This window comes from Aquincola agrisoli, from assembly GCF_036621135.1.
Lineage (GTDB): Bacteria > Pseudomonadota > Gammaproteobacteria > Burkholderiales > Burkholderiaceae_C > Aquincola > Aquincola agrisoli.
Genome location: NZ_JAZIBG010000052.1, coordinates 1 through 51,137, shown reverse-complemented (window position 1 = coordinate 51,137; position 51,137 = coordinate 1). Strand labels below are relative to the sequence as shown.

Here is a 51,137-nt window from a genome sequence, read left to right as displayed (position 1 = left end):
CCGCCTTGGCGCCCACTTCCCCGCCCGACACCGGCGCGTCCAGGTAGTCGCAGCCCAGCTCGTTGATCTGCCTGGCAAACGCCTTCGTCTCCATCGGTGAGATGCTGCTCATGTCGACGACGATCTGGCCCTGGCTCAGGCCGGACGCGACCCCGTTCTCCCCGAACAGCACCTTCTGCACGTCCGGCGTGTCCGGCACCATCACGAACACGATCTCCGCCTTCTGTGCCACCTCCTTCGCGTTGGCGCAGGCGACAGCCGCGCTCAACGAAGCGGGCACCTCGCCGCGCGTGTGGACGAACAGGTCGTGGCCGGCCGCCAGCAGGTGGCCCGCCATCGGCGCGCCCATGATGCCGAGGCCGATGAATCCGAGTTTCATGTGCTTGCCCTCAATGTGTCAGTTGCTGCCGCCACCCGAGGCCCGCCTCGGTGTTCGTGGCCGGCTTGTATTCGCAGCCGATGTGGCCGGTGTAGCCGATGCGGTCGATGTGCCGGAACAGGAAGGCCCAGTTCAGCTCGCCCGTGCCCGGCTCGTTGCGGCCGGGGTTGTCGGCCAGCTGGATGTGGTCGATGCGGGCCAGGTGCTTCTGCAGCGTCGCCGCGATCTCGCCCTCCACACGCTGCGCGTGGTAGATGTCGTACTGCAGGTAGGCGTTGGGCGCGCCCACGTCGTCGAGGATCGCCAGCGCCTGGTCGGTGCGGTTCAGGAAGAAGCCGGGGATGTCGAACGGGTTGATCGGCTCGATCAGCAGCTTCAGGCCAGCCTTCTGCAGCTCGCCGGCCGCATAACGCAGGTTGTCGACCAGCGTGCTGCGCAGCACGGCCGGGTCCACGCCGTCGATCGCCTTGCCGGCCAGGCAGTTGAGCCGTGGCGTGCCCAGCGTCGTGGCGTAGTCGATCGCGCGGCCCACGCCGTCGCGGAACTCGGCCACACGCTCGGGATGGCAGGCGATGCCGCGCTCGCCGGCGTCCCAGTCGCCGCCGGGCAGGTTGTGCAGCACCAGCTTCAGGCCGTTGGCGTCGAGGCGCTGCTTGATCTCAGCGGCCGGGAAGGCATACGGAAAGAGAAACTCCACGGCGTCGAAACCCGCCCTCGCGGCGCGCTCGAAACGGTCGAGGAACGGCACCTCGTTGAACAGCATGGTGAGGTTGGCTGCGAACTTCGGCATGTCTGGCTCCTGGAAAAAACGGGAGGATGGGGAGCTTAGTCCAGCAGGCCCACGGCCGTCGGCGCATCGCTGGGATCGAGCGCCAGTTCCTCGAACTCGTTGACCGCATCGATCTCGGTGCCCATCGAGATGTTGGTCACCCGCTCCAGCATCACCTCGATCACCACCGGCACCTGGAACTCGGCCATCCACCGCTCGGCCTGCTCGATCGCCGGCTTGATCTCTTCCTGCTTGTGCACGCGGATCGCCTTGCAGCCCAGCCCTTCCACCACCGCCATGTGGTCGACGCCGTAGCCCTCCAGCTCGGGCCGGTTGATGTTCTCGAAGCCGAGCTGCACGCAGTAGTCCATGCTGAAGCCGCGCTGCGCCTGGCGGATCAGGCCGAGGTAGCTGTTGTTCACCACCATGTGGATGTACGGCAGCTTGAACTGCGCCCCGACGGCCAGCTCCTCGATCATGAACTGGAAGTCGTAGTCGCCCGAGAGGGCGACGATCTTGCGCGTGGGGTCGGCCGCGCGCACGCCCAGCGCGGCAGGGATCGTCCAGCCCAGCGGGCCGGCCTGGCCGCAGTTGATCCAGTGCCGCGGGTGGTACACGTGCAGGAACTGCGCCCCGGCGATCTGCGAGAGGCCGATCGTCGACACGTAGGTCGTGTCGCGGTCGAAGTTGTTGTTCATGCACTGGTAGACACGCTGCGGCTTCATCGGCACCGCATCGAAATTCGTCTTGCGCAGCATCGTGCGCTTGCGCTCGCGGCAATCGGCCACCCACTGCGTGCGGTCCTTCAGCGTGCCGGCGGCCCGCATCTCGCGCGCCACCTCCACGAAGAGCTCGAGCGCCGCCTTGGCGTCGGAGACGATGCCCAGGTCGGGCATGAACACCCGGCCGATCTGCGTCGGCTCGATGTCGACGTGCACGAACGTGCGGCCCTTGGTGTAGACCTCGGTCGAGCCGGTGTGGCGGTTCGCCCAGCGGTTGCCGATGCCCAGCACGAAGTCGCTCGCCAGCATCGTCGCGTTGCCGTAGCGGTGGCTGGTCTGCAGGCCGCACATGCCGGCCATCAGCGGGTGGTCGTCGGGGATGGTGCCCCAGCCCATCAGCGTCGGGATCACCGGCACGTGGGTCAGCTCGGCGAACTCCACCAGCAGGTCGGACGCATCGGCGTTGATGATGCCGCCGCCGGCGACGATCAGCGGCCGTTCGGCGGCCTGCATCATCGCGATGGCCTTCTCGACCTGCTTGCGCGTGGCTGCGGGCTTGTAGACCGGCAGCGGCTCGTAGGTGTCGATGTCGAACTCGATCTCGGCCATCTGCACGTCGAACGGCAGGTCGATCAGCACCGGGCCCGGGCGGCCCGAGCGCATCAGGTGGAAGGCCTGCTGGAACGCGCGCGGCACCTGGGCCGGCTCGCGCACGGTGACGCTCCACTTCGTCACCGGCTTGCTGATCGACTCGATGTCGACCGCCTGGAAATCCTCCTTGTACAGGCGCGCGCGCGGCGCCTGGCCGGTGATGCAGAGGATGGGGATCGAGTCGGCGATGGCCGAATAAAGGCCGGTGATCATGTCGGTGCCCGCCGGCCCCGAGGTGCCGATGCACACGCCGATGTTGCCGGCCTTGGCCCGGGTGTAGCCCTCGGCCATGTGCGAGGCGCCTTCCACGTGGCGCGCCAGCACGTGGGCGATGGACGCCCGCTCGCGCAGGCAGGAATACAGCGGGTTGATCGCCGCGCCGGGCACCCCGAACGCCTGCGTGATGCCCTCCTTCTCCATCACCAGCACCGCCGCCATCGCAGCTTTCATCTTGGCCATGATCGTCTCCTTGTGAATGGGGACGATGATCCGCAGCCCGGGGCGCGGGGGGAAGCGCAGGCCGGCGATAAGAGCTATTCCGCCGCAGAATGAAGCGGCGTCCCGCGTGTCAGGCCGCCGCCGGCACGCTGGCCTCCATCAGCCAGTCGACCACCGCGTGCAGCGCCTTCGCGCGGGTCTCGCCGCGCTGCCGCGCCTCCTCGTACAACGCCATTTGGCGGTGCGCGCTGGTGCCTTCGTCGAGCAGCCGGCGCACGTGGCCGAGCCCGGCTTCGCAGCCCAGCTGCCGCGCATCCTCGGCGACGTCGTCGAGCAGCGTGCGCACCACGTCGCGGCACGGGCGGTGCTCGCCGCCGTCCAGCGCGATGAACTCGGCGTCCAGGCCGAAGCGCTTGGCGCGCCAGCGGTTCTCGTCGATCAGCCGCCGCGTGAACGGCGACCACGGCGCCGCCAGCTCGGGCCGCCGGGCCATCCACCGCACGAGGCAGCGGTACAGCGCGGCGATGGCGAGCGTGTCTTCGAGCCGCGTGCAGGCGTCGCAGATGCGCAGCTCCAGCGTCGGATAGCGCAGCGCGGGGCGGATCGCCCACCACAGGTAGCCGGCATCCTTCACCGCGCCGGCGCTCACCAGGCGCTGCACCAGCTCGCCATATTCCGCCTCGTCGCGGAAATGGTCGGGGATGCCGGTGCGCGGCCACTCGTCATAGGCCGACTGGCGGTAGCTCAGCAGCCCGGTGGCGGCGCGGTGCCAGAACGGCGACGAGGTGCTCAGCGCCAGCAGGGCGGGCAGCCAGGGCATCACCCGGTTCATGATCACCACGCGGTCCACGCCCGGCGGGATCGCGACGTGCACGTGCAGCCCGCACAGCACGTTGCGGCGGCCGATGATCTGGAAGTCGTCCATCAGCTGGCGGTAGCGGTCCTTCGGCGTCTCGACCTGCTCGCCCCACGCGGCCAGCGGATGGGTGCCGCAGGCGGTCAGGCGCAGCTCCTTCTCCGCGGCGATCTCGGCCACGCCGCGGCGCAGGCGGGTCATTTCCTCGTGGGCCTGCCCGCAGCGCTCGAACACGGGCGACACCAGCTCGATCTGCGAGCGCAGCAGCTCGGGCGCCACGGCCTCGCCGAAGCGCCGCTGGCAGGCGCGCAGCAGCGAGCGCGGCGCCACGGTCGCGAGCATCCGCGAGCGCGGGTGCGTGAGGAAGAACTCCTCCTCGATGCCGAACGTGAACGGGAAGCGGTCCAGGTCGTCCATGCGGGCCCCATCTTTTGGTTGTCGGTATGCCGCGCATCATCCGGACGGGCGGCGGAAAGTCTGCCCGCCAACGGCGGGCCGGTGTGCAGGCGCCGTCCGACAGGCAGTGTCGCCAAGGGCACAGGGTTACCGCGCCGGCCGGCCCCGCGCTGGCTTACGATCGACCGTTGAACCCGGGTTCTCGACGTCCTCGCCGACAGGGCCGGGCGGTGGCTCGACACCGCAGGCTCTCCACCTCCCTACAGGAGCCTCCCATGTCCCTCCGCATCAACGACACCGCGCCGAACTTCACCGCGCAGACCACCCAAGGCGTCATCGATTTCCACGACTGGATCGGCGACAGCTGGGCGATCCTCTTCTCGCACCCGAAGGACTTCACCCCCGTGTGCACCACCGAGCTCGGCTACATGGCCCGCATCGAGCCGGAGTTCACCAAGCGCAACACCAAGCTGATCGGCCTGTCGGTCGACCCGGTGGACAGCCACGGCAAGTGGGTGGCCGACATCGAGGAAACCCAGGGCGCGGCCGTCAAGTACCCGATGATCGGCGACGTCGACCTCCACGTGGCCAAGCTCTACAACATGCTGCCGGCCGAAGAGCCGGGCAGCGCCGACGGCCGCACCGCCGCCACCAACGCCACCGTGCGCTCGGTCTTCGTCATCGGCCCCGACAAGAAAATCAAGCTGATGCTGACCTACCCGATGACCACGGGCCGCAACTTCGACGAGATCCTGCGCGTGCTCGATTCGATGCAGCTCACCGCCAAGCACAAGGTGGCGACGCCGGTGAACTGGCAGCAGGGGCAGGACGTGATCATCGCCGGCTCGGTCTCCGACGACGACGCGAAGAAGCTGTTCCCCGAAGGCTGGAAGGCACCCAAGCCCTACCTGCGCATCGTCAAGCAGCCGGGCTGATCGCGGGCGGGCCACGGCCCGCGCCGCGCCCGCCTTCAGCAGCAGCCGGACCAGGCGCTGCGCCGGTAGAACGGCCCCAGGTCTTCCGCCAGCGCACGCACCGTGCCCTGCCAGGCCGCCACCTCGGGCTGGGCCGCGATGCGTGCCCGCATCTGCGCGACCAGCTCCTGCCGCACCGCCGCCTCGTCGAGGCCCACCACGCGGCCGTGCGCCACCACCTGGCGCCCGCCGACGTACACGTCGTCGATGTGCAGGCCGCTGCCGCGCGCCAGCAGCAGGTCGAGCGGATCGGTCGGCAGCAGGTGGTCGTCGTCGAGGCGGTCCCAGTCGAGCACCACCACGTCGGCCGGCGCACCCACGGCGAGCGTGCCGGCCTGCGCCGGATGCGCCGCGCCGTTGACGGCGCGTGGCCCGTGGCACGCGGCGTAGCGCCAGAGCTGCGGGCGGTCCATCGTCACGTCGTAGCCCCAGCCGCGGTGCAGCTGGTAGGCCAGGCGCATCTCGCGCAGCGGGTCGTCGTCCTCGTTGACGCCGGTGGCGTCGAGCCCCAGCGCGATGCGGCAGCCCTGGCGCAGCATCTCGGGCACCGGCGCGATGCCCGACTTGAGGTACAGGTTGGAGCTGGTGTTGACCGCGATGGTGACGCCGCGCTCGGCCAGCAGCGCCAGATCGTCGGGCCGCGCCCACACGCAGTGCGCCAGCGTGAGCCGCGGGCTCAGCAGGCCGATGCCGTCGAGGAAGCGGACGATGCCCTCGGGGTGCGCCCTGTCGGCCCATTCGCGCTGGTAGCGCGTTTCCAGCAGGTGCATGTGCACCGGCCGGCCGGTGTCGGCCGAGGCCCGCGCGATCGCCTCGAGCATTGGCGTGCTGCACCACTGCACGCCGTTGGGGCCGTACTGCACGGTCACGTGGCCGGCGAAGCCGCCCTCCTCCACCATGCGGGCCACGTCGTCCACCAGCGCCACCTGCTGCACGATGTCGACCGGCCTGGCCGCGAGCCGCGCGCCCACCGCGTCGCGGATCCCGGGCCGCAGCGCCGCGAGCATCGTCGCGTCGTCGCAGTAGCCGATGCCGTGACGGTCGCGCATCGCCACCGCGAACCCGATGCGGTTGCCCACGTCCTTCGCGGCACGCGCAATGGCGCGGGCCTCGTCCACGTAGGGCAGGCCGCCCTGCACGCGGGTGTAGTGGCACATCAGGTTGGCCGTGCCGTGGCGCACCGAGCGCGCGAAGGCCGCGGCCGCGTTCAGGTACGGATCGGCGCCCGGGAGGATGCCGATGAACGGCAGCCAGCTCTCCAGCGGCTGCTCGAAGGCCCCGACCGTGGCGCTGCGGAAGAAGCGGCCGTGGTCATGGGCGTTGCTCAGCGCCGGCAGCGCGAGCCGGCGCGGCCCGGCGACAGGCGCCGGCGCGGGCGCCACGGCGGCGATGCGGCCGTCGGCCATCGTCAATCGCACGTCGGCCTGGGCGGCCAGCGTGCCCGGCTCGGCGAGGAGCCATGCGCAGTCGAGTGTCGTCATGCCCGCATGCTGCACCATCACTTGAGCGCCAGCTTGCGCTCGGCCGCCGGCGGCAGGAAGCGGCGGTCGAACACCTCGGCCGGCGCCGGCTTGCGCGGCAGGCCGAAGGCCGCGTCGAGCTGGTCGATCGCACGCTGCAGCCGCTCGTCCTTCACGTCGCCGACGCCGGCCTCGGCCGCCTCGGGCGTCAGCACCACCGTGCGCAGCGCGTAGAGGAGCCGGCGCTTCTCCATCTCCTTGTTGACCAGCGGCTCGCGCTTGGCCAGCGCCTCGATGGCGGCATCCGGATCGGCCACCGCATCGCGCAGGCCCTTGTTCACCGCGCGCACGAGGCCGGCCACGGCCTGCGGCCTGTCCTTCAGCAGCTGCGGCGACACCATCACGCCGTTGCCGTAGAGGTCGATGCCGAGGTCGGCGTAGTGGAACCAGCGGATGTCCTTGTCGGGGTCGAGCCGCTGCGCGGCGAGGTTCATGTAGCTGGTGACCGAGAACACCGCCGAGGCGTCCACCTGCCCCTGCAGCAGCATCTGCTCCTGCAGGTTGGGCGCCATGTTGGTCCACTTCACCTTGGCGGCGTCGACGCCGTTCTTCTCCGCCAGCAGCGGGAACATCTTCATCGCCGCGCCGCCGGCGGGCGAGCCCAGCGTCTTGCCTTCCAGGTCCTTCAGCGTCTTGATGCCGCTGCCCGCCTTGGTCATCAAGGCGAAGGGCGCGCGGTTGTAGACCATGTAGACCATCACCGGCGCCTGCCCCGGCCGCGCCGCGGCGTTCTGCACGATGGCGTTGATGTCGCCGAACGCGGCCTGGTAGGTGCCGGCCATCACCTTGGTGACGGCGGTGGCCGAGCCGTCGCCCTGGTCGATCGTCAGGTCGATCTTCTCCTGCGCGAAGTAGCCGCGGTCCTGCGCGAGGAAGTACCACGCATGCACGCCCTGCAGCTTCCAGTCGAGCACGAACTTGATGGCGGTCGTCTCTTGCGCCGCCGAAGCCAGCGGAGCCATCGCGAGGGGCAGTGCAGCGGCCGCGGCCAGCACGGCGCGGCGGAGGAACAGGGGTGTCATCGGCGTCCTTGGATCGAATTGGTGCATGGCGGGTGCGGATCACCCGCCGCGCCCTCCCGCACGCAGCCGGCGTGCCAGCGATCGTCGCCGCTTCGTGCTTTTTCGCGACCCCTGCGTTGCCATCACGGCATCGCTTCACCCCGGGTCGCGCAGTGCCTCAGGCCGCGAACGGCCGCAGTTCCTCGGGATGCTGGCGCAGGTAGCTCACGAGCAGCCGCCGCTTCTCCGGGCCGCGCCCGCCCTCCTCGCCCAGCGCACCGTCGCCGAAGAAGGCGGGCATGCGCGCCGACACGCGGGCATAGACCGAGCGCCACTGCTTCTTCAGCGTGTGGACGGTCGTGTCGAGGTGGCGGGCGATCTCCTCGTCGGTCTCGTCGTACACCGCGCGGCGCAGCAGCCGGCGCTCCGCCGGGCTGAACCCGAAGACCGGCCGGTGGTGCTCGAACACGTCGCGCAGGTGCGCGCCCGGCAGCATGCGCAGGGCCTCGGCCCGGCGCATCCCGAACAGCTCGGGCAGCGGCGCGTTGCCGGGCGTGCCGGTGCGGCGCGTGCGCTGGAACATCCCCATGCTGCGCATCACCTCGCACTCATCGCCCCAGGCCTCCTGGTGGATGCCCTGCACGCGGTGGCCGGCATGGGCCAGCCGGAACGCCGTCATCGCGACGGACCACAGCGCGTGCGCGAGGGGATCGTCGAGGCCGGCGTGCCGCTGCCAGTAGTGCAGCACCAGGAACTCGACCCCCTCGCCGGCGTTGGCGCGGGCGAGCGCCGCATCGGACGGCGGGCGGAAGCGGCCCGCCAGCATCTCGCCGTAGAGGTGGCGCGCCGCATAGGCCGGCGGCGCCTCGGCCAGCCGGCGGCACCACGGGTCGTCGAGCACCACGGCCACCCCCAGCGCCTGCAGGCGCCGGCCGGGCGGCTGCAGCACATCCTCGATCACGTCGGCGTTGAAGCCGGGCTGGTGCAGCAGTTCGGCCCACAGCGCCGGTAGCGCCGCGCGGGTGGCATCGGGCAGCCCCAGCCACGGGGGCAGCAGGCCGAGGGCCTCTTCGAAGTCGGACGGCTGCAGCAGCCGGTGGCGCAGGCGCGGCGTGGGGGCGGACATCGGGCGCGATGATAGGGTCGCGCCGCCCAGTCAGCCGCACCGGGCCGCGGCACGGCTCAGCGGCTGCGGCGGCGGCGCACGGCGCCCAGCAGCAGGCCGCCCGCGGCCATCAGCGCCACCGACGCCGGCTCGGGCACCGGCGCCAGCGCGACCGTGTAGTTCACGCCGCCGAGGTTGTCGGCGTAGTAGCCGGGGTTGCCCTGGAACGACCAGCTGTCGGCGAAGCCGAGGTACAGGCGCGTGGCGCCCTCCGGCGCGGTGTAGCTGAGCAGTGCGCCGGCCGCGTTGTTGACGCCGGCACGGCCGTCGCCGATGACGAACACCTGGTGCAGCGCCGGCGCGACCGAGGCTGCGCCCGCGGCGGTCCACGCCGGCAGGTTGGCGGGCGCCGCGCCGCCGAACGGGTCGGCATCGGTGGTGAACACCGCGACCAGCGGCAGCGCCGTGTTGGCCTGCACGCCCGACAGGCCGTTGATCCCGTTGACCCGCGTCGTCCCGCCGCCGCCGTCGAGCCCATACCACGTCGCGGGGCCGCAGCACGTGACGCCGCCGCTCATCGCGGTGAAGGTGAAGACGCGGTCCGCGCCGGGCGCGAAGGCCAGGTACGGCGCATCCGCCGCGGCGCTGGGCTGGCTGCCCGAATGGCCGAAGATCTGGTAGATCGACGTGTTGGCGGTGACGGCGCCGCTGACGGTGCCGCCGGCCGCGATGGTGGTCTGCGCCTGTGCCGCAGCGGTGGCCGCGGCCATCAGCGCGAGCGTGGCGATGGATCGGTTCATGGGTCTGTCCCTCGTACTGCCTTTGGAAGAGGCGCGATTCTGGCGAGGGGAACAGGCCGGCGCCAGCGTCGCGCGGCGCCTTTCCCGCGCGTGCGGGCCGCGTTCACCCATTTAGGACCATGCAGCAGCCGCGAGGGGCCGCCGGCCTCAGGCGACCTTGTCGATGGCCTGCGCCAGCAGGTCCAGGCCCAGGTCGATCTCCGCGTCGCTCACCGTCAGCGGCGGCGCGATGCGGAACACGCCGCCCATGCCGGGCAGCTGCACGATGTTCATGCTCAGGCCGAGCTTCATGCACTCGCGGGTGATGGCAGTGCCCAGGTCGGGCGCGGCCTGCCTGCCGGCCCGGCTCTTCACGATCTCGATGCCCAGCAGCAGCCCGCGGCCGCGCACGTCGCCGATGCAGTCGACGCGTTCCTGCAGCGCGCGCAGGCCGCGCTCCAGCCGCTGGCCGGCGACACGCGCGCGTTCCACCAGCCCGTCGCGCTGCACCACCTCCAGCACCTTCAGCCCCACCGCCGCGGGCAGCGGGTCGGAGACGTGGGTCGTGTAGAAAAGGAAGCCGCGGGCGTGGCATTCGTCCTCGATCGCCTCGGAGGTCAGCACCGCCGCCAGCGGCAGGCCGGCGCCCAGCGTCTTCGACAGCGTGAGGATGTCCGGCACCACGCCGTCGCGCTCGCAGGCCAGCATCAGGCCCGTGCGGCCCACGCCGGTCTGCGCCTCGTCCAGGATCAGCAGCATGCCGCGCTCGGCGCACTTGGCCTTCAGCGCGGCCAGGTAGCCCGGCGGCAGGTCGATCAGGCCGCCAGAGCTCAGGATGGGCTCGGCGATGAAGGCCGCGAGGTTGCCGCTCGATTGGCGGTCGATCAGGTCGAAGGCGTAGTCGAGCTCGGCCTGCCAGTCGAAGCGGCCGTCGCGCTCGAAGCGCGGCCGGTAGGGGTACGGCGCGGGGATCGCGAACGAGCCCACCGCCGCCGGCCCGTAGCCCTTGCGGCCGGCGCTGTAGGTGGCCGAGGCGGCGCCGCCCGTCATGCCGTGCCACGACTGCGCGAAGCTCACCACCTCGTACTTGCCGGTGTAGAGCTTGGCCATCTTGAGGGCGGCCTCGTTGGCCTCGGCGCCGGTGCTCAGCAGCAGCGCGCGGTCGAGCCCCGGCGGGGTGACCTCGGCGAGCCGGGTGGCGAGCTCGACCACCGGGCGGCTCAGCATGCCGCTGAACAGGTGGTCGAGCGAACGCGCGTGCTCGGCGACCACCGCGGCGACCTCCAGGTGCCCATGGCCCAGCAGTGCGCTCATCTGGCCCGAGGTGAAGTCGAGGATCGCGCGGCCGTCGGCGTCATAGACGAAGCTGCCCTGCGCCCGCTCGATGATCATCGGCTCGAAGGTGCCGCCGTAGCGGATCAGGTGGCGGCGGGCGTGGTGCCAGAAGGCGGGGTCGGCGTTGCGGGACATCGGGGTTCCTTGCTTCGGTCGCGGATCGACCGGGCGAGCGTACGGACTGCCGCACCGCGAGCCAAGCCAATAATCCTGAACCCAGCTATCAGACAGGCTGATCCCTTGAGCCCTGCCCTCGACATCGACCTGCTGCGCACCTTCGTCGCGATCGCCGACACGCGCACCCTGGGCCGCGCCGCCGGCCGGATCGGCCGCACGCAGGCCGCGGTGAGCATGCAGGTCAAGAAGCTCGAGGCGATGTTGGACCAGCCGCTGCTGAACCGCACCGGCCGCGGCGTCGCGCTCACGCTGCACGGCGAACGCCTGCTCGACCATGCGCGCGCGATCCTGCGGCAGCACGACGCGGCGGTGGCCGACCTCTCGGGCGCGGGCCTCGTGGGCACGCTGCGCTTCGGCTGCCCGGACGACTACGCGGCGGCCTTCCTGCCGCACATCCTGCGCAGCTTCGCGGGCCGGCATCCGCAGGTCTTCGTCGAGGTGGTGTGCGCGCCCACGCCGCGGCTGCAGGCGCAGCTCGCGAAGCACGCGCTCGACCTGGCGCTGGTCTCGACCCCCGAGGCCGGCGACACGGCCGCCGTCCTGCGCCGCGAGCCGCTGGTGTGGGTCGGCAACCGGCATGACGACGCGGCAGCGCGCGAGCCGCTGCAGCTCGCGCTCTCCGACCCCGACACGCTGGACCACCGGGCGGCCTGCGAGCGGCTCGACGCGGCCGGCCGGCCCTACCGCGTGGCCTACGCCAGCGGCAGCATCTCGGGCCTGCTCGCGGTGGTGCGCTCCGGCCAGGCCATCGCAGTGCTGACGCAGGCCGCCGTGCCGGACGACCTGCAGGTGCTCGCCCCCGGCGGACGCCTGCCGGGCCTGCCCGCGGTGGGGCTGGTGCTGAGGTTCGGCCTGGCACGCCCGCCGGCGCTGGCCGTCGCGTTCGCCGAGCACCTGCAGCGCATCGTGCCCACGCTGTAGGCCCGGCCCGGGCGGCGTCAGGCCGCGGCCTGCGCAGGCGCCACCGAGGCGCCCTGGATGCGGTGCCGGGCCAGCGCCTCGGCCACGAAGCCGGCGGCCTTCATGTCTTCCACGAAGCGGGCGAGGAAGGCGGCCGCTTCGCCGCCCCGGCCCTTGGGCAGGCCCATCGCCTGCTGGATCACCATGAAGCGCCCGGGCAGCAGGCGCAGGCCGCCGATGCGCGCGGCGTCGGCCTCGAGCTGCTGCTTCACGCCGGCGGCCACCTCGGCGCCCTGGGCCACGAAGGTGTCGACGACGGCCGGCGAACTGGGCGCACGCAGCACCGTGGCGTGCTTCAGCTCGCGGCTGAGGAACAGGTCGTAGGCGCTGCCCTGGCCCACCATCACGGTGCGGCCGTCCCGGTCCACCTCGTCGTTGGCCTGGATCGGCGAGCCCTCGCGCACGAGGTAGCAGCCCTCGATCAGCACGTAGGGCGCCGTGAAGGCGATGCCCGCGCCGCGCAGCGGATCGACGGCGAAAAAGCCGACGTCGGCGCGTTCGTCCGTCACCGCCTGCACCGACTTGCCCGCGGTGTCGAACACCACCAGGGCGATGCCGACGCCCAGGCGCTGCGCCAGCGCGTTCGCCAGGTCGACCGACACGCCGCCGGGCTGGCCGGTGGCGGGGTCGGCGTGGGCGAGGATCGGGTTGCCCAGGTTGATCGATGCGCGCAGCACGCCCGTGGGCGCGAACGCGGCTACAAGTTCTGGCGTGACGGTCATGCGGCTTCCTCGGCGAGGGTCTTCTTCAGGATGGATGGAATGACGCCGCCCGCGCGCAGCAGCGTCACTTCGAGCTGCGTTTCGACGGCGGCGACGGCCTCGTGGCACTCTACCGTGCCGTCGGCCCGCAGCACACGCACGGGCACCGCGCAGCGCGGCGACAGGGCGGCGTCGGGCGCGTCGATCTCGATGCGGTCGCCGGCCTGCAGCCGCAGCGCATCGGGGTGCACGCCGGCCGGCCAGCGCAGCGGCAGGATGCCCATGCCCACCAGGTTCGAGCGGTGGATGCGCTCGAAACTCGCGGCCAGCACCGCGCGGATGCCCAGCAGCCGCTGGCCCTTGGCGGCCCAGTCGCGCGACGAGCCGGTGCCGTAGCGGTCACCCGCGACCAGCACCACCGCGTCGCCGTCGCGGCGGTAGCGGTCGGCCACCTCCCAGATCGGCGCGACCTCGCCGCTGGGCACGTGCAGCGTGTGCGCCACCGGCATGCCGGGCCGCAGCCGGTTCACCAGCGTCTTGCTGTGGAAGGCGGCGCGCATCATCACCTCCCAGTTGCCGCGGCGGGACGCGAAGACGTTCAGGTCGTGCCGGTCGTCGCCGCGCGCCACCAGGAAGTCGGCCACCAGGCTGTCGGGCGGGATCGCGCTGGCCGGCGAGATGTGGTCGGTGGTGACGTCGTCGCCCACCACCAGCAACGGGTAGGCGGTGTAGCGGCCGAGCTGCGAGCCGGGGTCGACCGCCGCGAAGGGCGGCCGGCGCAGCGCGGTCGATGCGGGGTTCCATGGGAAGCGTGCGCTGTCAGGCACCTGCAGCGCATGCCAGGCGGGGTTGCGGCTGGCGATGGCGAAGGCGCGCTTGAAGTCCGCGGCATCGGTGCCCTGCGCCGTGGCGGCGGCGATCTCCTCGTGCGTCGGCCACAGCTCGTGCAGGTGCACCGCGCGGCCCGCCGCGTCCAACTGCACCGGCTCGGCGCCGAGGTCGACCTCCGCGTTGCCGGCCAGCGCGAACGCGATCACCAGCGGCGGCGACATCAGGAAGCCCAGGTCCAGGTCCGGGTGGATGCGGCCGGGGAAGTTGCGGTTGCCGGACAGCACCGCCACCGGGTGGATGGCGCCGGCGTCCCGTGCCACGCGGATGGCCTCGGGCAAGGGCCCGGGGTTGCCTATGCAAGTGGTGCAGCCGTAGCCGACGATGTCGAAGCCCATGGCCGACAGGTCGTCGACGAGCCCGGCACGCGCCAGGTAGTCCGCGGCCGCGGGCGATCCCGGGGCCAGCGAGGTCTTCACCCACGGCGGCACCTTCAGCCCCCGCTGGCGGGCCTTGCGCGCCAGCAGCCCGGCGGCGATCAGCAGGGCGGGGTCGGAGGTGTTGGTGCAGCTGGTGATGGCCGCAACCGCGATGGGGTGGCGCGGCCAGGGGTACTTCGGCGTCAAGGCATCGGCCTGCTGCCGCTCGAACCGCAGCGCCGCCAGCGTCGCGCCGGCATGCCGATAGTCCAGCAGGTCCTGCGGGCGGCGGGGGCCGGCGATGTGCATGCCGACGGCCGAGAGGTCGATCTCGATCGTGCGGCTGTAACGGGGCGTGGCGTCGGGGTCGAACCACAGGCCGGTGCGCTGCGCGTAGGCCGCCACCCGCCGCACGTGCGCGTCGCTGCGCCCCGTGGCGCGCAGGTAGGCCAGCGTGCGGTCGTCGATCGCGAAGTAGCCGGTGGTGGCGCCGTACTCGGGCGCCATGTTGGCCACCACGCTGCGTTCGCCGGCGGCGAGCGCGGCCACGCCGGGGCCGAAGAACTCGACGAACTCGCCGGCCACGCCGATGGCGCGCAGCCGTTGCGTCACGGTCAGGGCCAGGTCGGTGGCGAGCGTGCCGGGCCGCAGCGCGCCGGTGAGCCGCACGCCGATCACCTCGGGGATGCGCAGCATCGTCGGCATGCCGAACATCACCGTCTGCGCCTCCAGCCCGCCGACGCCCCAGCCCAGCACGCCGATGCCGTTGACCATGGGCGTGTGGCTGTCGGTGCCGATCATCATGTCGGGCACCAGCCAGTCGTGGCCGTCGCGCGTCTCGGTGGTCACCACCGTGGCCAGCTGCTCCAGGTTGATGGTGTGCATGATGCCGGTGCCCGGCGGGTTGACGTGCACGCCCTTCAGGGCCTGCGAGGCCCATCGCAGGAAGGTGTAGCGCTCGCGGTTGCGACGCATCTCGTGGCCGAGGTTGACGGCCGGCGCATCGGGCTGCGCGAAGGCCTCGACCGCCAGCGAATGGTCGACCGACACGTCCACCGGCAGCACCGGGTGGAGCCGCGACGGGTCGACGCCGTGTTCGGCCAGCGCGTCGCGCATCGCGGCGATGTCGACCAGCGCCGGCGTGCTGGTGGTGTCGTGCATCAGCACCCGGCCGGGCTGGAACTCGATCTCCGCCTCGCTCGTGCCGCTGTCGAGCCAGCCGAACAGCGCCGCCACCGCGGCGTCGCGCTCGTCGCCGCGCATGCAGCGCACCACGTTCTCCAGCAGCAGCCGCAGCACCACGGGCAGGCGCGCCAGCCGTTCGCCGAACAGCGCCGGCAGGTCGACGATGCGGGCGGCTTGGCCATCGAACACCAGTTCGCCGGGCGCGTCGTAAAGCGCATTCATGGTGCGGCCTCGTCGATGAACACCATGCACACCGGGCTGCCGCAGGCGGCCACCTGGCGGGCATCGGAGAGCCGGCCGCTCGCCGCGTCGACGTCGAACGCGACGATGCTGTCGCTGTCTTCGTTGAGCACGTACAGGAGCCGGCCGTCGGGCGACAGCGTGAAGAAGCGCGGCGTGCGGCCGCCGGAAGGCACCGCGTCCACGAAGGCCGGCAGGCCGGTCTCGGCATCGAGCCGGAACACCGCGACGCTGTCGTGCCCGCGGTTCGATGTGTAGAGCGTGCGGCCTGTGCCGTCGATCGCGATGCCCGCCGCGCGGCTGTTGCCGGTGAAGCGGGCGGGCAGCGTGGCCAGCAGGTGCAGCGGCACCAGTGCGCCACGGTCGGCATCGAACCGGTAGGTGGTGACGGTGGAGTCCAGCTCGTTCACCACGTAGGCCAGCGGCAGCCGCGGGTGGAACACCGCGCTGCGCGGGCCGGCGCCTTCGCGGGTGGCCACGAACGCGGGTTCCGCCGGCTGCAGGCGGCCGTGCTCGAAGCGGAAGCTGAACACGCGGTCGAGCCCCTTGTCGGGCACCACGAGCCAGCGCCCGCTCGGGTCGAAGGGGTTGAAGTGCGGCTTGGCCTGTTGCTGCTCGATGCGGTGCGGCCCCACGGGCCCTTCGAACGGCACGTGCTGGGCCAGCGGCCCCAGCGCGCCGTCGTCGCCGACGGGCAGCACCACCAGGCTCGCGCCGATGTGGTTGGTGACGACGAGGAAGCGGCCGCTGGCGTCCAGCGCCAGATGCACCGGGTTGCGCCCTTCCGTGCTCTGCTGGTTCAGCAGGCGCAGGCGGCCGGTGCGCGGCTCGACCGTGAAGGCGCTGGCCTCGCTGCGGTCGCCGTGCACGGCATACAGGTGGCGGCCGTCGCGCGACGCCGCCAGGTACGACGGATTCACGAGGCCGCCGACGAGCTGGGTGCGCTGCAGCGCGCCCGTGTCCTCGGCCACCTCGAACACGCTGATGCCTTCCCCCCGCGCATTGCGCTCGCGCGTCGTGCGGCTGCCGACATAGGCCCACATGGTTCAGTTCTCGGGGGTGATCTTGGCGTCGTCGACGATCTTCGCGAAGCGCACGGACTCGGCCTGGACGAAGGCCTTGAACTGCGCGGGTGCCATCGGCGCTGGCTCGCCGCCCAGCTCGTTCAGGCGCCGCGCCAGCTCGGGGTCCTTCAGCGCCTGCACCACCGCCGCGTTGAGCTTCTGCACGATGGCAGGCGGCGTGGCGGCGGGCGCGAAGAGGCCGAACCAGTTCTCCAGCGTGTACTTCTCCAGGCCGGGGGTCTCGGCGACCGCCGGCAGCTCGGGCGCCAGGGCCGAGCGGGCCGGCGAGGTCATCGCGATCGCGCGCACCCGCTGGTCCTTCATGAAGGGCCGCGCACCCGTCAGGCTGACGAAGGTCATGTCGATGCTGCCGCCGGCCGTGTCGGTGAGCTGGTTCGAGGCGCCGCGGTACGGGATGTGGGTGAGCGTGGTGCCCGACAGCTGGGCGAGCAGCTCGCCGGCCAGGTGCTGCGGGTTGCCGATGCCGCTGGTGCCGTAGCTGACCTTGCCCGGGTTGGCCTTGGCGTAGGCCAGCAGCTCGGCCATCGTCTTCACCGGCAGCTTGGGGTTCACGACGACGACGTTGGGGACCTTCACCACCAGCGAGATGGGCGCCAGATCCTTCTCCGGTGCGTACTGCATCTTGGCCTTGTAGACGTGCGGGTTGATCGCCGTCTCGCCGGCCGTGGCCATCAGCAGCGTGTAGCCGTCGGCGGGCGCGCGCACCGCGGCCACGGTGCCGATCATGCCGCTGCCGCCGGCCTTGTTCTCGACGTTGACCGTCTGGCCCATCGCCGCGCGCAGCTCCTCGGCCAGCAGGCGGGCCATCACGTCGACGCCGCCACCGGCCGAAAAGGGCACGATGATCGTCAGGGGCTTGGCGGGGTAGGCCGCTTCCTGCGCGTGGCTCGCGACAGGCAGCAGGGCGGCGAGCGTGGCCATGCAGAGGGCACGCCGGATTCCGACGGGATGGGGCACGAGGTGTCTCCTGGTCAGCCGATGGGTTCGGCTCTGCAGGGCATCGTAGGAGCGCCCTGCCGACTTGGAAATTGATCTCTTGCCATGGCTGCGTTTCCCGAAGGAGAACGCAAAGCCGGTACACGTCAGGCCGGTGCGGCCGAGCGCTGCAGGTGCTCGATCAGTGTGCGGGCGATGTGGCTGAGCTGCCGCGGATCACGCACCACCAGGTGCATCTGCCGCTGCGCCCACGGCTCCTTCAGGCCGACGATGCGGATGCGGCCCTGCGCCGCGTACGGCGCCAGCACGCCTTCGGGCAGCATCGTGATGCCCAGGCGCGTTTCCACCAGGCGGCACATGGCCTCGAAGCTGCTGGCCTGCACGCGCTGCTCCAGCGGCTTGCCGCAGGCCGCCGCGGCTTCGGCCATCAGCACCGCCAGCGAGCTGTCGCCGTGGGGGCCGACGAAGGCGTAGTCCAGCGCCTGCGCGAAGCGGATGGACTTGCGCCGTGCCAGCGGGTGCCCGGTGGGCACGCCGATCGCGAGCCGGTCGCTGCGGTAGGGCACCGAGCTCAGGCCGTACACGGGCGTCGGGTCGGCCACCACGCCCACCTCGGCCGAGCCGTCGGCGACGGCCAGCACCACGGCCTTGCCGGTGCGCTCCTCCAGCGAGATGCGCACGCCGGGGTAGCGTGTCAGGAACGATTCGATCTCGTCGGGCAGGTGCTGGATCAGCGCCGACGCCACCGCGTGCACGTGCACATGGCCCTTGGCGCCCGCGACGAACTCACCCAGCTCCAGGTCCATGCGGTCGATGAGCTGCAGCATCTGGCGCGCATGCTGCAGCAGGGCCTGGCCGGCGGGCGTGAGCCCCACGCCGCGGTGGTAGCGCTGCAGCAGCGGCGTGCCGACCAGCGCCTCCAGTTCGGCGATGCGCTTGCTGATCGCCGACACGGCCAGGTGCTCCCGAGCGGCCGCGCGGGTCAGGTTGCCGCATTCCGCGACGGTGACGAAGATCCGCAGGGTGACGAGGTCGTGGCGCATGGGAAGGCACCATAACCGCCCCGGGATCCTGCACACTCGCGCCCCGCGAAGGAGAACGGACGTGACTGAAGTGATCACAGGAATTTCGTCGATGGCCACGCGCCAGCTGCTGGCCGACCTGGCCCGGCGCCACCCGCTCGGCGACGTCGAGTGGCAGATCGAATCGACCGGCGGCGTGGAGGCCTTGCGCCGTGTGGCCGACGGCGAGGCCTTCGACCTCGTGGTGCTGGCTGCCGAGGCGATGGCCCGGCTGGCGTCCGCAGGCCACCTGCTGCCGGGCAGCCTCGCGCCGCTCGCGGCGTCGCCCATGGCGATCGCGTCGCGGGCCGGCGCGCCCGCGCCCGACGTGCACTCGGCCGAGGCCTTGCGCACGGCGGTGCTGGCCGCACCGCGGATCGGCTACTCCACCGGCCCCAGCGGCACGGCGCTGATGGCCCTGTTCGAGCGATGGGGCCTCACCGAGGTGCTGCAGGGCCGGCTCGTGCAGGCCAGGCCGGGCGTGCCCGTGGGTTCGCTGGTCGCCGAAGGTGCGGCGGACCTGGGCTTTCAGCAGCTGAGCGAACTGCTGCATGTCCCGGGCCTCACGCTGCTCGGCCCCATGCCGCCCGGGCTGGAGATCATCACGGTCTTCAGCGGCGCCGTCGGCGCACGCAGCACCCGGCCCGCGCTGGCGCAGCAGGCGCTGGACTTCCTGGCCTCCCCTGCTGCGCTCGACGCCAAGCGGCGTCACGGCATGGCTGCACCGGACGCCTGACGGCGACCGGCCCCTCAGGCCGCGAAGCTGCGGGCCAGTTGCTTGAGTAGTTCGGCGGTGCGCAGCTGCAGCGCATCCCGCCGCGTCGCCGCGCTCCAGGCAATGCACATCGTGCTGCGGATGCGCGGCTCCACGATGGTGGTGCGGGTGAGCGCATCGGGGCCGCTGCCCTCGTTGACCGCGCTGGCCGTCAGCGCCGCGAAGCCATGCCCCCGGCGCACCATGTCGAGGATGGTCGGCACGCTCGACACCTCCCACGCCACCTGCAGCTTCACGCCGGCCTGCAGCGCCTCGTACTCCATCAGCCGGCGGAAGCTGTGCCCACGCTGCGGCAGCACCAGCGGCAGCCGGCCCACCTCGGCCAGGCTGATCCCGGCCCGCTGCGGCGCACCGGGCGGGCCGATCAGGCACAGCTCCTCGCGCAGCACCGGCTCCTGCTCCAGGTTGGGCAACGGCTCGGGGTTGTAGACCAGCCCCATGTCCACGCGGCCCGTGCTCAGCCACTCGGTGATGTGCGACGAAAAGCCCTCGACGATGGCCACCCGCGCGCGCGGCAGCTCGGCCTGGAAACGTTCCACCAGCGCGACGGTGATGTGCCGCGCCAGGCTGGGCGGCAGGCCCAGCACGATCCGGCCTTCCGGCTCGCCGCGCATGGCGCCCAGCTCCTGCTGGGTGGTCTGCATCAGTTGCAGGATCTCGCGTCCCCGCGCCAGCAACCGCCGCCCGGGCTCGGTGAGCGCCACGCCGCGGCCGTTGCGCAGCAGCAGGGTTTCCCGAAGCTCGACCTCCAGCGCACGCACCTGCCGGCTCAGCGCCGGCTGCGTCATGCCCAGCAACTCGGCCGCACGGCTGAAGCTGCCCGTCTGCGCCACCTGGACGAAGTACTCGACCTGCTTGATGTCCACCCGCGGATTGTGCCGGAGCCGGCTGCTCCCATGCCGAACCGGCATAGCAGCTAGCGGCCGCGCCCGCTAGGCCGGGGCGGGAGCCCCTTCCAGAATGACGGGCTGCAACAGGGTTGCCGAACGACCCGGAGGACGCTGCCAATGATCATCGACGTGCACGGCCACTACACCACGGCACCGGCCGCGCTGGGCGCCTGGCGCGACCTGCAGATCGCGGGCCTGGCCGACCCGGCCCGGGCGCCCAGGCCGTCGGACCTGAAGATCAGCGACGACGAGCTGCGCGAGTCGATCGAGACCAACCAGCTCCGGAAGATGCAGGAGCGCGGCAGCGATCTCACGATCTTCAGCCCGCGCGCCAGCTTCATGGCGCACCACGTCGGCGGCTTCGAGACCTCGGCCGCGTGGGCGGCGATCTGCAACGAGCTCTGCCACCGCGTCAGCCGGCTGTTCCCCGAGCACTTCATCGGCGCGGCGATGCTGCCGCAGTCGCCCGGCGTCGACCCGCGCAGCTGCATCCCCGAGCTGGAGCGCTGCGTGCGGGACTACGGCTTCGTCGGCCTCAACCTGAACCCCGATCCTTCGGGCGGGCACTGGACGAGCCCGCCGCTGACCGACCGCCACTGGTACCCGCTCTACGAGAAGATGGTGGAGCTGGAGGTGCCGGCGATGATCCACGTCAGCACGAGCTGCAACGCCTGCTTCCACACCACCGGCGCGCACTACCTGAACGCCGACACCACCGCCTTCATGCAGTGCCTGGCGGGCGACTTGTTCAAGGACTTCCCGACGCTGAAGTTCCTGATCCCGCACGGCGGCGGCGCGGTGCCCTACCACTGGGGCCGCTTCCGCGGGCTGGCGCAAGAGATGAAGAAGCCGCTGCTCTCCGAGCACCTGCTGCAAAACATCTTCTTCGACACCTGCGTGTACCACCAGCCGGGCATCGACCTGCTGACGAAGGTGATTCCGGTGGACAACATCCTGTTCGCCAGCGAAATGATCGGCGCGGTGCGCGGCATCGACCCGCAGACGGGCCACCCCTACGACGACACCCGGCGCTACATCGACGCGGCCGCCATCGGCCCCGAGCAGCGCTTCAAGATCTACGAGGGCAACGCGCGCCGCGTCTTCCCGCGGCTCGATGCCGCACTGAAGGCCCAGGGCCGCTGACCCCGCCGCAACCCGCTGAACAGGACCACCGACATGTACGAACTGGGCGTCGTCTACCGCAACATCACCCGTGCCGACCGCGCGGCCGCCGACCGGCTGGCCGCCTTCGGCGCCGCCACCGTGCACGAGGCCATGGGCCGCGTGGGCCTGCTCAAGCCCTGCATACGGCCGATCCACGCGGGTTCGCAGGTGTCGGGCACCGCAGTCACCGTGCTGCTGCAGCCGGGCGACAACTGGATGCTGCACGTGGCGGCCGAGCAGGTCCAGCCGGGTGACATCGTCGTCGCGGCGGTCACCTCCGAGTGCACCGACGGCTACTTCGGCGACCTGCTGGCCACCAGCTTCATGGCACGCGGCGCGCGGGCGCTGGTCATCGACGCCGGCGTGCGCGACGTGAAGACGCTGGGCGAGATGGGCTTCCCGGTGTGGAGCCGGGCCATCTCGGCCAAGGGCTGCATCAAGGCCACGCTCGGCTCGGTGAACATCCCCGTGGTGTGCGCCGGCATGCTGGTGACGCCGGGCGACGTGATCGTGGCCGACGACGACGGCGTGGTGTGCGTGCCCGCGGCCCGGGCCGGCGCCACGGTGGAAGCCGCGGCCGCCCGCGAGGCCAACGAAGGTGCCAAGCGCGCCAAGCTGGCCAGCGGCGTGCTGGGCCTGGACATGTACCAGATGCGCGAGCCGCTGGCCCAGGCCGGCCTGCGCTACGTGGATTGACCATGGCCGGCACCACGACGACCTTCGCACGGATCGCGCTCATCGGCTACGGCGAGGTCGGCCGCATCCTGGCCGAGGACCTGCGTGCGCAGGGCCTGCCCGTCGACGCACACGACATCCAGCTGCAGCGGCCCGGCAGCCGCACCGCGCTGCTGGCGCATGCCGAGGCGCAGGGCGTGCGCCTGCATGCGCAGCCGGCCGAGGCCGTGGCGCAGGCCGGCCTGGTGATCAGCGCGGTGACGGCCAGCCAGGCCGTGGCGGTGGCCGAAGCGGCCGCGCCGCACCTGCAGCACGGTGCCGTGTTCCTCGACATGAACTCCGCCTCGCCGGGCGCCAAGATCGAGGCTGCCCGGGCCGTCAACGCAGCGGGCGGCCGCTACGTGGAAGGCGCGGTGATGACGAGCGTGCCGCCCTACCGCATCAAGGTGCCGCTGCTGCTGGGCGGGCCCGATGCGGCCGCGGTGGTGGCGCCGCTGAACGCGCTCGGCTTCGCGGCGCGCGTGGCCGACGAGCGGCTGGGCATCGCCTCGGCCACCAAGATGTGCCGCAGCGTGATGATCAAGGGCCTGGAGGCGATGGTGATCGAGAGCCTGGCCACCGCCCGCCACTACGGCGTGGAGGATGCGGTCGTCGCCTCGCTGGACGAGACCTTCCCGGGCATCGACTGGGAGAAGCAGGCCGCCTACTTCTTCCAGCGCGTGATCGAACACGGCCGCCGCCGCGCAGAAGAGGTCCGCGAAGTGGCCCGCACCGTGCGCGAGGCCGGCCTGGCGCCGTGGAGCGCCTCGGGCACCGCCGAGCGGCAGGCCTGGGTGGCCGACCTGGCCGATGCAGGCCTCTTTGGCACACGCGGCGAGCCGGGCTTCGCGCGCAGCGCCGACTGGCGCACCGAGGCTGACCGCCTGCTGGCGCAGGTGGCGAAGGAGCGCATGGCATGAGCAACTTTGACAAGACGCCCGGCTGGCTCGACTGGTACGCCGGCCCCAGCAAGCCCCGGCTGCAACTGCCCGCCGGGGCGGTGGACGCGCATTGCCACGTGTTCGGCCCCGGCGGCCGCTTCCCGTATGCGCCCGAGCGCAAGTACACGCCCTGCGACGCCAGCCACGAGCAGCTCTTCGCGCTGCGCGACCACCTCGGCTTCGCGCGCAACGTGATCGTGCAGGCCACCTGCCACGGCGCCGACAACAGCGCGCTGCTGGACGCCCTGGCGCATTCCGACGGCCGGGCCCGCGGCGTGGCGACCGTGCGGCGCAGCGTCAGCGATGCCGAACTGGAGCGCATGCACGCGCTGGGCGTGCGCGGCGTGCGCTTCAACTTCGTGCGCCGGCTGGTCGACTTCACGCCCAAGGACGAGCTGATGGAGATCGCCGGCCGCATCCACCGGCTCGGCTGGCATGTGGTGGTGTATTTCGAGGCGGCGGACCTGCCCGACCTGTGGGACTTCTTCACCGCGCTGCCCACGCCGGTGGTCGTCGACCACATGGGCCGGCCCGACGTGCGGCAGCCGGTGGACGGCCCCGAATTCAGCCGCTTCATCCGCCTGATGGCCGAGCACCCCAACGTGTGGTCGAAGGTGAGCTGCCCCGAGCGCTTGAGCGTGGCCGGCCCGCCGGCCTTGAACGGCGAGGCTGCGCCGTACCGCGACGTGCTGCCCTTCGCGCGCCGGCTGGTCGAGACCTTCCCCGACCGCGTGCTCTGGGGCACCGACTGGCCGCACCCCAACCTCAAGGACCACATGCCCGACGACGGCCTGCTGGTCGACTTCATCGCCGGCATCGCACCCACCGCGCAGCAGCGTCAGGCACTGCTCGTCACCAACCCGATGCGCCTGTACTGGCCCGAGGCCGCCTGACGCCGCCCCCTTCCCCTGTCGTTCCCGAGGAGACATCCGATGACCGAGATCCACCGCCGCCAGGCCCTCGCCGGGCTGGCCGGCCTGCTCTGCACGCCTGTGTTCGGGCCCGCCCGTGCGCAGGGCGGCGCCTACCCTTCGAAGCTGGTGCGCGTGCTGGTGGGCTACAGCCCCGGCGGCGCGGTGGACATCGTCGCGCGTGCCGTGAGCCAGCAGATCGCCGGCGGCCTGGGCCAGCAGGTGATCGTCGAGAACAAGCCCGGCGGCGGCACCAACATCGCGATCAAGACGCTGCTCGACAGCCCGCCCGACGGCCACACGCTGATGCTGGCGGCCAATGCGCTGGCGGCCAACGTGTCGCTGTACCAGCCGGCGCCGTTCGACCTGCAGCGCGACATCACGCCGATCGCCCAGGTGGGCCGCGTGCCGGTGGTGCTGGCGGCCAATGCGCAGGCCGGCATCGGCTCCCTCAAGGCGTTGATCGCCAAGCTCAAGGCCGAGCCGGGCTCGATCAACTACGGCACGCCGGGCAACGGCTCCACGCCCCACCTGGCGATCGAGCTCTTCGCCCGCGCCGCCGGCGTGCAGCTGACGCACGTGCCCTACAAGGGCGGCTCGCAGGCGATGAACGACGTGGTGGCCGGCCATGTGCAGCTCGTGGCGGTCAACGCGCTGGAGGTGCAGGCCCACGTGAAGACCGGCAGGCTCAAGGTGCTGGCGGCGTTGAGCGCCCAGCGCTCGCCGATCTTCCCCGACGCGCCGACGATCGCCGAGTCGGGCTTCCCTGGCTTCGAGGCCTCGGTGTGGTATGGGCTGGTGGGGCCGGCCGGCGTGCCGCCCGCGGTGGTGGCGCGGCTGCACCAGGAGGTGCAGAAGGCCCTGGGCACCGCCGAGGTCCGCGAGCGGCTGACCGCGGCGGGCGGCGAAGTCACGCCCGGCAGCACCGCGATGTTCGCGGCACTGTTGGCCAGCGAGAAGCAGCGCTACGAGAAGCTGATCCGCGAAGCCCGCATCCAGCCCGACTGAGCGGCCCAGCATGTCCAGACAAGTCCTTCGTCGCTGGCTCCTGGCCGGCCTGGCCGCCGGCGTCGTCGCCGGCTGTGCGCAGCCACTGCAGCCGGGCGCGGCGCCCACCGCACCCGTGGCGGCCACCGCCGACGTGCGGCAGGCGCTCGCGCCCACCGGCAGGCTGCGCATCGCGGTCTACCCCGGCAGCCCCACGTCGATGCTGCGCGCCGGCAGCGATGGCGAGGCCCGCGGCCTCACCGTGGAAGTGGGCCGCGCGCTGGCCCGCCGGCTCGGCGTGCCGGCGGAGCTGGTGGTGTTCGACCGGGTCGCGCTGGTGGTGGAAGCGCTGCAGGCCGGCCAGGCCGACATGACCATCACCAACGCCACGCCGGCCCGGGCCAGGCTGGTCGATTTCACGCCACCGGTGGTGGGCCTCGAACTGGGCTACCTGGTGCTGCCGGGATCGGCTGTGACGTCCGTGGACGCGGTCGATCTGCCCAAGGTGCGCGTGGGCGTCAGCCAGGGCAGCAGCTCGCAGGCGGCCCTGGGCAAGCAGTTCCGCCATGCGGCCCTGGTCCCGGCCGATTCGCTGGGCGCGGCGGCTGCGATGCTGAAGGACGGCCGCATCGACGCCTTTGCCACCAACAAGGGCATCCTGTTCCAGATGGCCGACGGCCTGCCCGGTGCGCGGGTGCTCGACGGCCGCTGGGGCCTGGAGTCGCTGGCCCTGGCCGTGCCCCCCGGGCGGGCGGCCGGCGCCGCCTTCCTGCAGGCCTTCGTCGCCGATGCCGCCACCCGCACGCTGGTGCAGGACGCCGCGGCACGCGCCGGCCTGCGCGGCACCACCGATCCCGAGCGGCGCTGACACCGCCCGCGCGTTCCATCATTCCAACGAGGAGACAAACAATGGCCCACCTGCCTGGATCCCACCGCCGGCGCAGCCTGCTGATCGGCGCGGCAAGCCTGGCCGCCTGCCCGGCCCTGATGGCGCAGCCGGCGCGCACGCTGCGCGTGATCGTGCCCTTTCCGCCGGGCGGCTCCACCGACATCCTCGCGCGCGCCGTCGGCAATCGCCTGGGCGTGGCGCTGGGGCAGACGGTGCTGGTCGACAACAAGGCCGGGGCCGGTGGCTCGCTGGGCGCTGGCGAGGCGGCGCGGGCGGAGCCCGATGGCAACACGCTGCTGATGGGACACATCGGCACGCTGGCGGTCAACCCGGCGCTGTACCCCAAGCTGCCCTACGACCCGCTGAAGAGCTTCGACCCGGTGGCGATGGTGGCGCGGGTGCCCAACATCCTGGTGGTGAACGCCGCCTCGCCGATCAGGACGCTGGCGCAGTTCATCGAGCGCGCCAAGGCCCAGCCGGGCCGCATGACCTACTCGTCGGGCGGCAACGGCAGCGCGGCCCACATCGCGTTCGAGTACCTGAAGCTGCGCGGCAACTTCTTCGTGCTTCACATCCCCTACCGGGGGACGGCGCCCTCGATCAACGACCTGATGGGTGGCCAGGTGGATGCCACCTTCACCGGCGCGCCGGTGGTGCTGCCGCACGTGCGGGCGGGCCGGCTGCGTGCGCTGGCGGTGTCGAGCCCGCAGCGGCTGGCTTCGCTGCCCGACGTGCCCACGGTGGCCGAGAGCGGCTACCCCGGCTTCGATGCCGACCAGTGGTATGGCTTCGTCGCGCCCGCCGGCACGCCGGCCCCGGTGCTGGCACGGCTCAACGCCGAGATCAACAAGGCGCTGCAGGCGCCCGACGTGGCACAGCAGCTGGCCGGCGAGGGCGCCATTCCCACGCCGGGCACGCCCAAGGCCTTCGGGGACCTGATCGTCCGTGAGCTGCCGCGCTGGGCCGAGGTGGTCAGGGCCGGCAAGGTCAAGCCCGACTGATTCCCCACGCAACACGACCGGCCTGGCGCCACATGCCCCGGGCCGGGCCGCTGCATGCATTTTCCACAACACCAGGAGACACCCATGACCCATCGAACCCTCAGCCGCACCGTGCGGCAGGCCACCTGCCTCGGCGGCGCGCTGCTGCCGATGCTGTGCGCCGCGCAGGCCAGCAACGTCACCGTCTACGGCATCGTCGATGCCGCGGCCCGTCGCGCCAGCAACGCCGGCCCGGACGGCGCTTCCCGCGTGACGCTGGAAGACGGCATCTTCACCGGCAGCCGCCTGGGCTTCCGGGTCCGCGAGGACCTGGGCGGCGGGCTCAGCACGCTGGTCACGATGGAATCGGGCTTCGACCCGAGCAGCGGCACCTCCTCCCAGGCGAGCCCCACGGCCGACTTTGGCCAGGTCGCCGCCGCCACGCGCTTCTGGGGCCGCGACATCCACATCGGCCTGCGCAGCAGCGCCGGCTGGGGCCTCACGCTCGGCCGCCAGTACACCCTGGCGCACCAGATGGCCGGGCGCTTCCAGCCGCAGGGCAACCCCAACAACCTGGCGCTGTCGGTGTTCAGCAGCCACCACATCGCGCGGCAGGACAACGTGCTGAAGTTCGACGTGAAGGTGGCCGGCATCGAGCTGGCGGCTTCCCGCACGCTGGGCGAAGCAGCCGGCAGCCATGGCAGCGACGCCTGGGCGGTCTCCGCGGGCTACACCGCCGGTCCGGTGTCGGTGGGCGGCTATGTGCAGCGGCTGAAGAACCTGGCCGACACCGAGCAGCGCAAGATCGTCGGCCTGGGCGGCAACTACACGCTGGCGGACAAGGCAACGTTGTTCGCCGGCGCGATGCGCCGCACCAACGAAGCGAGCCCGCAGACCAACCAGGTATGGACGCTGGGCGCCAACTACGCGGTGCTGCCGAGGGTGACGCTGACCGCGGCCTACCTGCACGACAAGCAGGGCGGCAGCGCGGCCCTGCAGGGCAAGCGGCGCGTCGGCTACGTCAGTGCCAGCTATGCCTTCTCGAAGCGCAGCGACGTCTATGCGGTGATCGACCACAACCGCGTCGAAGGCGGCTATGCCAAGCCCGCCTTCATGGGCACCCTGGGCAGCCAGACGGCCTATACGCTGGCGCTGCGCCACAAGTTCTGACCCCCCGGCCAGCCTCCGAAGGAGCGAGCATGACCAAGACCTTCATGAGCGGCCTGCTGCTGGCGGCGGCCGCCCTCGCCGCCAGCGCGCAGGAGCGATTTCCCGCCAAGCCGATCACGCTGATCGTCCCCTTCGCGCCGGGCGGCATCGCGGACGTGACCGCCCGCGCCGTCGCCGAAGCGATGGGCAAGACGCTCGGCCAGACCGTGGTGGTGGACAACCGGCCCAGCGCCGGCAGCATCGTCGCGTCGCAGGCCGTCGCCAGCGCCCGGCCCGACGGCCACACGCTGCTGCTGATGACCAACGCCAACGCGGTGAGCGTGGGACTGTTCAAGAAGCTGCCCTACGACACGCTGAAAGACCTGCAGCCGATCTCCACGCTCGGCACCTTCGACCTCGGCATCGTCGTGCCCGCCTCGTCGCCCTTCAAGACGCTGCCCGAGCTGCTGCGGCACGCCAAGGCCCACCCCGGCGAACTGAAGACGGGCACCATCGCCGTGGGCAGTACGCAGCACCTCTCGGCCAAGCTCTTCGAAACGGTCGCCGGCATCTCGCTGCTGACGGTGCCCTACAAGGGCTCGCCGGCCGTGCTGATGGCGCTGCGCAGCGGCGAGATCGAGGTGGCCATGGAGATCGTCGGGCCCATGCTGTCACAACTGCAGTCGGGCCAGATCCGTGCACTGGCCGTCACCGGGGCCCAGCGCAACGCGGCGCTGCCCGACGTGCCGACGGTGCAGCAGGCCGGGCTGCCGGCCTACGACGTCACCTCGTGGAATGCGATCGCGGCACCGGCGGGCACACCGCCGGCAACCGTGGATGCGCTGCAGCGCGCCATCGCCGGCGCGGTGGCCGACCCGTCGGTGCGCACGCGGCTGGAAGGCCTGGGCATGCGCCTGCAGGCCAGCACGCCCGCCCAGGCGCGCGAACTGCTGGCGCGCGACGTGCAGCGCTGGGGCGCCGTGATCCGCGACGCGAAGATCCAGCCCGAATAACCGTCCCCCTCAGGGCCCGGGCTGCGCCAACTGGTGCGCGGCACGATGCAGGTGCGCCATGAAGTGGCGCACGCTGGGCTTGAGGTGCGTGTCGGTCCGCGCCAGGGCGCCGAGCGTCAGCATCAGCGGCCCCTCCGCCAACGCGACGACGTCAAGGTACTGCGTCGCGAAGGGATGCAGCGCAATCTGCTGCGGCAGCAGGCCGATGCAGTTGCCGCTCGCGATGATCGACAGCAGCCCCAGCGTCGAGTTGACGACCGCACCGGCCGGCGGCGGCTTCATGCCGTGGCGCTCGAACAGCGTCTTCGCGTAGCCCGAATCGGGCGTCGCGCCCGTGTACACCCAGGGCACCTGCGCCAAGTCGGCGAGGCTGCGTGCCCGCGCCAGCGGATTGCCCCTGCGCGCCACCACCACCATCGCGATCGGCATCAGCGTCTCGACCACGAACTCGCCGGGCGGCAGCTCCGTCGGCAGCGGGCCGAGTGCGATGTCGACTTCGCCCTTGCGCAGGCGGGTGAGCTGCGCGATGTAGAGCTCCTCGATGATCCGGAGCTGGATCTCCGGGAACGCCTGCCCGAAGGTGCGCAACGTCTCGGGCACCAGCAGCATCACAGCCAGCGGCACCGCACCGATGGCCAGCGAGCCCGTCATGCGCCCTTCGAGCTGGCGGATCTGGTCGACGGCCTGCCCGAGCTCCCGGTCCGCAGCCACCGCACGCTCGTACATCACCATGCCCTGGGCAGTGGCGAGCACGCCCGTTGTCGACCGTACCAGCAGCGTGGTCGACAGCTCGCGTTCGAGCTCGCGTACCAGCTTGGTGAGCGCCGGCTGCGAGACACCCAGGCGCCGTGCCGCCGACCGCAGGCTGCCTTCCTCGACGGCGGCAACAAGGGCACGGAGGCTGGTGAGCTTCATGGCCTGGATGATAACGATCCGTTATCGCGCCGGCCGGCGCGGATGCTTCCGCGGCGGCCGGCGAATTCCTAGACTGCCGCCGGCACTGCCGATCCTGCCGCGCAGCGTTCGCGGCCCAATTTCCAAGGAGACAACGTGAACACAAGACGCTTTCTGGCCGCCATGGCGGTCGTCGTCGGCGCCCTGCTGACGGCCTGCGGCGGCGACGGAGGCGGCGATGCCGCCCCGGCCGCCACGACGCTGGGCATCGTGAAGCCGGCCTCGGCATGCACCAGCCTGGCCTCGGTCGACCTGACCGACATCGGCGGCGTCGGCAGCGCCGTCACCTCGGCCACCGAAGGCACCGTGGCGGTCAACGGCGCAGACGTGAAGTTCTGCACCGTCGAAGGCACGCTCGCGCCCGCCATCGGCTTTCGCGTGCGCCTGCCCATCGACACCTGGACGCAGCGCGTGCTGCACATCGGCTGCGGCGGTCTGTGCGGCAGCATCAGCGCCTCGGTCGAGCCCGGCACGTCGTACGGCTGCCCGCTGGTGCAGTCGGGCGGCTTCGTGCTGTCGTCGACCAACATGGGCCACACCGGCGCGGATGCCAACTGGTCGCAGGACGCGCAGAAGCGCGTCGACTTCGCCTACCGCGGCGTGCACGCCACGACGCTGGCTGCCAAGAAGCTGACCCAGGCCTATTACGGCCAGAAGGAGAGGTACGCGTACTTCGTCGGCTGCTCCGACGGCGGCCGCGAAGGCCTCATGGCCGCTCAGCGTCATGCCGACGACTACGACGGCATCGTCGCCGGCGCGCCGGCCTTCCTCTTCAACGTGCAGAACTCGCTGCACCACGGCTGGATGGCGCGCTCGAACCGCGACAACGGCCTGTCGACCGGCAACGTGGTGCTCTACCCCGCCAAGGCAGCGATGCTGCACGCCGCCGTGGTGGCGGCCTGCGACCCGCTCGACGGGCAGGCCGACGGGCTGCTGACCGACCCGCGCACCTGCAGCTTCGACCCGGCCACCCTGCAGTGCCCCGCAGGCGCCGCCGACACCCGTGCCTGCCTGACGGCCACCGAGGTCGCGACCGTGAGCAAGTTCTACAACGGCCCACGCGATCCTTCCTCCAACCGGCGCATCCTGGTGGGCGGCCCGCAGTACGGCTCCGAGCTGAACTGGGCCGGCGTGTTCGTGCCCGCCAACGACACCGTGACCAACCGCGTGGGCAGCGACAACTTCGTCAACGGCGCCCGCTACGTGATCTTCGACGACGCCACGCCGCCGACGCTGGACGAGCTGGAGTTCACCGAAGCCTTCTACGGCCGGCTGCGCACGCGCCACCCGCTCAACGATGCGACCAACCCCGACCTCTCGGCCTTCAAGGATGCCGGCGGCAAGCTGATCCTGTGGCACGGCTGGGCCGACCAGCACATCTCGCCGATCAATACGATCGCCTACCACGAGGCCATGCAGAAGACGATGGGCCAGGCCAGCATGGACACGTTCATGCGCATGTACCTGGCACCTGGCGTCGGCCACTGCGGCAGCGGCGAGGGCCTGCCGAACATGGACCTGGTGACCGCGCTGGTGAACTGGGTGGAAGGCGGCAAGGCGCCTGACGCCATCCACACCGTACGCACCGACGCCGCCGGCAACGTCACCGCGTCGCGGCCGATGTACCCCTACCCCGAGGTCGCCCGGTACGACGGCAAGGGCGACCCGGCCGCGGCATCGAGCTACACCCGCGGCGCGGCGCTCTACACCACCCCGACGCCCGACTGGGCCGGCATCGACTTCTTCAGCCCCTACGCCGCCGCACCGCTCTGAGTGGCCGCGCTTCCCGACCCGCGAAACGACAGACCCATGGCCAAGATCATCGGCGGCCTCGCCGCCTCCCACACCCCCACGATCGGCTTCGCGTTCGACCGTGACAAGCAGGACGACCCCGTCTGGGCGCCGATCTTCGAGGCCTTCGCACCGATGCAACAGTGGATCGCGGAGCAACGGCCCGACGTGCTGCTCTTCATCTACAACGACCACGTCACCTCGTTCTTCTTCGACCACTACTCGGCGTTCTCGCTCGGCGTGGGCGAGCGCTGGACGGTGGCCGACGAAGGCGGCGGTGCGCGCGACCTGCCGCCGGTGGGCGGGCACCCCGCGCTGGCCGCGCACATCGGCCGCTCGCTGATGGCCGACGAGTTCGACCTGTCGTTCTTCCAGGAGCGTGCGCTCGACCACGGCTGCTTCTCGCCGCTGTCGGTGATGTGCCCGCACGCGCCGGCCTGGCCGGTGCGCATCGTCCCGCTGCAGATGGGCGTGCTGCAGTTCCCCATCCCCAGTGCTCGGCGCTGCTACAAGCTGGGCCAGGCGCTGCGCCGCGCCATCGAGAGCTACCCGGAGGACCTGCGCGTTGCCGTCGTCGCCACCGGCGGCCTGTCGCACCAGGTGCATGGCGAGCGCGCGGGCTTCAACAACCCGCCGTGGGACGCGCGCTTCCTCGACCTGCTCGAGCGCGACCCGGAACAGCTCGCGGCGATGACGCAGGCGGAGTACGCGACGCTGGGTGGCCTCGAAGGCGCCGAGGTCATCATGTGGCTGGTGATGCGCGGCGCCCTCGCCTCGCAGGTGACCTGCCGGCACCGCAGCTACTACCTGCCGTCGATGACGGGCATCGCGACGGCGATCTACGAGCCGGTCGAGCAGGGCATGCCGGCCGCGGCGGCCGAACGCCACCGTGCGCACATGGCCCGGGAACTGGCCGGCGCCGAGGCCCTGGAGGGCACGTACCCGTTCACGCTGGAGCGCAGCGTCAAGGCCTTCCGGCTGAACCGCTTCCTGCACGCCCTGGTGCATCCGTCGCACCGCCAGCGCTTCCTCTGCGACGAGGAGGCCTGCCTGCGCGAGGCCGACCTGAGCGACACCGAGCGCGACCTCGTGCGCCGCCGCGACTGGCGCGGGCTGATGCACTACGGCGCCATCTTCTTCATGCTGGAGAAGCTGGGCGCGGTCATCGGCGTGTCCAACCTGCACATCTACGCCGCGATGCGCGGCGAAGCGCTGGAGGCCTTCCAGCAGACACGCAATGCGCCGAACGCGCTGTATTCGGTCGCCGGCAAGGAGGCCGGCGCGCTCGGCTGGGACGGCCGGCCGCCGGCCGCCGGGCGCTGACCGGCCTCCCCAACAACAAACCCACCCCCAGGAGACATTCAAGTTGAAACCCACCCTGTTCGCCTGCGGGCTGCTGACCGCCGCCTGCGCCACCGCCCATGCGCAGAACGTGACGATCTACGGCCTGCTGGACACCGCGGTCGAGCACCTGACCCACGTGGGCGCCAGCGGCAGCAGCCTCACCCGCATGCCCGGCCTCACCGGCAGCGTGCCCTCGCGCATCGGCTTGCGCGGCACCGAGGACCTCGGCAACGGCCTGCGCGCCGTCTTCACGCTCGAGCAGGGCCTGGGCCCCGACAGCGGCACCCTGAACCAGGGCGGCCGCTCCTGGGGGCGCCAGGCCTTCGTCGGCCTCAGCGGCCCCTGGGGCAGCCTCACGTTCGGCCGCCAGTACTCGATGCTGTTCTGGTCGCAGCTCGACGCCGACGTCCTCGGCCCCAACGCCTACGGCTCCGGCTCGCTCGACAGCTACCTGCCCAATGCGCGGGTCGACAACTCGATCGCGTACCGCGGCACATTCAGCGGCCTCACCGTGGGCGCCACCTACAGCTTCGGCCGCGACGCGGTCAATGCCGGTCCCAGCCCCTCGGGCACCAACTGCGCCGGCGAGAACGCCGACGACAGCAAGGCCTGCCGTCAGTGGTCGGCATTGGCCAAGTACGACGCGGCCACCTGGGGGCTGGCGCTGGCGGTCGACGAGATCCGCGGCGGCACCGGCGCGTTCGCCGGGCTCACGGCCAGCACGCTGAAGGACCGCCGCACCACCGCTGCGGGCTGGATGAAGTTCGATGCGCTGAAGCTCGGCGCCGGCCTCATCGCCCGCCGCAACGACGGCAGCGCCGCCACGCCGCGCAGCCGCCTGTGGTACCTCGGGGCGTCCTACGGCGTCACGCCGGCGCTGGCGATCGACGCCCAGTACTTCCAGCTCGACTACCAGGACAGCGCCAACGAGGCGCAGCTGCTGGCCTTGCGGGCCACCTACAGCCTGTCCAAGCGCACCGCCGTGTACGCCACGGCCGGCCACATCGGCAACGACGGCACGCTGGCGCTGTCGGTCAGCAACGCGGCCGCGGGCAACGGCCCGGCCGCCGGCAAGTCGCAGAGCGGCTTCGCGCTCGGCGTCCGCCACGCGTTCTGAACGCCCTCCCTTGCAGGACACGTCCACCGTGAACATCGTGCTGAACGGCATTTCCTCGATGGCCACCCGCCTGCTGCTGGACGCCTTGGCCCCGAGGCGTTCGACCTCGTCGTGCTGGCCCGCGACGCGATGGACGCGCTTGCCGCCGCCGGCCGATTCGCCAATGGCCGTCGCGGTGCGCGCGGGAGCGCCACGTCCGCGCATCGACACCGAGCAGGCGCTACGCGAAGCGATGCTGCAGGCGCTCGCCTTCCTCGCCTCAGACGCCACGGCCGACACCAAGCGATGCCACGGCATGGCGCCCGCGGCCTGAACGCACATCGGGCACGCCTTTCCCTTTCCACCCCCACCGAGGAGACAACCATGACCCCGACCCGACTGGCCGGCCTGCTGGCCGCCTTCGCCCTGTTCACCACGGGCGCCGCCCACGCCGCCGACGACTTCCCCACCAGGCCCGTGCGCATCCTCACCCCGTTCCCGGCCGGCGCCGGGCCCGAGGGCGTGCTGCGCGTGCTGGCCGAGAAGCTGCAGAAGAAGTGGGGCAAGCCGGTGATCGTCGAGAACAAGCCGGGTGCCAACGGCTTCATCGCGATCGACACCTTCAAGCGCGGCGCGACGGACGGGCACGACCTGGTCCAGCTCGACAACGTGCACCTGGCCGCCTACCCGCACCTGTTCAAGAAGCTGCCCTACGACCCGGCCAAGGACTTCGACGTGCTGGCGCCGCTGTTCCGCACCTGGTTCTTCATGGCGGTGCCGGCGGCCAGCAGCTACAAGACGGTGGGCGACATCGTGGCCGATGCACGCGCCAACCCGGGCACGCTGAACTACGGCTCGTGGTCGGTGGGCAACCCGGTGCACCTGGGCTCGGCGCTGCTGGAGGCCAGCACCCAAACGCAGATGCAGCACGTCATCTACAAGGAGACCTCGATGCTGTATGCCGGCGTGGCCAACGGCGAACTGAACTGGTCGCTCGGCACGCTGGCCACCGCCGGCCCGCTGCAGCGCGCCGGCAAGCTGCGCTTCATCGCCATCACGGCGCCGAAGCGCCAGGCCGCCTTCCCCGACGTGCCCACGGTGGCCGAGTCGGGCGGCCCGGCAGGCTACGAGATGTCGGGCTGGACGGCGATCGCCGCGCCCCGGGGGCTGCCCAAGGCGCTGGCCGACAGGATCCAGAAGGACATCGAGGCCGCGCTGGCCGAGCCGGACATGAAGGAGCGCTTCGCCACCTTCGGCTACGACGCCTTCCCCGCGACACGCGAGCAGTTCAACACGTTCATCGCGGCCGAATCGGCCAAGTACGCCGACGTGATCAAGCGCGCGAAGGTCTCTCTGGATTGACCGCCCAAGGCGCCCGCGCGAAATACGCCGCCAGGTACTCGATCAGCACCTGCACGCGCGCCGGCCGGTCGCGGCCCGGCGGGGTGACGATGTGCAGCGCGATCGGCGGCACCTGCCAGTCGGGCATCGCTTCTTCCAGCGCGCCCGACTGCAGGTCTTCCCAGGCCAGGAACTCGGGCTGCAAAGCCAGGCCCATGCCGGCGCGCAGCGCAGGGGCCAGCGCCTCGGCGTTGTTGACGCGCAGCGCCGCAGGCACCACCTGCGCGAACTCGCCGCGCCTGGCGTGCCTGAAGCGCCAAGCCTCGCCGACGCGCGTGTGCACGTAGCGCAGCGCCCGGTGCGAGGCCAGCTCGCGCGGATGCGTGGGCCGCCCATGCGCCTCGAAGTACGCCGGCGCCCCCACCAGCAGGATGCGCACCGCGCACAGCCGCCGCGCGAGCAGGCTCGAATCGGGCAATGCCGAGATGCGCAGCGCCACGTCGAAACCCTGCGCCACCACGTCGATCAGCTCGTCGCTGAAATGCAAGTCCAGCACCACCTCGGGGTGCTGCGCCATGAAGGCCGGCAGCGCCGGCCCGAGGTGCGTGATGCCGAACGACATCGGCGCGGCGATGCGGATGGTGCCGCGCAGGTGCTTCGACTGCTCGGTCACCTCGGCCTCCACCGCCTCGCCCTCGGCCAGGATGCGCGCCGCGCGCTCCAGCGAGGCCTCGCCGCTGGCGCTGAGCGACATGCGCCGCGACGTGCGGTGGAACAGCGTCGTCTTCAGCCGCCCTTCGAGCCGCGTGATGGCCTTGGAGACGGTGGGCTGGGAGATCGCCAGGTCGGCCGCCGCCTTGGCGAAGGAGCCCGTCTCCGCCACCTTCGCGAAGATCGCCCAGGCTTCCAGGTCAGGCAGTTTGCTCATGAAGCTTTTGGAATCGATGGTTTTCCATCTTTTCTATTCTCTTATCGATCTCCAAATCCTAAAGTCTCTCCATCGCAACACGCAACGCCTTGGAGAAACACCATGATCGACCGCAGACCCTTCGATGCACTCGGCGGCGCCAACCACGGTTGGCTCGACGCCAAGCACCACTTCTCTTTTGCCGACTACCACGACCCCGCCCGCATGGGCTGGGGCGCCCTGCGGGTGTGGAACGACGACACCATCGCCCCCGGCACCGGCTTCCCGCCGCATGCCCACGCCAACATGGAGATCATCACCTACGTTCGCCAGGGCGCCATCACGCACCAGGACAACCTGGGCAACAAGGGCCGCACCGAAGCGGGCGACGTGCAGGTGATGAGCGCGGGCACCGGCATCCGCCACGCCGAATACAACATGGAGCCGGGCGTGACGCAGATCTTCCAGATCTGGATCCTGCCCGACGGCCGGGGCGAGCCGCCGTCCTGGGGCGCCAAGCCCTTCCCGAAGGGCGAGCGCTCGGGCAGCTTCGTGGCGCTGGCCAGCGGCCTGCCCGGTGACACCGACGCGCTGCCGATCCGCACCGACGCCCGGGTGCTGGGCGCGACGCTGAAGGCCGGCGAGAGCACCGAGTACCGCCTGGGCGCGGACCGCCGCGGCTACCTGGTGCCGGCCAGCGGCGAGGTCGAGGTGGACGGCGTGACGCTGCAGGCCCGCGACGGCGCGGCCATCAGCGACGTCGACACGATCCGCGTCACCGCGCTGTCCGACGCCGAGCTCGTGCTCGTCGATTCCGCTGCCTGAACCGGCCGGGCCCCTCGCGGGCCCGGTCCCTGCATCCCTCTTTCCCCACCACCGCCCCACAGGAGCACCCCGATGACCGTCACCGCCACCCCCACCCCCGGCGCCAAACTGCTGACCCCGCACGATCACACGCTGGTCATGATCGACTTCCAGTCGCAGATGGCCTTCGCCACCCACTCGATCGATCCGGTGCAGCTGCGCTCCAACGCCGGCCTGGTGGCCAGCGCCGCCGCGGGCTTCGGCGCCTCGACCATCCTCACGACCGTGGCCGAGAAGAGTTTCTCGGGCCCGATGTTCGAGGAAGTCACCGCCCCCTTCCCGGGCCAGAAGCTGCTCGACCGCACCTCGATGAACACCTGGGAAGACGCCGCCGTCATCGCCCGCATCAACGAGATCGGCAAGTCGCGCATCGTGCTGGCCGGGCTGTGGACCAGCGTGTGCATCGTCGGGCCGGCGCTGTCGGCGCTGGACCAGGGCTTCGAGGTCTATGTGATCGCCGACGCCTGCGGCGACATCTCCACCGAGGCGCACAACCGCGCGATGGAACGCATGGTCCAGGCCGGCGCGCAGCCGATCACCTCGCTGCAGTACCTGCTGGAGATGCAGCGCGACTGGGCACGCACCGACACCTACGACATGACCACCGGCATCGCGAAGAAGTTCGGCGGCGGCTACGGCATCGGCATCACCTACGCCAAGACGATGTTCGGCGCGCACGAAGGCTGAGCTTCCCACCGCAACCAGGAGACGCCGCGATGGCCGAACGCAAGCACCCCGACCTGATCCTCCACCGCGGCCTCTTCACGACGCTGGACCGCGCCAATCCCACGGCCAGCGCGGTCGCGATCCAGGACGGCCTGTTCGTCCGCGTCGGCGGTGACCACGAGGTGATGGCACTCGCCGGCCCCGGCACGAAGGTGATCGACCTGCGCGGCCGGCGCGTGCTGCCCGGGCTGATCGACAACCACCTGCACATCATCCGCGGCGGGCTCAACTTCAACCTCGAACTGCGCTGGGACGGCGTGAAGAGCCTGGCCGACGCGATGGGCATGCTCAAGCGCCAGGTCGCCATCACGCCCGCGCCGCAGTGGGTGCGGGTGGTGGGCGGCTTCACCGAGCACCAGTTCATCGAGAAGCGGCTGCCGACGATCGACGAGCTGAATGCGGTGGCACCCGACACGCCGGTGTTCATCCTGCACCTGTACGACCGCGCGCTGCTCAACGGCGCCGCGCTGCGCGCCGTGGGCTACACCAAAGACACGCCGGCCCCGCCCGGCGGCGAGATCGTGCGCGACGCGGCCGGCAACCCGACCGGCCTGCTGCTGGCCAAGCCCAACGCGTCCATCCTCTACGCCACGCTGGCCAAGGGCCCGAAGCTGCCGCACGCGTACCAGGTGAACTCCACGCGCCACTTCATGCGCGAGCTGAACCGGCTGGGCGTCACCGGCGCCATCGATGCGGGCGGCGGCTTCCAGAACTACCCCGACGACTACCAGGTGATCCAGGAGCTGGCCGATGCCGGGCAGCTCACCCTCCGCCTGGCCTACAACCTCTTCACGCAGAAGCCGAAGCAGGAGAAGGAAGACTTCCTGAACTGGACGGCCACCTCGCGCTACAAGCAGGGCAGCGACTACTTCCGCCACAACGGCGCCGGCGAGATGCTGGTGTTCTCGGCGGCCGACTTCGAGGACTTCCGCCAGCCGCGGCCCGACATGGCGCCCGAGATGGAAGGCGAGCTGGAAGAAGTGGTGCGCATCCTGGCGCAGAACCGTTGGCCCTGGCGCCTGCACGCCACCTACGACGAGACCATCAGCCGCGCGCTCGACGTCTTCGAGCGCGTGAACCAGGACGTGCCGCTGCAGGGCCTGAACTGGTTCTTCGACCACTGCGAAACCATCTCCGAGCAGTCGATCGACCGCATCGCCGCGCTGGGCGGCGGCATCGCCGTGCAGCACCGGATGGCCTACCAGGGCGAGTACTTCGTCGAGCGCTACGGCCACGGTGCCGCCGAAGCCACGCCGCCGGTGAAGAAGATGCTGGAGAGGGGCGCCAAGGTGTCGGCCGGCACCGATGCCACACGCGTCGCCTCGTACAACCCGTGGGTGTCGCTGTCATGGCTCGTCACCGGCAAGACGGTGGGCGGCATGCAGCTCACCCCGCAACGCAACTGCCTCGACCGCGAGACCGCGCTGCGCCTGTGGACCGAGAACGTCACCTGGTTCAGCAACGAGGTGGGCAAGAAGGGCCGCATCGAGGTGGGCCAGTTCGCCGATCTGGTGGTGCCCGACCGCGACTTCTTCGCCTGCGCCGAATCGGAGATCGCCGACACCAGCGCGCTGCTGACCGTGGTCGGCGGCAAGGTGGTGTACGGCGCCGGTGACTTCGCCGCGCACGACGACAGCGCGCCGCCGCTGGCCATGCCCGACTGGTCGCCGGTGCGGCGCTTCGGCGGCTACGGCCGCTGGGGCGAGCAGGACGGCGCGCCGCTGCAGGCGGCCGTGCGGCAATCGGTGCTGCGCAACGCGGCCGCGGCCTGCGCCTGCGCGAACGACTGCAACCTGCACGGCCACCAGCACGCCACCGCGTGGAGCAGCCAGCTGCCGATCGCCGACCTCAAGGGCTTCTGGGGCGCGCTGGGCTGCGCGTGCTGGGCGGTCTGATGGGCGAGGCGACGCACGGCTTGATCGATGGCGCGCGCCACGCCTTCGTGTCGCCGGGGGTGCACTGGCTGGCGCTGCTGCTGCTGTGCAGCGCCTACCTGCAGGGCGCCTTCGACAAGCTGCGCGATTTCGGCGGTGCCGTCGCCGAGATGCGGCGCTTCGGGCTCGCGCCCGCGGCGCCCTGGGCGGTGGCCGTCATCGGGCTGGAGCTGGCCGCGTCGGGGTTGATCCTCAGCGGCTGGCACCGCTGGCTCGGGGCGCTGATGCTGGCCGCGTTCACGGTCGCGGCCAACTTCATGGCGGGCCGCTTCTGGACAGCGCCGAAGGCGCAGCGCGGCCCGATGACCAACACATTCTTCGAACACTGGGGCCTGGCGGGCGGGTTCATGCTCGTCGCCTGGCACGACCTGGGAGGCCATCTTGGCGTCTGACCACGAACATCACCACGCGGCAGCGCCCACGCCCGCGCCTGTGCCGGCCTCCTCCGGCGGCAGCTTCGCGCCGCTGCGCCAGCCGGTCTTCGCCGTGCTGTGGACGGCCACCGTGCTGGGCAACATCGGCAGCTTCATGCGCGACGTGGCCAGCTCGTGGATGGTCACCGAGCTGTCGGCCAGCCCGGCCGCGGTGGCGCTGATCCAGACGGCGGCCACGCTGCCGATCTTCCTGCTGGCCATCCCGGCCGGCGTGCTGTCCGACATCCTCGACCGCCGCCGCTTCCTGATCGGCGTGCAGATCCTGCTGGCGCTGGTCAGCGGCAGCCTGCTGCTGCTGGCCAAGACGAACACGCTGACGGTCGAGTACCTCGTCGCGCTCACCTTCGTCGGCGGCATCGGCGCCGCGCTGATGGGGCCCACGTGGCAGTCGATCGTGCCCGAGCTGGTGCCGCGCAGCGACCTGAAGAACGCCGTGGCGCTCAACTCGCTGGGCATCAACATCGCCCGCGCGCTGGGGCCCGCCGCGGGCGGCCTGCTGCTGGCGAGCTTCGGCGCCGCCGCGGCCTACGGGGCCGACGTGCTGAGCTACGTGTTCGTGATCGCCGCCCTCCTCTGGTGGCGCCGCCCGGCCACGGTCGACAGCGGCCTGTCGGAGCAGTTCTTCGGCGCCTTCCGCGCGGGCCTGCGCTATGCCCGCGCCAGCCGCGAGCTGCACCGCGTGCTGCTGCGGGCGGCGGTGTTCTTCCTGTTCGCCAGTTCGGTGTGGGCGCTGCTGCCGCTGGTCGCGCGCAAGATGCTGGGCGGCACCGCCAGCTTCTACGGCGTGATGCTCGGCGCCGTGGGCGCCGGCGCCATCGTCGGTGCGCTGCTGCTGCCCCGGCTGCGGCAGCGGCTCACCGCCGACGGCCTGGTGCTGCTGGCATCGCTGCTCAGCGCCGGCGTGATGGCGGCGCTGGCGATGGCCCCGCCGCAGTGGGTGGCCGTCGCGCTGATGCTGGTGCTGGGCACGGGCTGGATCATCGCGCTGACCACGTTGAACGGGGTGGCGCAGGCGGTGCTGCCCAACTGGGTGCGCGGCCGCGGGCTGGCCATCTACCTGATGGTGTTCAACGGCGCGATGGCCGGCGGCAGCCTGGGCTGGGGCCTCATCGCGCAGGAAGCGGGCGTCCCCGGCACGCTGCTGGCAGGCGGCGCGGGGCTTGTGGTCGTCGCGCTCCTCTTCCACCGCGCCAAGCTGCCCACCGGCGAAGCCGACCTGCAGGCCTCGAACCACTGGCCCGAGCCGATGCTGACCGAGCCGGTGGCGCACGATCGCGGCCCGGTGGTGGTCCAGGTGGAATACCGCATCCGCAAGCACGACATCCCCGCGTTCCTGCATGCGATGAAGCAGGTGGCGCAGGAGCGCCGGCGCGACGGCGCCTACGCCTGGGGCGTGGCCGAGCACACCGGCGAGCCGGGGCGCGTGATCGAGTGGTTCATGGTCGAGTCGTGGGCCGAGCACCTGCGCCAGCACCAGCGCGTGTCGAAGGCCGATGCCGACATGCAGGCCGCGGCCTTGCGCTTCCACGTCGGGCCCGAGAAGCCGGTGGTGCACCACTTCCTGGCGCTCGACCTGAAGGACGGACGGCCATGAGCGGAGCCATCGCAGCGGAGAAGCCGCTGCTCGCGCGCCTGTCGATCGCGATGTTCTCGACGGTGATGGGCATCGGCGGCCTGTCGAACGCCTGGGCCATCGCCCACCGCGCGTTCGGCGTGCCGCTCGTCGTCAGCCAGGTGCTGCTGGTGGTGGCCGTGCTGAGCTTCGGGGTGCTGGTGGTGGCGCACCTGGCCAAGCTGGGCTTCTGCTTCGCCGAGGTGGCCGAGGAGTTCATGCACCCGGTGCGCTCGAACTTCTTTCCCGCGGTGTCGGTGGCCATGATCGTGCTGTCGATCGGCACGCGCGCCTATGTGCCGGAGGTGGCCCACGCGCTGTGGTGGGTCGGTGCCGCGATGCACCTGGCCTTCGCGATCACGCTGATCCGCCGCTGGATACTGCATGCGCAGGACGAAAGCGTGCTCACGCCCGCATGGTTCATCCCGGTCGTGGGCAACATCCTGGTGCCGGTGGGCGGCGTGCCGCTGGGCTACGTGGAGATCAGCTGGTTCTTCTTCTCGGTGGGGCTGGTGTTCTGGCTGGCGTTTTTCACCATCGTGCTGCACCGCGTGCTGTTCGTGCCGGCGATGAGCCAGCGCAGCATGCCCACGCTGTTCATCCTGCTGGCACCGCCGTCGATCGGCCTCAGCGCCTACCTCGCCTTCACCGGCGGGCAGGCGGGTGCGCTCGGCGACATCTTCTACTGCCTGGCGCTCTTCATCGCGATGCTGCTGGCCAGCCTGGGCCGCTACGTGGCGCACGGGCCGTTCTTCATGAGCTGGTGGGCGATAACCTTCCCGGCCGACGGCTGGGCGGGTGCGTCCATCGGCTACTACCAGGCGCGGCCTTCTGCGTACACCGCCGCCATCGCGGTGGTGGCGCTCACCACGGCCAGCCTCATCGTCGCGTGGATCACCGTGCGCACGATGCGCCACATGGCCAGCGGCGCCGCCTTCCGGGAAGACTGAAGCCGGGCAGGGACATGCCCTGCAAAAGCCATGGTTCGGCGCGCGGCACTGCCCCCGCGTCCCGACCTGCAGCAAGTGCTTAGCGAAGCTGTGCCGCAGCACGTGCGGCGTGCAGGGCTTGTCGATACCGGCCCGCCGGGCTGCGACGGAAACGGCGCGTTGCACCGTCTGTTTCAGCAGGTGGTGACGGCGGCGCTGCTGGGAAACACGTACTGCCAGCCCCAAGCTCTCGCAGCGTTGGGGTACTTCACGGCCAACGCATTGGGCAGGTACACCAGGCCCAGGCCCTGGGCCAGATCGGCGTCGTGCGGCGCCTGTGTCTTCTCCAGTTGCCGCTGAAGTGGAGTGATAAGGTTCTCCGGCAATACGGTTACCCGATCTTTGTTGCCCTTGCCTTCACGGACTACGACCTCGCGCATGGGGCGTCAAAACCACGGGCAGACGGCGCGGAACGCGAGCGGCGGTAATGCCTTCTAGCCAGGGAAGATCGATCTTCAGTATTTCCTTATCGAGGAACAAAATAGCCGCCTTGGCTCGATTCTGCGTAGAAGCGGAAACGTTGTTCAGAGTGGCCAGCGAGGAAAGAAAACCTTCGACCTCGGGCGCGCTCATGTCACGAGGGTGCCTGTTCCCATCGAAGAGGATGAAGCGACGTATCCAGCCCGTGTAGGCTTCTTCGGTGCGAATGGAATAGTGCAGCGTGCGAATGCGTGCGCGTACCTGATCGAACAGCTTTGGTTCACTGAGCGTGGCTGGGAGGGTGGCGCTTGCAAACACGGAAGAAGCGGTTTCCATCCGCAAAAATTTAGGCGGCCTAACGCAGCCCGGCCATCCTCCATGTTGATGAGGTCACGAGGAGCGTTGCGACCGCACCTCGTTGACTTAGGCCGCATGTGGCGTCTAGCATCGTGATGTCTAAATCTAGGCAGCCGCCGTGTCAGCAGTTGTTGCTATCGAAAGAATGGAGGGATTGAAGTGAATATTCTTGAATGGATTGATTTTGGAAAGGTGTCTGCTGAGCGAGACGATCTTTTGTCGCAGTACTTCTATGACAATCAGGTGCTTTCCTCGGTAATTTCCAGCCCATCATCTTTTCTCATACTGGGGCGAAAAGGCGCAGGGAAGACCGCTGTTTTTCAATTTCTTCGCGACAATAGAGGAACAATTCTTACCAATGGGGAGATTCTGATTCCTCTCTCGTTTGAGGACTACAACTGGAGCATACATGCGATCTTGACAAACGAGGCGAAGGCGGAGTCGTTACTCTATAAGCAGTCTTGGCGCTTTGTAATACTCGTCGAATGCGTTAAGGCATATAGCGAATGGTTTAAGGGCAAAGGGAGGGCAGTCCCAAAGAAAATCGAAGCAGCAGAACGACTTCTCGAAAAGCTCTTTGATTCCCCTATTCCGTCCATATATCAGATTGTCGGCAGGAAGCTACTGTCACTTTCAAGGATTAAGCTGCCCGGCGGGGGGGTTGATCTGGAAGGCGGGGAGCTTGATTCCATCAATGTGGAGTCGGGCGAAATATCGTTCGAACAGGTTCGGCAAGATGCAGGGCTTAAGGGCGCGCTTTCAGAAAATATCGAAAACCTGATTTCTATTCTTGAGCGGGCTCTTTCAGAGGCCGACGAAAAGTGGCCGACCGTGTTTGTTTGCTTCGATAGGGTCGATGAAGCGTGGGACTCTGTTTCCTATGAAACATCTAAGCGCGTAATAGCCGGACTCGTCTCCGCCGCCGATTCCATAAACGCCAGCTACAAGGGCAAGATCCGCCCGTTGGTTTTCCTACGGGAAGACATATTTGACGTCCTGAGCATTAATGATGCAAACAAGCTGCGCGAAGACTGCGGCGCTCTTCTGCATTGGAATAAGCCGTCTCTAATCAATATGCTGCTTAGGCGCGTTAACTACTTCGCTAAGCAGAAGGGTGCACCCGTCATGGTGGAAATCGACAATCTATTTGACAAGTCGGAGATGCGCCAAAGAGCAAAGCCAATTAACTATCTAATTCGCCGAACGATGATGCGACCAAGAGATATAATTTCCTTGCTTAGTCGCACGGTTAGTTCGATGCGGGAAAAGTCAGAAGATCCGTTTGCGGATGGTGTTCAGGAGTTTCAGCATATTGAATGTGAATCGATATACGCCGCAGAGCCGGGGTACTCGGAGTGGCTAAAGCAGGAAATCATTGACGAGTGGGGCGTCCAGCGCCCTGAAATTCGAGCATTGCTTGATGCGTTGCAAAATAATGGATCGACGAGCATCACGCAGGATGCTTTGACACGGGAGCTCATCAAGATTGATTCGAGGTACAGCGTCAGCGATACCAATAGACATCTTAGGTTTCTCTTTGACAACTCCGTCATCGGGATAAAAATTGGGGCTTCGACTGAGTGGAAGTACAAGTGCTTTTATCCATCCCAGGGCTTCGTCGAATCTGACGAGTACCGCGTACATGACGGACTTGTCCGGGTGCTTAATCTTACCGAGCCACGGGAGCGTGACGGCGGCTAACCATTCAAGCGGACCTGCGCCAGCTACGCTGGCTGGTCCGTTGACCGCGCACGTTAGACATCACCAGAACACAATATCGTGCTGTTGCGCGTCCTTGATCTTCTTGGCGTAGCCGTTTTCGCAGTCAGCGGTGCACTCGCCGGCATAGGAGCGCAGCTCGACTTGCTCGGAATCCTCGTTCTTGCGTCCGTCACAGCGGTCGGCGGTGGAACGATTCGCGACCTGCTCTTGAATCGATACCCCATCTTCTGGATCGAAGATCCTTGGCCAGTCTTCTCCATCTTCGCCGCAACAACGCTGACTCTGATTTGGGTTCACTCTATCGCTGTCCCAACGAACGCTTTGCTCATCGCAGACGCCTTCGGTTTATCGTTGTTTGCAATGTCTGGCGCTCGAATCGCAGAGAGCCGAGGGTGCCGCGCACCCGTGATTGTTCTTATGGGTACCCTCACAGGTGCCGGAGGTGGCGTTGTCCGCGACCTTCTGTCTGCAAAGGTGCCGTTGATCCTTCGCCAAGACATATATGCATCGGCCGCCATCGCTGGCATAGGTGTTTATTTGCTCATGCGAGCCGCTAGGGTCCCTACCGGGTTTGCGCTGGCCGCCGGTTTCGTGTCCGTATTGGGTGTCCGGTTAACAGCCATCGCCTTCAATCTTCGGCTACCCGCGTTTGCGCTTCCGCAGTGATGCCTCTCAAAAAACAACTCCCAAGTAGTTGATCTGCATGCCGAGCCGCCTGGTCCGCTCGGTGTATTCCGCGCCTTTGGTCAGCATCGCGTAGATCAGCCTGGCGAGCTTGTGCGCGGCGGCCGTGACGGCCTTGCCCTTGTCCATGCGAGCGCAAAGCCGTCGGTAGTAGGCGCCCAGCGCGGACTGGCTCACCCGCAGCGCGGCAGCTGCCAGCCGCAGGGCCTGTGCTGCCCGATTGGCACACCGCTTGGTCTTGCCGCTCATGACCTTGCCGCCGGTGATCTTGGTGCCCGGACACAGGCCCAGCCAGGGCGTGAGGTCCACTCCGCACACTCCAGCGCGTTGCGCGCGTCGAGCCCCGCTCAGTACGCCGGCGTACCCGCCGCGAACGCACTGGCCAAGAAATCGACGAAGGCCCGCACCCGCGCCGAGAGCTGGTGCCGCTGCGGGAACACCGCGTAGACGTCGGCCTCGGGCGTGCGGTACTGCGGCAGCACCGGCACCAGCCGGCCGCTGCGCAGGTAGCGCGCCACGTCCCACTCGGCCCGCATCAGGATGCCGTGGCCGTCGAGCGCCCAGTTCACCGCGATCTCGCCGTCGTTGGTGGTGAGCGTGCCGCGGATGCGCACGGGCTCGGTGTGCTGCGCGTCGCCGCGTCCGCAGGTGAGCCGCCACAGGCCGTAGGCCTCGTCGCCCTGGCGGATGCCGATGCAGTTGTGGCGCGCCAGTTCGGCTGGCGTGCGCGGCGTGCCATGCGCCGCCAGGTAGGCCGGCGCGGCGCAGAGGATGCGCCGGTTGGGTGCCAACTTGCGCGCCAGCACGCGGGCGTCGGGCGGCTCGCCGAAGCGCACGCAGACGTCGAAGCGGTCGTCGGTCAGCGCCGGCGGGTTCGCCGAGAGCTGGAGCTGCACCTCGACCTCCGGATGCTCGCGCACGAAGCGGGAGATGACCGGTGCCACATGGCTGCGGCCGAAGCCCAGCGTGGCGTTGACGCGCAGCAGCCCCGCGGGCCGGCCGCGGGAGGCGCCCAGCAGCTGGTCGAGGTCGGCAATGTCGGCCAGGATGCGGCGCGCATGCTGCAGGTACACCTCGCCTTCGGGCGTGAGGCTCATGCGCCGCGTGGTCCGGTTGACCAGCGGCAACCCGAGCCGCGCCTCCATCTGCGCCAGCCGCTTGCTGACGGCCGGCTTGGTGATGCCGAGGTCGCGTGCGGCCGCCGTGAGGCTGCCGCACGAGGCCAGCGTGGCGAAGAAGGCCAGCTCGGAGGGCGAGGTGCTGCTCATGCGTTCGGTGGCATGCCCTCCGGCTTGCTATCGGAACCGCGGGAACTCCGCCGGCAGCATCCCCGGCATCGCGACACGCCGCATCGTCTGTCCGTCCGCCCCCAGCGAGAAGTGGAAGGTGATGTCCGCCGGCCGCTGCAGCAGGAGCGAGACGGCGACCTGGTCCCCCGGCTTCAGGCTGACGCCGGAAGCCACCAGCATGTTGGGCGCCAGCGGCTTCAGTTCGACCGCGGCCCCTTCGCCATCGGCAGCGATCGCGACTTTCCCCTGCGCCCCTTCGGTCGGCACCAGCTCGCTGTGGTCCTCGATGTAGAAGACCAGGTCGTTGTCCCGTTGAACGATCTCGAAATCGAGGTGCGCCGCCACGACGACCTGCCCTCCGTACTTGGGGTCCGCCGGCTCGTGCGCCTGGGCGACGGCGGCGAACGCGGCAGCGGTCCCGGCGAGCGCCGCGTGCAGCCATGCGTGCTTGCGCATCGAGAACTCCTTGGGCATCGCGTGTCACATCGTCGGCATCGATCCCGGCCGCGCCCCGTGGCCCGACCGGGATCGACTGGCCACCCTTACGAGCAGTACTGCGCGATGCGGCCCGCCTTCTGCGGATCCGCCCAGGCGGGATCGCCCGAGTTGTAGATCTGCGGCTTCAGGATGTCCGTCGGGTCGGTGTGGTTGTGGATCCGCGGCCAGTCCTTCATCGGGAAGCCGGGCCAGTTGTTGCGCGGCTGCTCCATGAACGCCAGCTGGTCCTTGAAGCCCGAGAAGTACTGCATCGCGGTCGCGACGGGCACGTGGCCGGTGCTGAGCACCTTCGGGCGGATCGCCTCCGTCCAGATCACATGGTCGCGCCACCCGTTGTTCTCGATGTTGCCCGAGTCGAGCGTCGTGAACAGCAGGTCGGTCTTGGGCAACTGCTGCCCGGCCAGCGTCAGCAGGCGCTGCCCGTCCGCCGGGGTGCCGTTGCGGAAGTTGCTGCCGATGCCTTCCTTGAGCGCGCCGATCGACACGTTGGCGTGGATGGTGAAGTTGTAGCCGAGCCGCGAGACGAAGACGTAGTTGATCTGGTCGACACCGCCGGGGCCGCTGCCCTGGCGGATATCCTGCTGGCCCGCCAGCCGCGGGTTGCTGGGCGTGAGCCGGGTGCCGACCGGGAACCACTTCGCGTCGTTGGGGTCGGGGGTGTCGATCACCGGGCGGTAGCCCCAATCGGGATCGGTGGCGACGCTCGTGGAGTGCAGGGCGCGGTACGCGAGCACGCAGACCTGCGGATCGAACTGGCGCACGCGTGCCACTTCGGTTGCCGGCACGGAGCCGGCGGTCGTCATGCCGTTGCATTCGATGGTCGTGCTCTCGGGGATCGCGAACCACGGGTCGGCCTTCATGAACGGATCGTTCTTCATCCGCGTGAGCGCCGTCTGCGCGGTACCGCAGGCTTCGGGCGACATGTAGAGCTTGGTGCCCGCCTTGGCCGCGATGAACGCCGCGTTGTCGGCGTGGTCGCCGTGGCCATGGCCGACGAAGATGCCCTCGGGCTTGAGGTCGACGATGTCCTTGATCACGAACGGGGTGCGGCCGGGCGTGGTCTCGAGGCGCGCGATATAGGAGTCGATCAGGAAGATGCGGCCGTGCATCGACACCGCACCGGTGTTGTGGCCCAGCCAGGAAAAGATCACCAGGTCCTTCTTCAGCGCGCCGGTGGAAGCGTTGACGTTCTCGACGCCGAAGACCTTCTGCCGGGCCTTGATCATGTCGGGCGTCGTCACCTGGGCCATCGCGCCCGTGGTGGCGAGCACCGCGGCCGTGGCGACGACGGTGCGGGCGAGCTGTGCGAACTTCATCATGTTGTCTCCTCGTTGTCGGTGGGGGTGGGTTACCGGCTCGGCCTGCCGCGCAACTTGCGCGCAGCCAGCAGGGCGGCGATGCCGGCGCCGAACAGCAGCGTGGTCGTCGGCTCGGGCACCGGTGCCAGCGCCACGTCGTCGAAGTGGAAGGCGCCGCTGTCGCTGCGGAACGCGAACGACAGCGAGGTCGACGCCGTCGCCGGGCTCAGGAACACCTTGAACTGCTGGTAGGTGTTGGACAGGAACGCGGCGTCGCTCAGCTGGAAGAGCGGCGCCCCGTTGGCGAGCACCGTGAACTCGTTGGGCATGAAGCCGTCGCCGGCCAGCCAGAAGCTCAGCACGTAGGCCTGGCTGGGCGTGGTCGCGACGGTCTGCGACAGCGTGCCCGCCGCGCCGATGCCACCCCCGAAGAACGCGGCCTGACCCGAATGGGCCAGGGCGTCGATGCCGTAGTCGTAGTCCTCGGCGAAGAAGTTGCCGACGGTCCAGCCTTGCAGGCCGCTCTCGAAGCTGCCGTTGACGAGGGCCGCCTGCGCGGCCGTCGACAGCAGCGTGGCGGCGGCCAGCGCCACCGCATGGCGGGTCGCCCGTCCCATCGGGCGGCCCGATGCGGGCCTCATGTCGTCCAGTACTTGTCTCACGCTTGCCTCCTGTGGTTGCAGTACACCTTCCACCTGCCGGCCGCGCGCGGTGTACGTCGGGCGCGCGACGGCCGGGTACCTCATCCCTCGCCGCGCGTCACTCGATCGACACCTTGGCGTTCTTGACGAGCCGCGCGTACTTCTCGGTGTCGTCCTTGATCTGGCGCGCCATCTCGTCGGGCGTGTTGCCGATCGGCTCGGCGCCGATCTCCAGCATCCGCTGGCGGAACTCGGGCGAATGGATCACCTTGACCATCTCCGCACTGAGCCTGGCCACCACGTCCTTCGGCGTCGCGGCGGGCGCGAGCACGCCGAACCAGGTGCCGAGGTCGAAACCCTTCATGCCGGCCTCGTCGAGCGTGGGCACGTCGGGCAGCGCCGAGGAGCGCTTGGCCGTGGTCACCGCCAGCGCCTTGAGCTTGCCGGCCTTGATGTGCGGCAGCACCGGCGTGACGGTGTCGAACGACATCTGGACCTGGCCGCCGATCAGGTCGGTGGTCAGCGGGCCGCTGCCCTTGTAGGGGATGTGCAGCAGCGGGATGCCGTTCATCTCGGCGAACTGCGTGCCGATCAGGTGCTGCGCGGTGCCGTTGCCGTTGGAGCCGTAGGTGAACGGGTTGGGCGCGGCCTTGGCCAGCGCCACCAGCGACTTCACGTCGGTGGCATGCGTGGTGGCGCTGATCGTCAGCACGTTGGGCACCAGCGCCACCGTGCTGATGGGTGCGAAGTCCTTCTGGAAGTCGTACGGCAGCTTCTTGTAGACGCTGGTGGCGATGGTGTGGTGGACCGCGCCCACCAGCAGCGTGTAGCCGTCGGGCCGGGACTTGGCGACGTGGTCGGCGCCCAGCGTGGCGCCGGCGCCGGGTTTGCTCTCGATGATGACGGTCTGGCCGAGGGCCTGCTGCAGCCGCTCGCCGAGCGCACGGGCCAGCACGTCGGTGGTGCCGCCCGGCGGGAACGGCACGACGAGCGTGACGGGCTTGGCCGGCCAGGCCTGGGCCAGCGCGGCGGGGGCGGCAGCGGCGAACGCGAGCGTGGCGAGCACGGTGGCGGTGAACTTCATGGCTTGTCTCCGTTGTCTTGTCGGGCATGCAGCGGCTCCGCCTGGCAGGCGGAACGCCGGTGCGGGGGAATCAGGCGGCCAGCCGCTGGCCGGCCGACGCGGCCAGGGCCTGGCACACGGCCTCGGTCACCTGCGCGGTGGTGGCCTTGCCGCCGAGGTCGCGCGTGTGCAGCGCCGGGTTGGCGGTCACCTGCTCGATGGCCTGCATCAGCCGCCGCGCGG

At 70.2% G+C, this 51,137-nt stretch carries 49 protein-coding genes and 3 pseudogenes; 25 read left to right on the top strand and 27 right to left on the bottom strand.

Going from position 1 to position 51,137, the window contains the following annotated elements; genetic code table 11:
* From V4F39_RS24095 to V4F39_RS24080, 4 genes are all read right to left on the bottom strand, one after another.
* The coding region (locus V4F39_RS24095; protein ID WP_332292662.1) for an NAD(P)-dependent oxidoreductase at nucleotides 1–379 on the bottom strand (379 nt) is incomplete at its 3' end.
* Nucleotides 380–389: 10 nt separating this feature from the next.
* Nucleotides 390–1,169 carry a hydroxypyruvate isomerase gene (gene hyi, locus V4F39_RS24090; RefSeq protein WP_332292661.1) on the bottom strand — a complete coding sequence of 260 codons (780 nt, stop codon included), beginning with the start codon at nucleotides 1,167–1,169 and terminating at the stop codon, nucleotides 390–392.
* 35 nt (nucleotides 1,170–1,204) lie between these two features.
* A complete protein-coding gene (gene gcl, locus V4F39_RS24085) occupies nucleotides 1,205–2,980 on the bottom strand; it encodes a glyoxylate carboligase (protein WP_332292659.1) in 1,776 nt (591 codons plus the stop codon).
* 109 nt (nucleotides 2,981–3,089) lie between these two features.
* Nucleotides 3,090–4,232 carry a carboxylate-amine ligase gene (locus V4F39_RS24080; RefSeq protein WP_332292658.1) on the bottom strand — a complete coding sequence of 381 codons (1,143 nt, stop codon included), beginning with the start codon at nucleotides 4,230–4,232 and terminating at the stop codon, nucleotides 3,090–3,092.
* Nucleotides 4,233–4,486: 254 nt separating this feature from the next.
* Between V4F39_RS24080 and V4F39_RS24075 the strand changes: the two genes are divergently transcribed.
* The gene (locus V4F39_RS24075) at nucleotides 4,487–5,146 is read left to right on the top strand and encodes a peroxiredoxin (RefSeq protein WP_332292656.1); all 660 of its coding nucleotides are present in this window, start codon (nucleotides 4,487–4,489) and stop codon (nucleotides 5,144–5,146) included.
* Between the two features lie 35 nt (nucleotides 5,147–5,181).
* Here the strand turns inward: V4F39_RS24075 and V4F39_RS24070 are convergent, their stop codons facing one another.
* From V4F39_RS24070 to V4F39_RS24050, 5 genes are all read right to left on the bottom strand, one after another.
* Nucleotides 5,182–6,666, bottom strand: coding sequence for an amidohydrolase family protein (locus V4F39_RS24070; protein ID WP_332292655.1), 1,485 nt, complete (start codon nucleotides 6,664–6,666; stop codon nucleotides 5,182–5,184).
* 17 nt (nucleotides 6,667–6,683) lie between these two features.
* Nucleotides 6,684–7,727: an ABC transporter substrate-binding protein gene (locus tag V4F39_RS24065; RefSeq protein ID WP_332292653.1), complete on the bottom strand. Its 1,044-nt coding sequence runs from the start codon at nucleotides 7,725–7,727 to the stop codon at nucleotides 6,684–6,686.
* Between the two features lie 157 nt (nucleotides 7,728–7,884).
* Nucleotides 7,885–8,832, bottom strand: a complete 948-nt coding sequence (locus V4F39_RS24060) for a helix-turn-helix transcriptional regulator (protein WP_332292652.1) — start codon at nucleotides 8,830–8,832, stop codon at nucleotides 7,885–7,887.
* A gap of 56 nt (nucleotides 8,833–8,888) precedes the next feature.
* The gene (locus V4F39_RS24055; RefSeq protein WP_332292651.1) at nucleotides 8,889–9,611 is read right to left on the bottom strand and encodes a PEP-CTERM sorting domain-containing protein; all 723 of its coding nucleotides are present in this window, start codon (nucleotides 9,609–9,611) and stop codon (nucleotides 8,889–8,891) included.
* A gap of 147 nt (nucleotides 9,612–9,758) precedes the next feature.
* Entirely contained in the window at nucleotides 9,759–11,060 is a 1,302-nt protein-coding gene (locus V4F39_RS24050) for an aspartate aminotransferase family protein (protein ID WP_332292650.1), read from the bottom strand.
* Between the two features lie 105 nt (nucleotides 11,061–11,165).
* Between V4F39_RS24050 and V4F39_RS24045 the strand changes: the two genes are divergently transcribed.
* Nucleotides 11,166–12,023, top strand: coding sequence for a LysR substrate-binding domain-containing protein (locus V4F39_RS24045; RefSeq protein WP_332292649.1), 858 nt, complete (start codon nucleotides 11,166–11,168; stop codon nucleotides 12,021–12,023).
* 17 nt (nucleotides 12,024–12,040) lie between these two features.
* Here the strand turns inward: V4F39_RS24045 and V4F39_RS24040 are convergent, their stop codons facing one another.
* The 5 genes from V4F39_RS24040 to V4F39_RS24020 all read right to left on the bottom strand — a co-directional run bounded on the left by V4F39_RS24040 (nucleotide 12,041) and on the right by V4F39_RS24020 (nucleotide 18,499).
* Nucleotides 12,041–12,784: an ABC transporter substrate-binding protein gene (locus tag V4F39_RS24040; RefSeq protein WP_332292647.1), complete on the bottom strand. Its 744-nt coding sequence runs from the start codon at nucleotides 12,782–12,784 to the stop codon at nucleotides 12,041–12,043.
* A complete protein-coding gene (gene acnA, locus V4F39_RS24035; RefSeq protein ID WP_332292645.1) occupies nucleotides 12,781–15,417 on the bottom strand; it encodes an aconitate hydratase AcnA in 2,637 nt (878 codons plus the stop codon). Before acnA ends, V4F39_RS24040 begins: the two co-directional genes overlap by 4 nt.
* Nucleotides 15,414–16,478, bottom strand: a complete 1,065-nt coding sequence (locus V4F39_RS24030) for a lactonase family protein (protein WP_332292644.1) — start codon at nucleotides 16,476–16,478, stop codon at nucleotides 15,414–15,416. The genes acnA and V4F39_RS24030 overlap by 4 nt, the downstream gene beginning before the upstream one ends.
* A 3-nt stretch (nucleotides 16,479–16,481) precedes the next feature.
* A complete protein-coding gene (locus V4F39_RS24025; RefSeq protein ID WP_332292643.1) occupies nucleotides 16,482–17,441 on the bottom strand; it encodes a Bug family tripartite tricarboxylate transporter substrate binding protein in 960 nt (319 codons plus the stop codon).
* A 161-nt stretch (nucleotides 17,442–17,602) separates the two neighbouring features.
* Nucleotides 17,603–18,499, bottom strand: a complete 897-nt coding sequence (locus V4F39_RS24020; RefSeq protein WP_332292641.1) for a LysR family transcriptional regulator — start codon at nucleotides 18,497–18,499, stop codon at nucleotides 17,603–17,605.
* A 91-nt stretch (nucleotides 18,500–18,590) separates the two neighbouring features.
* Between V4F39_RS24020 and V4F39_RS24015 the strand changes: the two genes are divergently transcribed.
* A complete protein-coding gene (locus tag V4F39_RS24015; RefSeq protein ID WP_378235192.1) occupies nucleotides 18,591–19,253 on the top strand; it encodes a substrate-binding domain-containing protein in 663 nt (220 codons plus the stop codon).
* Between the two features lie 14 nt (nucleotides 19,254–19,267).
* On the opposite strand, the gene V4F39_RS24010 is transcribed toward V4F39_RS24015, so the two are convergent.
* Nucleotides 19,268–20,158, bottom strand: a complete 891-nt coding sequence (locus V4F39_RS24010; RefSeq protein WP_332292639.1) for a LysR family transcriptional regulator — start codon at nucleotides 20,156–20,158, stop codon at nucleotides 19,268–19,270.
* A 141-nt stretch (nucleotides 20,159–20,299) separates the two neighbouring features.
* Here V4F39_RS24010 and V4F39_RS24005 point away from each other — a divergent pair, with 141 nt between their 5' ends.
* From V4F39_RS24005 to V4F39_RS23965, 9 genes are all read left to right on the top strand, one after another.
* The gene (locus tag V4F39_RS24005; protein WP_332292638.1) at nucleotides 20,300–21,325 is read left to right on the top strand and encodes an amidohydrolase family protein; all 1,026 of its coding nucleotides are present in this window, start codon (nucleotides 20,300–20,302) and stop codon (nucleotides 21,323–21,325) included.
* Nucleotides 21,326–21,358: 33 nt separating this feature from the next.
* Nucleotides 21,359–22,042: a 4-carboxy-4-hydroxy-2-oxoadipate aldolase/oxaloacetate decarboxylase gene (gene ligK, locus V4F39_RS24000; RefSeq protein ID WP_332292637.1), complete on the top strand. Its 684-nt coding sequence runs from the start codon at nucleotides 21,359–21,361 to the stop codon at nucleotides 22,040–22,042.
* Between the two features lie 2 nt (nucleotides 22,043–22,044).
* Entirely contained in the window at nucleotides 22,045–22,980 is a 936-nt protein-coding gene (locus V4F39_RS23995; protein WP_332292636.1) for an NAD(P)-dependent oxidoreductase, read from the top strand.
* Entirely contained in the window at nucleotides 22,977–23,894 is a 918-nt protein-coding gene (locus tag V4F39_RS23990) for an amidohydrolase family protein (protein WP_332292634.1), read from the top strand. The genes V4F39_RS23995 and V4F39_RS23990 overlap by 4 nt, the downstream gene beginning before the upstream one ends.
* Nucleotides 23,895–23,933: 39 nt before the next feature.
* Nucleotides 23,934–24,920, top strand: coding sequence for a Bug family tripartite tricarboxylate transporter substrate binding protein (locus V4F39_RS23985; protein WP_332292633.1), 987 nt, complete (start codon nucleotides 23,934–23,936; stop codon nucleotides 24,918–24,920).
* Nucleotides 24,921–24,930: 10 nt separating this feature from the next.
* Entirely contained in the window at nucleotides 24,931–25,767 is an 837-nt protein-coding gene (locus V4F39_RS23980) for a transporter substrate-binding domain-containing protein (RefSeq protein ID WP_332292632.1), read from the top strand.
* A gap of 41 nt (nucleotides 25,768–25,808) precedes the next feature.
* Complete coding sequence (locus V4F39_RS23975) at nucleotides 25,809–26,789, top strand: Bug family tripartite tricarboxylate transporter substrate binding protein (protein WP_332292631.1); 981 nt, start codon at nucleotides 25,809–25,811, stop codon at nucleotides 26,787–26,789.
* An 84-nt stretch (nucleotides 26,790–26,873) separates the two neighbouring features.
* Complete coding sequence (locus tag V4F39_RS23970; RefSeq protein ID WP_332292630.1) at nucleotides 26,874–27,938, top strand: porin; 1,065 nt, start codon at nucleotides 26,874–26,876, stop codon at nucleotides 27,936–27,938.
* Between the two features lie 29 nt (nucleotides 27,939–27,967).
* On the top strand, nucleotides 27,968–28,930 hold the full coding sequence (locus tag V4F39_RS23965) for a Bug family tripartite tricarboxylate transporter substrate binding protein (protein WP_332292629.1): 963 nt from the start codon (nucleotides 27,968–27,970) through the stop codon (nucleotides 28,928–28,930).
* 9 nt (nucleotides 28,931–28,939) lie between these two features.
* Here the strand turns inward: V4F39_RS23965 and V4F39_RS23960 are convergent, their stop codons facing one another.
* Entirely contained in the window at nucleotides 28,940–29,845 is a 906-nt protein-coding gene (locus tag V4F39_RS23960; RefSeq protein ID WP_332292628.1) for a LysR family transcriptional regulator, read from the bottom strand.
* Nucleotides 29,846–29,980: 135 nt separating this feature from the next.
* Here V4F39_RS23960 and V4F39_RS23955 point away from each other — a divergent pair, with 135 nt between their 5' ends.
* Genes V4F39_RS23955 through V4F39_RS23935 form a run of 5 tightly spaced genes read left to right on the top strand, consistent with a single transcriptional unit; the run spans nucleotide 29,981 to nucleotide 35,477 of the window.
* On the top strand, nucleotides 29,981–31,657 hold the full coding sequence (locus tag V4F39_RS23955) for a tannase/feruloyl esterase family alpha/beta hydrolase (protein ID WP_332292627.1): 1,677 nt from the start codon (nucleotides 29,981–29,983) through the stop codon (nucleotides 31,655–31,657).
* A 36-nt stretch (nucleotides 31,658–31,693) separates the two neighbouring features.
* Entirely contained in the window at nucleotides 31,694–32,998 is a 1,305-nt protein-coding gene (locus V4F39_RS23950) for a gallate dioxygenase (RefSeq protein ID WP_332292626.1), read from the top strand.
* Between the two features lie 43 nt (nucleotides 32,999–33,041).
* Entirely contained in the window at nucleotides 33,042–34,136 is a 1,095-nt protein-coding gene (locus V4F39_RS23945) for a porin (protein ID WP_332292624.1), read from the top strand.
* A 28-nt stretch (nucleotides 34,137–34,164) separates the two neighbouring features.
* Nucleotides 34,165–34,449, top strand: coding sequence for a hypothetical protein (locus V4F39_RS23940; RefSeq protein ID WP_332292622.1), 285 nt, complete (start codon nucleotides 34,165–34,167; stop codon nucleotides 34,447–34,449).
* Between the two features lie 50 nt (nucleotides 34,450–34,499).
* Entirely contained in the window at nucleotides 34,500–35,477 is a 978-nt protein-coding gene (locus tag V4F39_RS23935; RefSeq protein ID WP_332292621.1) for a Bug family tripartite tricarboxylate transporter substrate binding protein, read from the top strand.
* Here the strand turns inward: V4F39_RS23935 and V4F39_RS23930 are convergent.
* Nucleotides 35,449–36,384 carry a LysR family transcriptional regulator gene (locus V4F39_RS23930; RefSeq protein ID WP_332292620.1) on the bottom strand — a complete coding sequence of 312 codons (936 nt, stop codon included), beginning with the start codon at nucleotides 36,382–36,384 and terminating at the stop codon, nucleotides 35,449–35,451. The two genes, V4F39_RS23935 and V4F39_RS23930, sit on opposite strands and share 29 nt — an antisense overlap.
* A gap of 102 nt (nucleotides 36,385–36,486) precedes the next feature.
* Here V4F39_RS23930 and V4F39_RS23925 point away from each other — a divergent pair, with 102 nt between their 5' ends.
* The 6 genes from V4F39_RS23925 to V4F39_RS23900 all read left to right on the top strand — a co-directional run bounded on the left by V4F39_RS23925 (nucleotide 36,487) and on the right by V4F39_RS23900 (nucleotide 42,883).
* Nucleotides 36,487–37,188: a pirin family protein gene (locus tag V4F39_RS23925; RefSeq protein WP_332292619.1), complete on the top strand. Its 702-nt coding sequence runs from the start codon at nucleotides 36,487–36,489 to the stop codon at nucleotides 37,186–37,188.
* Between the two features lie 72 nt (nucleotides 37,189–37,260).
* The gene (locus V4F39_RS23920; protein ID WP_332292618.1) at nucleotides 37,261–37,914 is read left to right on the top strand and encodes a hydrolase; all 654 of its coding nucleotides are present in this window, start codon (nucleotides 37,261–37,263) and stop codon (nucleotides 37,912–37,914) included.
* A 29-nt stretch (nucleotides 37,915–37,943) separates the two neighbouring features.
* Nucleotides 37,944–39,848 carry an amidohydrolase gene (locus V4F39_RS23915; RefSeq protein WP_332292616.1) on the top strand — a complete coding sequence of 635 codons (1,905 nt, stop codon included), beginning with the start codon at nucleotides 37,944–37,946 and terminating at the stop codon, nucleotides 39,846–39,848.
* Nucleotides 39,848–40,279, top strand: a complete 432-nt coding sequence (locus tag V4F39_RS23910; protein WP_332292665.1) for a DoxX family protein — start codon at nucleotides 39,848–39,850, stop codon at nucleotides 40,277–40,279. Before V4F39_RS23915 ends, V4F39_RS23910 begins: the two co-directional genes overlap by 1 nt.
* A 40-nt stretch (nucleotides 40,280–40,319) precedes the next feature.
* Nucleotides 40,320–41,915 carry an MFS transporter gene (locus V4F39_RS23905; RefSeq protein WP_332292664.1) on the top strand — a complete coding sequence of 532 codons (1,596 nt, stop codon included), beginning with the start codon at nucleotides 40,320–40,322 and terminating at the stop codon, nucleotides 41,913–41,915.
* Nucleotides 41,912–42,883, top strand: coding sequence for an SLAC1 anion channel family protein (locus V4F39_RS23900; RefSeq protein ID WP_332292614.1), 972 nt, complete (start codon nucleotides 41,912–41,914; stop codon nucleotides 42,881–42,883). The genes V4F39_RS23905 and V4F39_RS23900 overlap by 4 nt, the downstream gene beginning before the upstream one ends.
* Before the next feature lie 120 nt (nucleotides 42,884–43,003).
* Here V4F39_RS23900 and V4F39_RS23895 read toward each other — a convergent pair.
* The 3 genes and pseudogenes from V4F39_RS23895 to V4F39_RS23885 all read right to left on the bottom strand — a co-directional run.
* Nucleotides 43,004–43,048 (bottom strand): annotated as a pseudogene (locus tag V4F39_RS23895) (hypothetical protein); the annotation flags it as partial.
* 8 nt (nucleotides 43,049–43,056) lie between these two features.
* Nucleotides 43,057–43,302 carry a site-specific integrase gene (locus tag V4F39_RS23890; RefSeq protein ID WP_332292613.1) on the bottom strand — a complete coding sequence of 82 codons (246 nt, stop codon included), beginning with the start codon at nucleotides 43,300–43,302 and terminating at the stop codon, nucleotides 43,057–43,059.
* On the bottom strand, nucleotides 43,280–43,678 hold the full coding sequence (locus V4F39_RS23885) for a phage integrase N-terminal SAM-like domain-containing protein (RefSeq protein ID WP_332292612.1): 399 nt from the start codon (nucleotides 43,676–43,678) through the stop codon (nucleotides 43,280–43,282). The genes V4F39_RS23890 and V4F39_RS23885 overlap by 23 nt, the downstream gene beginning before the upstream one ends.
* A gap of 180 nt (nucleotides 43,679–43,858) precedes the next feature.
* Here V4F39_RS23885 and V4F39_RS23880 point away from each other — a divergent pair, with 180 nt between their 5' ends.
* Together V4F39_RS23880 and V4F39_RS23875 are read left to right on the top strand one after the other, a co-directional pair.
* Nucleotides 43,859–45,400, top strand: a complete 1,542-nt coding sequence (locus V4F39_RS23880; protein ID WP_332292610.1) for a P-loop ATPase, Sll1717 family — start codon at nucleotides 43,859–43,861, stop codon at nucleotides 45,398–45,400.
* A gap of 78 nt (nucleotides 45,401–45,478) precedes the next feature.
* Nucleotides 45,479–46,087 carry a trimeric intracellular cation channel family protein gene (locus V4F39_RS23875; RefSeq protein ID WP_332292608.1) on the top strand — a complete coding sequence of 203 codons (609 nt, stop codon included), beginning with the start codon at nucleotides 45,479–45,481 and terminating at the stop codon, nucleotides 46,085–46,087.
* A 54-nt stretch (nucleotides 46,088–46,141) separates the two neighbouring features.
* On the opposite strand, the pseudogene V4F39_RS23870 reads toward V4F39_RS23875, so the two are convergent.
* From V4F39_RS23870 to V4F39_RS23840, 7 genes and pseudogenes are all read right to left on the bottom strand, one after another.
* Nucleotides 46,142–46,399, bottom strand: a pseudogene (locus tag V4F39_RS23870) (IS110 family transposase); the annotation flags it as partial.
* A 53-nt stretch (nucleotides 46,400–46,452) separates the two neighbouring features.
* Nucleotides 46,453–47,373 (bottom strand): LysR family transcriptional regulator, encoded by a 921-nt coding sequence (locus V4F39_RS23865; RefSeq protein ID WP_332292607.1) that lies wholly within the window; start codon nucleotides 47,371–47,373, stop codon nucleotides 46,453–46,455.
* A gap of 27 nt (nucleotides 47,374–47,400) precedes the next feature.
* Entirely contained in the window at nucleotides 47,401–47,850 is a 450-nt protein-coding gene (locus V4F39_RS23860) for a hypothetical protein (protein ID WP_332292605.1), read from the bottom strand.
* Nucleotides 47,851–47,936: 86 nt separating this feature from the next.
* Nucleotides 47,937–49,208 (bottom strand): hypothetical protein, encoded by a 1,272-nt coding sequence (locus V4F39_RS23855; RefSeq protein WP_332292604.1) that lies wholly within the window; start codon nucleotides 49,206–49,208, stop codon nucleotides 47,937–47,939.
* Between the two features lie 32 nt (nucleotides 49,209–49,240).
* Nucleotides 49,241–49,852 carry a PEP-CTERM sorting domain-containing protein gene (locus V4F39_RS23850; RefSeq protein ID WP_332292602.1) on the bottom strand — a complete coding sequence of 204 codons (612 nt, stop codon included), beginning with the start codon at nucleotides 49,850–49,852 and terminating at the stop codon, nucleotides 49,241–49,243.
* Between the two features lie 97 nt (nucleotides 49,853–49,949).
* On the bottom strand, nucleotides 49,950–50,915 hold the full coding sequence (locus V4F39_RS23845) for a tripartite tricarboxylate transporter substrate binding protein (protein WP_332292600.1): 966 nt from the start codon (nucleotides 50,913–50,915) through the stop codon (nucleotides 49,950–49,952).
* Nucleotides 50,916–50,985: 70 nt separating this feature from the next.
* Nucleotides 50,986–51,137, bottom strand: a pseudogene (locus V4F39_RS23840) (tartrate dehydrogenase); the annotation flags it as partial.

What these genes read in the sequence shown, in the direction of transcription:
- V4F39_RS24060 (WP_332292652.1), bottom strand. Translation starts at nt 8,832, where the DNA reads ATGTCCGCCCCCACGCCGCGCCTGCGCCACCGGCTGCTGCAGCCGTCC.
- V4F39_RS24015 (WP_378235192.1), top strand. Translation starts at nt 18,591, where the DNA reads ATGGCCACGCGCCAGCTGCTGGCCGACCTGGCCCGGCGCCACCCGCTC.
- V4F39_RS23975 (WP_332292631.1), top strand. Translation starts at nt 25,809, where the DNA reads ATGGCCCACCTGCCTGGATCCCACCGCCGGCGCAGCCTGCTGATCGGC.
- V4F39_RS23970 (WP_332292630.1), top strand. Translation starts at nt 26,874, where the DNA reads ATGACCCATCGAACCCTCAGCCGCACCGTGCGGCAGGCCACCTGCCTC.
- V4F39_RS23960 (WP_332292628.1), bottom strand. Translation starts at nt 29,845, where the DNA reads ATGAAGCTCACCAGCCTCCGTGCCCTTGTTGCCGCCGTCGAGGAAGGC.
- V4F39_RS24075 (WP_332292656.1), top strand. Translation starts at nt 4,487, where the DNA reads ATGTCCCTCCGCATCAACGACACCGCGCCGAACTTCACCGCGCAGACC.
- V4F39_RS24005 (WP_332292638.1), top strand. Translation starts at nt 20,300, where the DNA reads ATGATCATCGACGTGCACGGCCACTACACCACGGCACCGGCCGCGCTG.
- gcl (WP_332292659.1), bottom strand. Translation starts at nt 2,980, where the DNA reads ATGGCCAAGATGAAAGCTGCGATGGCGGCGGTGCTGGTGATGGAGAAG.
- V4F39_RS23930 (WP_332292620.1), bottom strand. Translation starts at nt 36,384, where the DNA reads ATGAGCAAACTGCCTGACCTGGAAGCCTGGGCGATCTTCGCGAAGGTG.
- V4F39_RS23925 (WP_332292619.1), top strand. Translation starts at nt 36,487, where the DNA reads ATGATCGACCGCAGACCCTTCGATGCACTCGGCGGCGCCAACCACGGT.
- V4F39_RS23860 (WP_332292605.1), bottom strand. Translation starts at nt 47,850, where the DNA reads ATGCGCAAGCACGCATGGCTGCACGCGGCGCTCGCCGGGACCGCTGCC.
- V4F39_RS23910 (WP_332292665.1), top strand. Translation starts at nt 39,848, where the DNA reads ATGGGCGAGGCGACGCACGGCTTGATCGATGGCGCGCGCCACGCCTTC.
- V4F39_RS23865 (WP_332292607.1), bottom strand. Translation starts at nt 47,373, where the DNA reads ATGAGCAGCACCTCGCCCTCCGAGCTGGCCTTCTTCGCCACGCTGGCC.
- V4F39_RS24030 (WP_332292644.1), bottom strand. Translation starts at nt 16,478, where the DNA reads ATGTGGGCCTATGTCGGCAGCCGCACGACGCGCGAGCGCAATGCGCGG.
- V4F39_RS23935 (WP_332292621.1), top strand. Translation starts at nt 34,500, where the DNA reads ATGACCCCGACCCGACTGGCCGGCCTGCTGGCCGCCTTCGCCCTGTTC.
- acnA (WP_332292645.1), bottom strand. Translation starts at nt 15,417, where the DNA reads ATGAATGCGCTTTACGACGCGCCCGGCGAACTGGTGTTCGATGGCCAA.
- V4F39_RS24020 (WP_332292641.1), bottom strand. Translation starts at nt 18,499, where the DNA reads ATGCGCCACGACCTCGTCACCCTGCGGATCTTCGTCACCGTCGCGGAA.
- V4F39_RS23855 (WP_332292604.1), bottom strand. Translation starts at nt 49,208, where the DNA reads ATGAAGTTCGCACAGCTCGCCCGCACCGTCGTCGCCACGGCCGCGGTG.
- V4F39_RS23985 (WP_332292633.1), top strand. Translation starts at nt 23,934, where the DNA reads ATGACCGAGATCCACCGCCGCCAGGCCCTCGCCGGGCTGGCCGGCCTG.
- hyi (WP_332292661.1), bottom strand. Translation starts at nt 1,169, where the DNA reads ATGCCGAAGTTCGCAGCCAACCTCACCATGCTGTTCAACGAGGTGCCG.
- V4F39_RS23980 (WP_332292632.1), top strand. Translation starts at nt 24,931, where the DNA reads ATGTCCAGACAAGTCCTTCGTCGCTGGCTCCTGGCCGGCCTGGCCGCC.
- V4F39_RS24055 (WP_332292651.1), bottom strand. Translation starts at nt 9,611, where the DNA reads ATGAACCGATCCATCGCCACGCTCGCGCTGATGGCCGCGGCCACCGCT.
- V4F39_RS23845 (WP_332292600.1), bottom strand. Translation starts at nt 50,915, where the DNA reads ATGAAGTTCACCGCCACCGTGCTCGCCACGCTCGCGTTCGCCGCTGCC.
- ligK (WP_332292637.1), top strand. Translation starts at nt 21,359, where the DNA reads ATGTACGAACTGGGCGTCGTCTACCGCAACATCACCCGTGCCGACCGC.
- V4F39_RS23900 (WP_332292614.1), top strand. Translation starts at nt 41,912, where the DNA reads ATGAGCGGAGCCATCGCAGCGGAGAAGCCGCTGCTCGCGCGCCTGTCG.
- V4F39_RS24065 (WP_332292653.1), bottom strand. Translation starts at nt 7,727, where the DNA reads ATGACACCCCTGTTCCTCCGCCGCGCCGTGCTGGCCGCGGCCGCTGCA.
- V4F39_RS24070 (WP_332292655.1), bottom strand. Translation starts at nt 6,666, where the DNA reads ATGACGACACTCGACTGCGCATGGCTCCTCGCCGAGCCGGGCACGCTG.
- V4F39_RS23995 (WP_332292636.1), top strand. Translation starts at nt 22,045, where the DNA reads ATGGCCGGCACCACGACGACCTTCGCACGGATCGCGCTCATCGGCTAC.
- V4F39_RS23990 (WP_332292634.1), top strand. Translation starts at nt 22,977, where the DNA reads ATGAGCAACTTTGACAAGACGCCCGGCTGGCTCGACTGGTACGCCGGC.
- V4F39_RS24080 (WP_332292658.1), bottom strand. Translation starts at nt 4,232, where the DNA reads ATGGACGACCTGGACCGCTTCCCGTTCACGTTCGGCATCGAGGAGGAG.
- V4F39_RS24025 (WP_332292643.1), bottom strand. Translation starts at nt 17,441, where the DNA reads ATGGCCACGCTCGCCGCCCTGCTGCCTGTCGCGAGCCACGCGCAGGAA.
- V4F39_RS23915 (WP_332292616.1), top strand. Translation starts at nt 37,944, where the DNA reads ATGGCCGAACGCAAGCACCCCGACCTGATCCTCCACCGCGGCCTCTTC.
- V4F39_RS24050 (WP_332292650.1), bottom strand. Translation starts at nt 11,060, where the DNA reads ATGTCCCGCAACGCCGACCCCGCCTTCTGGCACCACGCCCGCCGCCAC.
- V4F39_RS23885 (WP_332292612.1), bottom strand. Translation starts at nt 43,678, where the DNA reads ATGGAAACCGCTTCTTCCGTGTTTGCAAGCGCCACCCTCCCAGCCACG.
- V4F39_RS24040 (WP_332292647.1), bottom strand. Translation starts at nt 12,784, where the DNA reads ATGACCGTCACGCCAGAACTTGTAGCCGCGTTCGCGCCCACGGGCGTG.
- V4F39_RS23920 (WP_332292618.1), top strand. Translation starts at nt 37,261, where the DNA reads ATGACCGTCACCGCCACCCCCACCCCCGGCGCCAAACTGCTGACCCCG.
- V4F39_RS23890 (WP_332292613.1), bottom strand. Translation starts at nt 43,302, where the DNA reads ATGCGCGAGGTCGTAGTCCGTGAAGGCAAGGGCAACAAAGATCGGGTA.
- V4F39_RS23965 (WP_332292629.1), top strand. Translation starts at nt 27,968, where the DNA reads ATGACCAAGACCTTCATGAGCGGCCTGCTGCTGGCGGCGGCCGCCCTC.
- V4F39_RS23950 (WP_332292626.1), top strand. Translation starts at nt 31,694, where the DNA reads ATGGCCAAGATCATCGGCGGCCTCGCCGCCTCCCACACCCCCACGATC.